Here is a 57,671-nt window from a genome sequence, read left to right on the forward strand (position 1 = left end):
TACAGATATCGCTCGAACGTCCCGATTTCCATGATTGTCAGTCCTTGCCGCCGTCGGATCTGTCGCTGCCGTTTCGCGGCGAGTTCGTCACACCGATTCCGTAACTCGTCCAGTCGTTCCCTGGTGAGTCTGAGCGCGTTGAACTCGAGGCAGTCGATCGGCTGTGCGCGGACGGCGTCCAGTTCGTCGGCGACGTTTTCGACCTCCCGTTCGATCTCGCCGATTGCCGTCGACTCCGTGTCGATGGCGTCGAGGATACGCTCGCGGCTCTCGATCGCTTGCTCGGCCGCCTCGCGGAGCGAACGCTTCAACTGAGCGTGTAACGACGTGTGTTGGGCGACAGCGACCGCGAGTTCGGGGCCCAACTCTTCGGCCATACTCTCGAGTGGCGTCTCGTCGTACTCGTCGCCGTAGTGCGGGCTACTCATAACCGTCTCCGTGTACGCGTTCCGGACCGTCTGAAGACCGCTCGCTCGCGTTCCACACTGTAACGGTTGCCGACCGGCTATCTGGGGCTGGCTCGCCTCGAGTTCGCCGAGGCGCCTGTGAAACCGCTCGAACGCCCGTTTTTCGTCGGCCAGCACCCGCCGCTCCCGCCGGGCCGTCTTTCTCGCCTCCTCGAGTACCGTCGTCGTTGGGGTAGCGCTGGACACGCGTAGATGCTCCTCACTGCGTTGCTTTGAACGTGTATAATAGCCGACTATACGACTACGTTCGCCACGAGCCGAAGGGAGAACTATAGCGATCCACGACCGTTCGGCGTCGTTGCCCGACTCCGGCCACCTCTCGGAGATTTCACCCTCCCAACAGTTCCCGACGACTACGAAACGATTAGAACCACTCGAGAGGTCTCAATAGCCCAACTAGCAGTGGCTTTGTAGGCCGGGGAACAGTTCCTGATACGGTATCATCGACCCCGATTCCACATGAGTGATCCAGCAAGCGGCTACGACGACCGAAGCGTTCGGGAGCGACTGGAGACTGCGGCGGAGTACTCTCGGCCATCGATCGACCTCGAGGCGATCGTCGTTCGGTACGAGAGTCGCCCGGACCAGTGTACGGTCGTTCCACAGGAGTGTCCCGAGGAGAAACGGTTGACCACCTGGCTGTCGGCCGATCTGAGATCGTTCGTCGAACTCGACGAAGTTCGCTAACGGACACGACACGAGCCGAGAGACGTTTTCCAGACGAAATCCGTCCGCGAGATCCCGACCGGTCGACGGTCCGTGATCGTCGGTTAGAACTCTTCGGTCGGCGGGGCGATCCCCTCGTCGTCGTCGCTTTCGAGGTCGAACTCTTCGCGGACCTCCCGGATGCGGTCTCTGATGTCCGCGGCGAGTTCGAACTCGAGGTTGCTCGCGGCTTCCTCCATCCGCTCTTCTAAGTCGGCGACGTAGCGGGCGGCCTCCTCTTCGTCCGCGAGCTCTCGCCCGGAGACGCTCGAGGTGTCGGTCTTCGAGCCGGGGAGGTTCGTCTCGCCGACTTCTTTCTCGATCGTCGTCGGCTCGTAGCCGTGTTCTTCGTTGTACTCCCGCTGGATCTGGCGACGGCGTTGAGTTTCCTCGATCGCCGACTCCATCGCGCTCGAGGGGTCGTCGGCGTACAGCACCACCTCGCCGTTGACGTTGCGGGCGGCCCGGCCCATCGTCTGGACGAGCGTCGTCTCGCTTCGCAGAAAGCCCTCCTGGTCGGCGTCGAGGATGGCGACCAGCGAGACCTCGGGGATGTCGAGTCCCTCCCGTAGGAGGTTGATGCCGACGAGGACATCGATCTCGCCCAATCGGAGCGAGCGGATGATCTCGTGGCGCTCTAACGTGTCGGTCTCGTCGTGCATGTACTCGACGTCGACGCCCGACTCCTCGAGATACTCCGTGAGATCCTCGGCCATCCGTTTCGTAAGCGTCGTGACGAGGGTTCGCTCGTCGCGGTCGATCCGTTCGTCGATCCGCTCGAGCAGGTCGTCGATCTGGCCGGTCGCCGGCGAGACCTCGACCGCGGGGTCGACCAGATGGGTCGGGCGGACGATCTGTTCGACGATCCGCCCCGATTGCTCGCGCTCGTAGTCGCTTGGGGTCGCCGAGACGTACAGCAACTGGTTGGTCTTCTCCCCGAACTCCTCGAAGGTGAGCGGGCGGTTGTCGTAGGCCGTCGGCAATCGAAAGCCGTTCTCGACGAGCGAATCCTTGCGGGACTTGTCGCCGGCGTACTGCCCGCGAACCTGCGGAAGGGTGACGTGGGATTCGTCGACGACGGTCAGGAAGTCCTCGGGGAAGTAATCGAGCAAGGTGTAGGGGGCCTCGCCGGAGTCGCGATCCGAGAGATAGACCGAGTAGTTCTCGATCCCCGAACAGTAGCCGGTCTCGGCCATCATCTCGAGGTCGAACGTCGTCCGCTCCTCGATGCGCTGGGCAGCGATCAGGTCGCCCTGGCGCTCGAAGTAGGAGATGCGTGAGTCCAGATCCTCGCGAATCTCGTCCATCGCACGCTCGAGTTTCGACTCCGGAATGGAGTAGTGCTCGGCGGGGTGGACGAGCACCGCGCGCTGTTCGCCTTTGGCTTCTCCCTCGAGCGGGTCGACTTTGATCATACGGTCGATCTCGTCGCCCCAGAGTTCGACGCGGACGGCGTAGCGGCCGTACATCGGGAAGATCTCGATCGTATCTCCTCGAACGCGGAACGTCCCCTGCGTGAAGTCGACGTCGTTTCGCTCGTAGTTCAGGTCGACGAGTCGTTTCAACAACTCGTCGCGGCCGACCGCCTCGCCGACCTCGAGGCGCATCGACATGTCGACGTAGTTTCGCGGGTCACCGAGGCCGTAGATCGCCGAAACGGAGGCGACGACGATGACGTCCTCGCGCGTGAGTAGGGAGCGCGTCGCGGAGTGGCGCAGGCGGTCGATTTCGTCGTTGATCGAGGCGTCCTTGTCGATGTAGGTGTCGGTCTGTTCAACGTACGCCTCTGGCTGGTAGTAGTCGTAGTAGGAGACGAAGTACTCGACGGCGTTGTCGGGAAACAGCGACCGGAACTCCTCGTATAGCTGGGCGGCGAGGGTCTTGTTGTGAGCGATGACAAGCGTCGGCTTCTGGACCTCCTCGATCACCCACGAGACGGTGTTGGTCTTTCCCGATCCGGTGACGCCGAGGAGGGTCTGTTCGCCCCGTCCCGACCGGAAGCCGTCCGCGAGCTCCTCGATCGCTTCCGGCTGATCGCCGGCCGGGTCGAAGGGGGCGTCGACCTCGAACGGACGGTCGACGTCGGGTCGGTCCGGCTGCAGCGGGCCTCGAGTGTCGCTCATTACCGGCCCCAGGGGTTCGAGCCACTTTACCCGCTCGCATCGGGGCGTCGATCGTCGTCAGTCGCCTGCGCCGAATTCGCCGTCGACCGTGGGCAGGACGGTGAACGAACGGTCCTCGAACTCCTCGGGTGGCTCGAGGTAGCCGATCGCGTACGCGGTGTAGGCCGTCTGGGGGTCGACGTCGACGTCGAAGGAGGCGACGACGGTCTCCGGATCACCAGCGGGTGTGATCGACAGTTCGTAACTGCCTGCAGGGACCGCGAGGTAGTTGGTCGACTCCTCGAAGGCGAGGTTCTCGACCACGGCCTCTCCATCGGCGAGGACGTCGACCGCCGGCGCGTCGGGCGAGAAGTGTGCGACTCGGACCAGAGCCGATCCGGCGTCGACGAGGATCTCCGGGCGGAACGTGTCCGCGCCGAGTTCCCCGATAGCGGCGACGGTGTAGAACGCGCTTCCGAACTCGACGTCCCCGTCGAAGACGACCGCCTGCGGATCGCCCGCTGCGGTGATCGTGACCGTGTACTCGCCGGGTGCGATCTCGAGGTACGGTGACACGTCGGCGTACGCGAACGCCGAGAGTACTCGGTCGCCGTCGATGTAAACGTCGACCGCCGGCGCGTCCGGTGCGAAGTGAGCGACGCGGACCGCGGCCTCGGGAACCACCGGTTCGTCCGCATCGTCCGGTTTGTCGTCCGTGTACTTGTCGTCTTTTGCCTTCGTTCGCTCGTCGTCTTCGTGTTCTCCCACCGCGAGTACGGTCCCGCTGGCTGCGGTGAGCCCACCGGCGGCGCCGACGGCCTTCAGTGCCGAACGTCGTGATACTGGCATGATGCACTCGAGTCACAGGATCGCTCCAGCAAATAGGCCGTAGTTAGTAGCGATGAATTTCGGAGATTTCCCTGCTGCGACAGGGACCGTATGGTGGCTGTATCAGCCGTAATCTGCTCGTACAAGCGGGTGCAGTCTGTCCACTGTGGTCGGTCCCGGACGAGTAGAGACTGGTTGGTTAGTATCGATCCGCTATCCGACAACCATCTCGTGGATAGGGTCGTCCTGACCGTGGTTGTGGACGATCCACCGAAGCAGGCCTGGGACAACCCCGGACGGAGATCGTCGTCGTCGGACGTCTGCTCTGCTTACTACAAATCGTCGTGAACCTGTTCGGGTTCGCGGGCCATACGCGGGGCGTCCACGAACGGATGCAGACCTATTGGGCGGACAGTGGTGACGTTCGGGATCTGTGCCGCCGACTGGTGGGACCATACACGACGGGACGCAGGCCCACTGGAACTGACTCACACCAGCCCATCTGAACACGGCACGTGACGCTCTCGAGGCGGACGCTCACCGCTACCTACATTGGAACTCGCCGTCGAGCGCAGTTCCCCGATACCGTCGCGTTCGACTGATAGTGTTCTTGACAACTATTCTCGCCGTCGAACTCGAGAGTTGCAGACTCGTTGGACCTGGCGCAATCGGCCGGCGTCTGCCGACCGGTTTCGTGCTCGATCCACGGGGATCGAATCATTATATATTTTCGATATATTATCCGAATAGTAATTATACTGACTTATATACTTCCGTCGACCCGAACGAACGCACGGTGCAGGTCGCGTAGTTGAGTCTGTGCCAGAACCGATCTACTAACACAGATATTTCGATTTACCCGGTGAGTTCGCGAAACAGATTCTGCTACCTATCAGGATAGTGTCGTGTTTGTGAATCGAACTGGAGAGAGAAATCATCGAGAAGATATAGTGTGTGAATTTAACGAATGCGATGTTTCGTTAGATGCGAACGGATCTCGGCGTCTCGTCCTCGAGTACCGGTATACGACCACGGAATCGTTTTTCGCGTGACAGTTTAAATTACACTCATACATACGTAAATAGAGCCGTTCGTTCGAGGCGTCCACCGGAGACGTCGTGCAGTGGCGAACGGCTCCGAAGTCGCGAGTAGTAACGAAACGCTATCGTTCCACATCACCGAACGACTCTCACGTGTGCTGAATGTTGAGTTCGATGACGTTTGCGATTCCGAGCACCGTCTCCGGCAGCTCGGTTTCGAACCGTTCGCCTTTCATCCGGTGGGTCGGCCCCGCGACACTGATCGATCCGATCACCGAATCGGTCCCATCGAGAATCGGAGCGGCGACGCTCCGTAACCCGTTCAACCGCTCCTCGTCGTCGTACGCGATCTTGCGTTCGCGAACGGTCTCGAGGTCCTCCTCGAGTCTCCCGCGATCCGTTATCGTGTTGTGGTTGACGGCGGGAAGTTCGTGCTGGTCGATAATCGCCGCACGGCGATCGTCCGGAAGAAACGCGAGAATTGCCTTACCGAGCGCTGTACAGTGGATCGGCACCCGATCCCCGATACAGGTGTCGATCCGAGCGGCCTCCGACCCGCGGCTTCGGTAGACGAACACGCCGCGACCGTGTTCCTCGGTCATCAGTGCCGAAATCTCGCCGGTCTTCTCCGCGAGGTGCTCGACCTCCGAGCGCCCGACCTCGTAGAGAGCGTGTTGATTGCGTGCCGTCTCACTGATCTGGAGGAACTTCAAACTCGTCCGATACGTTCCGTTTTCACGGACGACGTACTCCGCACGCTCGAGCGTGTCCAGGTGATTGTGGACGGTGCTTTTCGGTAACTCGACGTGTCTCGCCAGTTCGGAGACTCCCGCTCCGTCGAGTTCGTTCAACGCTTCCACGATGTCGAACGCTCGATCGACCGCCTGTATCCCGGGTGAGTCGCGTGTTGTCATACCACAGTATACGGACCGAGGGTCCATAAGTGTTCAGTATCGTGGGACGTTACTCCGATTTGTCACTCCGTCAACTGCCGGGAGTCCACTTCTTCGGTGGTGGTATCGTTGAATTGTGCCGAAAAACTGGGCGGTTGTTTTCCAAAAACCGAAACTGAACGCTCAAATCGAGTATTTTCGAACCGGGCGAAAACGAACTCGTTCGGGACTGTAGAACGTTACTCGCACTCGAGCGACGCGAGGTCGTCGACGGTATCGACGTCGACGTGGATTCCTGGATCCTCGACGGGAAGTCGTCGAACCGCGACGGTCTCGAACAGGGCTCGCCCGCCGGTATCTCCGGAGAGATCAGCCAAATCGTCGAAACAGCTGGCGTCGAACAACACCGGATTCCCCCGTCGGCCGTCGTACACCGGAACGACGGCGTCGACGTCGTCCTCGCGTGACGCCTCGACGATCCGCTGAACCGTTCGCGGATCGACGGTGGGCATATCACCGGGAAGGAAGACCGCGGCGTCGGCGTCGCGCTCGCGTGCTGCTATCGCGCCCGTGCGAACCGACGTGCTCTGTCCGCGCTCGTAGGCTGGATTGTGGACCGTCTCGTCGACGACGCTCGAGACGGCCTCGCGGACGGCGTCGGCCTCGTGGCCGACGACCGCGACGACGTGGTCGACGGCGTCGGGAAACGATCGCGCGGCACGGACCACTATCGGCTCGTCGCGCTGGCAAACCGGGGCGAGCAGCTTGTTCCCGTCCTCGAACCGGGTTCCAAGTCCGGCCGCGAGCAGGACGCCGACGAGTTCGGACATCGGTTACTCGAGTTCGACGCCCTCGGGGCCCCGCGGGAGGTAGTTGCGTCCGCCCGGATCGGTCTGGAGTTCGCCATCCTCGACGACGGTCTCGCCGCCGACGATGGTGTGGGTCGGCAATCCGGTCAGCTCCTCGCCGTGGAACGTCGAGTACCGCGGTTCCATCGTGTGATAGAAGTCGTCGTCGACGACCGCCGACTTCTCTAGGTCGACGATCACCATGTCGGCGTCCGAGCCTTCGACGAGCGCGCCTTTGCGGGGGTACAGCCCCCAGCGCTTGGCGTTGTTCTCGGCACAGACCTCGACGAGTCGTTCCATGCTGATGCGGTTTTTATTGACGCCCTCGCTCATCATCACGGGGAGGAAGTACTCGATGCCGTTGTTGTCGCCGGGGATCGCGTCCCAGATGTCGCCGTGTTTGCCTTCCTCTTTCTCCTTGAACTCGATCTTGTGCGGGCAGTGGTCGGTTCCCATGTAGTCGACGACGCCCGTTCGCAGTCCTTCCCAGAGGCGTTTCTTGCTCTCCTCGCCGCGTAGCGGCGGGGATATCTTCCCCCAGACGCCAAGATCTTCCTGCTCGTAGGTGTGTGAGAGAAACGCCGGGAGCGTCTCGGCGTGGAGGTTGACCCCCTTTTGCTGGTAGCGCTCGCAGATGTCGACGCCCTCGCCCGTACTCATGTGGACGATGTACGCCCGCGAGTCGGTGTACTCGGTGAGCTGGCCGATCTGTTCGATCTGCATCGCCTCGCAGATGTTCGGCGCGGCCTCACTCCAGGCCTCGAGGTCGTTTCTGCCCTCTTCTTGGAGTTCCTTTCGTCGTTCGATCGCGAGGTCCTCGTTTTCGGCGTGGAACATCACGACGCCGTCCGGGATCTCCGAGACCTTATCGAGTACCTTGTAGGTACGACCCGCATCGGAGTGGTCGATCCCGAGTTCCGGCGAGGCGTGTTTGTACCAGTTGAAGAAGATCTTGTACGAACGGATCCCCTCTTCGGCCAGCTGTTCGATCTCGTCGACGTGGTGGTCCTGGTGGACGATCGCGTGGTAGGCGAAGTCGATGTAGGAGTTCTCCTCGCCCGCCTGCTTGAAGAAGTCCATGTCCGGCACGTACGGCTCCTTCTGCAGGAGGAAGTTGACGACCGTCGTCACGCCGCCGTGGACCGCACCCCGCGTTTCGGTCTCGAAGTCGTGCTCGAGCCCTTCGTGGTACTCGTATTCGTACCGAGAGAGTCCCCAGTGAACGTGGGGATCGATGAAGCCGGGGATCAGGTAGTTGCCCTCTGCGTCGATCTCGCGTTCCGCGTCGGGGAGGTTCGATTCGGTGCCGACGCCGACGATGATGCCGTCGTCAGCCGCAACGCCGCCGCTCAACGTTCCCTCCGGCGTGACAACTCGTGCGTTGACCACGCGAAGGTCTACTGTCGATTCGACCATATGACCCCTCTCTCGGCGACCTACTTGAGTGTACCCCGTTTGGCCCTCGACTTGCCCCTCGATGACGACCGGATCCACCCCTGTACGGCACAACGTTTATATCTCGCTCGAGTAACGTACTAGTATTCCATGAGCACGGATAGCACAGGCGATTACGACGGTCCCGTCACCGAAGAGATCAGCGTGACCGTCAACGGCGAGACCGTCACCGCCGAGGTCGAACCGCGGCTCAAGCTCTCCGATTTCCTCCGCAACGAGTGTGGACTCCACGGCGTTCGCGTCGGCTGTGAACACGGAGTCTGTGGCGCGTGTACCGTCCAGCAGGAGGGTCGGACGGTCAAGAGCTGTCTCTCCTATGCGGTTCAGGCGGACGGCATGGAGATCGAGACAGTCGAGGGGCTCGCCGAGGACGGCTCGCTGCACCCGATTCAGGAGGCATTCCACGAGACCCACGCCCTCCAGTGTGGGTTCTGTACCAGCGGGTTCGTGATGGCGACCAAGGAGTTACTCGAGGAGAATCCCGATCCCTCGCGCGAAGAGATCGAGACGGGACTGGCGGACAACATCTGCCGATGTACGGGCTATCAGAACATTTACGAGGCGGTTGAACGTGCAGCCGACCGAATGGAGGGAGGTGAGTAGCCGTGTCGACCCAGCAACCGACGGACGCAGAACCGAACGTCGAGACGGACGCCGACGCCGAGTCGGAGTCCGAGTCGTTCACCGGAACGGGACTCCCCCGGGTCGAAGACCACCGCATCCTGACCGGCGAAGCCGAGTATATTCACGACGTCACGCCGGAGAGCTGCCTCCATATGGCACTCGTGCGAAGTATGCACGCTCACGCCGAAATCGTCGACATCGACACGAGCGAGGCCGAAGACCATCCGGAGTGTGAACTCGTCCTCACCGCCGAGGACGTCAAAGAACAGTACAACCCGATGCCGACCGGCATCCCGGAGGTCGAAACCGACGACGGCGTCGAACCCCTCGAGGAGTGGTCGCTCGCCGGCGACGTCGCGCGGTTCGTCGGCGAACCCGTCGCCGCCGTGTTCGCGACGAACCGGTACGTTGCCGAGGACGCCGCTGACCTGATCGACGTCGAGTACGATACCAAGGAGGCGGTCGCCGACGGGATGGCCGCACGCGAAGACGAGGTCGTCGTCCATGAATCCGTCGGGACGAACGTCATCGACGGTGAGCGAATCGAGTTCGGCGACCCCGAGACCACCTTCGAAGAGGCCGACCACGTCGTCGAAGGCGAGTACTCCTGGGGACGCATCTCCGGGGTGCCACTCGAGACGGCGGGGGTCGTCGCGACCTACGACGACGAGACCGACTCGTTCGATATCGACTGTAATATCCAGTTGCACACGCTCGTCGACGACACCATCTACGAGACCCTCGGCTACGACGCCGACGACGTCCGGGTGAACGTCCCCGCCGACGTCGGCGGCAGCTACGGGACGAAGATCGCGATCCACCGCTATTGCTGTCTGGCCGCGATGGCGAGCAAGGAACTCGACCGCCCGATCAAATTCGTCGAGGACCGGATCGAGAACCTCCAGGGCGGCGATATGCACTGTTCGGACCGCGAGTACCGGATGCGGATGGCCGTCGACGACGACGGGACGATGTGCGGGCTCGACGTCTGGTTCGTCGACGACTTCGGGGCGTTCCCCCGGTACCCGGTCAACCAGGTTTTGAAGCCACTGTCCGTGGTCACCAACTCCTACGCGATCGACGACGTCGTCTACGAGTACGAACTCGCGTTGACGAACAAGACGTCCCAGACCGCCTACCGCGGCTTCGGCGTCGATCCCCACATTTACGCCCTCGAGATGATCGTCGACGAGGCCGCCCGCGAGGTCGGGATGGACCCGACCGAGTTCCGCCGACGGAACCTGATCGAACCCGACCAGATGCCCTACACCCTCCCCTCGAAGAACATCTACGACTCGGGGGACTACCCCGCGACGCTCGAGCGAATCCAGGAGATCATCGACGACGAACGCGACGGCGGGCTCCTCGACCCCGAAGTCGTCGGGGCCAAACGCGAGGAGGGCAAGTACCGGGGCGTCCAGCCGAGTGTCATCATCGAACCCGGCGTCAGCGGCTCCGACTGGACGGACCGTCAGCGTTCGGACCGGGAGGAACTCGAGGGACGGTCGCGTGAGGAGGTCGCGGAACTGCCCGAACACCTCCGCGCCGAACTCCGTGCGGACGGCACCGTCCGCGCGTCCCTCGCAACCGACTCCTCCGGCCAGGGCCACCAGACGCTCGTCTCGCAGTTGCTCGCCGACGAACTCGAGATCCTGCCGAGTGACATCGAGGTCGACTACCTCGACAGCGTCGACGCGCCGACCGAGTACGGAAGCGCCGCCTCCAGGATGGCGGTGATGCTCTCGGGGGCGACCGTCGGCGTCGCCGAGCGTCTCCTCGAGAACGCCGAGGAACTCGCGGCCGACCACTGGGGCGTCTCGAGTGACGGCGTCCAGTACCGCGATGGCTCCGTCGAGCGGGTCGACGGCGACGACTCGCTCTCGCTTGCCGACCTCGCCGACATCGACGCCGACCGCGACGAGCGACTCACCCAGGTCAGCTACAACTACGACCACCCGGCGACCGACCACGAGGAGTTCGACGAGGCGTTCCGACGGAAGTTCCCGGTCTACCCGACGGCCGCCTTCGGCGCGAACGCGCCCATCGTCGAGGTCGATGTCGAGACCGGCGAGGTCGACATCCTCAAATTCTACACCGTCCGCGACTGCGGGACGATGCTCAACCCGATGATCGTCGAGGGCCAGGCCCACGGCGGCATCGCTCAAGGCGTCGGCGCTGCGTTACTCGAGGAGTTCGGCTACGAGGACGACGGCCAGCCACAGGCGATCACGCTGTTCGACTACCTGTTGCCGTCGATCGAGAACGTTCCCGAGATCGAGATGGAACACACCGTGACGCCGTCGCCGTACACCGAAACCGGCGCGAAAGGCGTCGGCGAAGGCGGCATGATCGACGCACCCGCGAGCATCGCGACGTCGATCAACGCCGCACTCGACCCTCTCGAGATCGACGAACCGGCCGATCGCATCCCCGTCGCGCCAGACCACCTCCGAAAGAAGGTCCGCGACGCCGATCAGTAACGTCGCCCGCTCCGGGATTTTTCGAACGCGCGAGTTGCCGCTGACCGGGGGGTTCGACCATCGCAGCCGGATGCGAGTCTCGGCGCTCCCTGTTGGTTGGATTCGGGTGTCGCCAGTCGGTGCGCCGTCGATCGCACTCGAGTCTCGACGCTCGCCGGTAATCGAGTATCGCCGGCCACAGCAAATGGGTGTTCGCAGACCGAGTCGCAATCAGTCGTCGGACTCGAGGGAGATGTCGTCGGCGTCTTCGGGGGCGGCCTCGAGTTGGCTCTCGGCGTCGACGCCCTCGTCGGCTTTCTGTTGCATATCCGCAAAGAACTTCTTGACCAGGCGGTTCGTGACGCTTTTCAGCGCACGGCCGCCGAGGCTCGCGATCGTTCCCGAAACGTCTGCGGTCGCAGACCAGGAGACGGTCGTTCCGCCGTCGTCGGTTTCCAGCAGTTCCATCTCAGCGGTCGTCTCGAACTCGTTTCGTGGGGCGTGGCCCACCGCCGTCATCTCGAGGGCGTCCGGCCGGTCGGCCCGGGTGACGACGACGTCGACGTCGAACTCGGGTTTGACGCTCCCGACGCCGACGGCGAGTACCGCCTCGATCTCGTGGGGGGATTTGAGCGTCATCTCCTTACAGCCCGGCGCACACTCCGCGAGCACGTCGGTGTCCGTAAAGTACGGCCAGAGTTCATCTTTCGACTGTTCCATCTCGTTTTCGCCGGTAAATTCTAACATAGGGTGAGTGTGTGATATTCGGTCTCGATTAGCTATCGATCGCGCGTTCGTACGACGTTTCGAGCGAGCGTACCGCGTACTCGCCGGCCACTTCCTCCTTGTACTCTCGGTCTGCGTGCATCTCCCCTTCGGGATGGACGGCGTCGGTCACCAGTTCGCCGACCTCCTCGAGGCCGCTCTCGCCGAGCGGTTCGCCCTCGAGGACGGCTTCGGCGTCCTCGACGCGGAGGGGGACGTCGGCGGCGTTCGCCAGCGCGATTCGGGCGTCCTCGACGACCGGCTCGGCGGCGGACGGGTCGTCGACGCGGATCGCGCTCGCGGCGCTGACGGTCGGCCAGGTCTGGGCGGCCCGTTTGAGTTCGAGAAACGCCATCCCGGATCGCTCGGGCGGGAACGGGTCGGTCGGCACCGAGACCGATTCGATCAGTTCCTCCTCGCGAAGGTCCGTAAACATGTACGCGATGAAGTACTCGTCGGCGGGAACGGTTCGGGTTTCCTCGAGCGAGCGCAGGTGGAGCGATCCCTCGAGGGCGACCAGTGCCGCGGGATAGTTGCCCGCCGGATCGGCTTCGCCGATGCTCCCGCCGATCGTCCCCTGGTTGCGAACCGAGGGGCCGGCGATCTGCTCGGCGGCCTCGGGGAGCATCGGAACGAGTTCGGCGAGTCGATCCGAACGCTCGAGCGTTCGGTGACTCGTCATCGCGCCGATCCGGATCTCGTCGTCTCGCTCGTCGATGGAGGCGAGTTCGTCGACGCCGTTCAGATCGACGAGGTGGTCCGGCGTCGCGAGCCGGTTTGCCATCACGATCCCCAGCGACTGGTTGCCCGCGAGGAGTTCGGCATCCTCTAACTCGGCGAGCAACTCGAGGACGTCCTCGACGGTCTCCGGTCGGTGGTGAGTAAACGGTGCCGGTTTCATAGCTCACCGTGACGGCTCGAGGTGTCGGCTCGTCGCCGGACGGCCGTCGACCTCGATTGGCCGTCGACGGGTGGGAAGATACTGCGTCGATACTGGGGTGTGGTGCGGGTGTTCATGTGACTATCACACGGACACCGTGTTGATTACCGTAGCGGACTAATAAGTGTTGGTGCACCGTCCCAGCGCGAGACGAGCCGGCGGGATCGAACCGGAAGAACCCGGTCGGTTACTGCATCTTTAAGTGGACAGCCACACATCTTCCGCTATGCTCGATGGCTACGAGATGTACGACCTGACACAGCCGTGGTCGCAGGATACGCCGGCGTGGCCTACCTACGACAACCCGAAAGTGTGGTACGAGAAGAGTCTCGACACCGAGAAGGTAAATGGACAGAAGATCGAGTTCATGAACCACACGGGGACCCACCTCGACGGCGAGAAACACTTCGTCGCACACGGCCGGGACATCGAATCCGTCGGTCTCGACGAACTCGTCGGCGACGCAGTCGTCGCGGACATCTCCGACAAGGTCGGCGACTACGACGTCTACACGAGCGAGATGATCGAGGACGTCTGTGACGTCCAGAAAGGAGACATCCTGTTCGTCCACACCGGCTACCAGGAGTACGCCTGGCACACGGAGAACGCGGATCCACATCGGTTCTTCTGTAAACACCCGGGTCCGAACGCCGAGTTCGCGGAGTGGTGTAAAGAGATGGAGATCAACTATCTCATCCTCGACTGTGGGAGTGCAGATCACCCGATGAACACGGTCATCCGAGACATTCGACCGGAGCTCGCCGAGGAAGCAACAGACCACCTCGGCGTCGACGACTTAGACGAGATCTTCCCGCCGGAGGGCTACCAGCTGATGCACACCGAACTCTTCCCGGAGGGGATCATCCACGTCGAGAACGCCCAGGTGCCGGAGGAACTGCTGAACGAACGCGTCCAGATCGGCACGTTCCCGTGGCGGTTCCGTGGCGGCGAGTCGAGCGTCTGTCGTTGCGTCGCGTTCAAGCAATAACCTGCGTCGCGTTCACGCACCAGGTCTCGCGGATTAACGTTTTTTAGTCCGGTCGACGAGGTGGAGCTATGACCCTCGAGTCAGACCTCGTCGTCCGGAACGCGACGGTACCGGATCGACGGGAGCCGACGACTGTCGTCGTCTCCGACGGCCGAATCGAATCGATCACAACCGAGAGCGACGACGCCGGCGCGGACGGCGTCCCCGACGTGAACGGCGACGAACTGACGACGATCGACGCCGACGGCGGCCTGGTCGCCGGCGGGTTCGTCGATCCGCACGTCCACCTCGACAAGGCCTACGTCGCGCCGGATCTCCCACCCAACGAGTCGGGAACGCTCGCGGAAGCCATCGCGAGCATCCACGAGCGGAAAGCCGACTACACGCGAGAAGACGTCCGCGACCGCGCGATCCGGGCGATCGAGGCCCACGTCCGCAACGGCTGTACGCGAATCCGGACCCACGTCGACGTGGACACGATCGGCGGTCTGACGCCGCTCGAGGGCGTCGTCGCCGCCCGCGAGGCCTGCGCCGACGTCGCCGACGTCGAGATCGTCGCCTTCCCCCAGGAAGGGATCGAACAGGACGAGGGGACCGCCGACTTACTCGAGCGCGCGCTCGCGTCGGGGGCCGACCTGATCGGCGGCATGCCGGACAACGAGCGAACCGACGCCGACCGGCGCGCACACGTCGACGTCTGTCTCGACCTCGCCGGGTGCTACGACGTCGGCGTCGATATGCACGTCGACGAGACCGACGACCCCGCGGCGCGATCACTCGAGTACCTCGCGGCCGAGGTGATCGATCGGGGGTTCGACCGGTCGGTGACGGCGGGCCACACCTGCGCGCTGGCCGCCTACGACGATCCCCACGCGGCGCGGGTGATCGACCTCGTCGCCGAGGCCGGCCTGTCGGTGATCACGAACCCGCCGACGAACCTCGTCTTGCAGGGCCGCCACGACGCCCACCCGAAACGCCGCGGGATCACGCGGGTCGACGAACTGGTCGAGGCGGGCGTCACGGTCGCCGCGGGACAGGACTGTCTGCTCGACGGCTTTTACCCCTACGGCCGGGCGAGCATGCTCGAGACGGCGTTGCTGACCGCCCACGCGGCACAGCTCACGACCGCGGCAGAGCGTCGGCTCGCGTGGGCGTTCGTGACCGAGAACGCGGCGTCGATTCTCGGAGTAGAACACGGGATCGAACCCGGGAATCCGGCGACGTTCAACGTCTTCTCGAGTGACGTCGGGAGTCGCCACGAGGCGCTCAGGCGTGGCGGTCCGCCCCGCTGGGTGGTCCACGAGGGGGTGGTCGTGGCCGAGACCGAGGTCGAGTCGACGGTCGGGCTGGGCTGCTAGTGCTTAGGACGCCACTAGCGATAGTGCTCGGTGACGTTCTCGAGTTACGTTCCAGCCGGTGTCAACTGAGTCTCGCTGTCGGCAGTGGACCGATCCGTGTGGTCCGAAGCTACCGAACGACGAGAGCCGGAACCGGCGATCGGCGGACGACTTTCTCCGCGACGCTTCCGAGCAACACTCGCGAGACGCCGTCGCGGCCGTGACTGCCGATGACGACCATGTCGTACTCGCCTTCGTCGGCCAGTTTGACGATCAGCCGGTCGGGGCGACCTCGGCCGCGTTTGGTTTCGACCACTGTCCCTGTCTCCTCGCCTCGCTGCCGTGCGTCTTCGAGGATCTCCTCGGAGTGTTCGAGTCCGGGTTCGTCGTCCGGAATGTCGCCCGTCATGCCGGAGAACGTTCCGAGATCCCCCTGTCCGGCTTCGACTGCGTGAAACGCCGTGATCGTCGCGTCCGGAAACGTCTCGATGGCGTACTCGAAGGCCTCCTCGGATTGCTCCGAGCCGTCGACTGGTACCAGGATGTTGTCTGGCATAGCTACCTGTTAACACTCCAGTAACTTAGCGTTTTGCCGACTTCCGAAACGTCGGAAACGAGCCCCGGAGCAGTCGAATTTCGACCGGACGGGGAAGCCGATGGTTTAACGTCCCTCGAGTGGGTGTGCGTGAACATATGACAATGATGAACGCGTGTGTGCTCGAGGAGTGGAACGGATCGCTCTCGATCGACTCGGTGCCGGAACCGGAGCCGGGCCCCGGCGAGGTCCGCGTCGACGTGCGGGCCTGCGGCGTCACCCGAACGATCGAGAACGCGATCCGCGGCGGACTCGCCGACGACCCCGACCTCACGCCGCGAATCCCCGGCCACGAGTTCGCCGGCGTCGTCGACGCGGTGGGTGACGGCGTCGACGGCGTGAGTCCGGGCGATCGCGTGCTGGCGTACTTCTATCTCACCTGTGGCAACTGTGACGCCTGCCGGCGCGGAGACACCAACCAGTGTACCAACTTCGGCGGCTGGTACGGGGTCAACTGTGACGGCGCGTACGCCGATCAGGCGGTGATTCCGGCCTCGAACGCCCTCCCACTCCCCGACGGCGCGAGCTTCCGCGAGGGAGCGATCGCCACCGACGGCCTCGCGACGCCACTCCACGTCTGTCGTAGAACCGACGTCTCCGACGCCGACACCGTGTTGGTGATCGGCGCGGCCGGCCGCATCGGGATTCACCTCTCGCAGCTGGCGGCGCTCAGGGGTGCCCGCGTGCTGGCCGCCGAAATCGACGACGACCGCCTCGAGCACGTCGATGCGGTGACGAGCGACGCCGTCCAGCCGATCGACGCCCGTGGCGAGGACGTCGCGGATCGCCTCCGCGAGGCGACGGGCGGCGACGGGCCGACGGTCGTCGTCGACACGGTCGGCGACACGGCAACGCTCGAGGACGCCTGGAACGCGCTCGCGATGGGCGGCCAGATCGTCACGCTGACCACGCACCACGAGCGGTCGTTCGCGCCGCCGCTGAAGGAGTTCGTCGTCAAGGAAGCGTCGATCGTCGGCTCACGACACGCCACGAAAGAGGAGGTCGTCCGCGCCGCCCGACTGCTCGCCGACGGTCGGATCGATCCCATCGTCACCGACAGCGTGGGTCTCGAGGACGTCCCCGACGTTCACGACCGGATTCGAAACGGTGAGAGCCACGGGATGGCCGTCCTCGAGCCGTAACCGCCTCGGGCGATCGGTCCTCCTCGAGTCGGCGATCTCAACCCGATCGTTCCGTCTCCTCGACCTGCGTCGGCCCCTGTCGGGTACGGCCGTCACCCGGAAGGATCGCGTTCAACACGAGCGCAGTGACCCCGCCGACGAGTAGCCCGGAGCCGAGCAACACCTGGACGTCCTCGGGGAACTGAACGATCGCATCCGGCCGAACTTCGACGCCGACGCCGAGGACGACCGAGACGGCGACGATCGTCAGGTTCCGACGGTTCAGATCGACCCGATTGGCGACGATCCGGAGCCCGATCGAGAAGATCATCCCGAACAAGACGACGGCCGCCCCGCCGAGGACGGGATTGGGCATCGCCGCGACGACCTCGGCGACTTTCGGGATGAGTCCGAGTACCACGAGAAAAACGCCACAGATACCCACCACGAGTTTGCTCGCGACGCCGGTAAAGCCGATCAGTCCGACGTTCTGCGAGAAGGAGGTGTTCGGAAACGCGTTGAACAGCCCGGCGAACATGCTCATGAAGCCATCGGCGTACAGCGCGCCGCGCATCTCGTCGTTTGTCGCTTGCCGTCCAACGGTTCCGGTCGTTCCCTCGACGTCGCCGATCGTCTCCATCGACGTGACGACGTACGCGAACGCGGCGATCAGGATCGCACTCGGGTGGAACTCGACGCCGAACTCGAGGGGCATCGGAACGGCCACCCAGCCGGCCTCGGCGACGCCGGAGAGATCGAGCAGTCCGAGCGGGATCGCCACGATGTAGCCGATCACGACCGCGATCAACACGCTCGAGATCGAGAGCAACCCGTCGAAGTACTGGTTGAAGCCGATCGCCGCCGCGAACACCAGTCCCGCGAGGGCGAGGTTCTCGAGGTTGCCGTACGTTTCGGCGCCGGGTCCGCCGGCCGAGTAGTCGATCGCGGTCGGGATCAGCGTCAGCCCGACGAGCATGACGACGACCCCGGTGACGAGCGGCGGGAAGAATCGCCGGAGATCGTCGTAGAAGTAGCCGATGACGATCTCGACGGGTGCGGCGACGATCACTGCACCGAAGATCGCCGCCAGGCCGAACGCGTTCCCGATATCGATCAGCGGTGCGACGAAGATCGCGCTCGTCCCCATCACGATCGGAAGTCGCGCCCCGATCGGCCCGATCGAGTACACCTGTACGATCGTCGCGAGACCGGCGACCAGCAGCGCCATCTGGACGATAAACGCCGTTTCGCCCGGGCTGAGGCCGATCGCGCCGGCGATCACGAGCGGCAACGCGACCGTCGAGAGGAACATCGCCAGCAGATGTTGAATGCCGAGTGGGATCGCCTCCTGTAGCGGCGGTTCGTCGTCGATGTCGTACTCGATCAACTCCGCTTTACCATCTTCGTGTGGCTGGGTATCAACACTCATGACACGACTACGTCTCGAAACAGAACTCTCATATAGCTTCCGGAAACTATTTGAACGTTCACACGTTCTGGGAGGCAACACGGCTCCGCAACGTATTTATCCAAATGATTGCATCAACGTGACGATGGATATGTCGACGGCGACCGCGAGCGAGGGTCGACCGCTGCCGTGGGTCGCGATCGGCGCGATCGGTGCCGGATTGTTCGGTCTTGGACTCGCCGTCGGCGGCTACGGCGCGTACGTCTCGGTGCTTATCGCCCGCGGCGTCTCGCCGGACGCGGCCGGCTTTGGCATGACGCTGTTCCTGCTGGGTCAGTTCGTCGCCGTCGTTCCGGCCGACCGGCTGACCCGGCGTGCGTCTGTCGAGCGCGTTGCCGCCGTCGGATTGCTCGTCGCCGGCGCCGGCATCGCACTCGGCGCGGTCGTCACGCTCGAGGCCACGTACGCCTCTCGGCTCGTGCTCGGACTCGGGCAGGGAACGGCGTTCGTCGCCGGTATGAAGTACGTCGGATTACGGACCAGCGGCGCGGACACCGCCACCGCACAGGGAATGCTCGGCGCGTTGTTTACCCTCGGACTGGCCCTCGGACTGGCAGCCGGCCCGGTCGCCGTTCCCGCTGTGGGCCCGGGTGCCCCCGCAGCCGTCGCAGCGACAATCGCGGTCGTCGGCGGCGTATTGACGGTACGACTCTCCCCTACCACCGGAACCGGGGGGACGACGCTTCGGTCGTATCTCGAGCCGTTCACCTCGGCCAGCGGGCTCGCGCTTGGACTCGGCAACATGGCGACGTTCGGCTTTCTGATGGTCGCATCGACGTGGTACGCCGAGGTGCTCACCGGCTCGCCGCTTCCGGGAACCGCAGTGCTGGTCGGGTTTGCGCTGGCGACGGTCTTCGGGCGCGGCCTCGGCGGCTGGCTGTCGCGTGCCTACGGTGAACGAGCGACCGTCGCGGGGACGTTGCTCGGACTCGCGGTCGTCCTCGTCGGGCTCGCGTGGGCGATCGCCGCCGACTCGGCCGGCGGAATCGCCGCCGGACTCGTCTTGACCGGCTTCGGGTTCGGCATCCCCTTCGGTCCGCTGTTTAGTCTCGCGTTCTCCGAACTCGCGGACGATCCGGGCGTGACACTCTCGGGTATGTTGCTGGTCGGTAACGGGGGCGCGCTCGCGTATCCGTGGCTCGTCGGCTGGCTGCTCGCTGCGACGGCGAGCTACGCCGCGGGCTTCGCCGCGATGGGGGTAACCGTCGGTGCGATCTGGCTCCTGTGGATGGGGGCGATCGGACGGTGACGATCCCCCGTCTCGAGCGAGCCTGGGACCGTCAGCCCGCGAGTTCGTCGAGGTCGAGGCGCTCGAGCGTCTCGGTCGTCGGCGTTCCGTCCTCGTCCCAACCCCGGAACGCGTAGTACTCCTCTATCATCGCCTCGAGTTCCTCGGGCGGACAGTGCATGCCGGCGGCCGGCCCGTCGGGGATCGGTTCGTGCATGACACGGTGGGGAAGCGTGTCCGTCTCGCGGCTCGCGATACCGCGTTCGACGTTGATCGTTCGCTCGAGGGTGTAGATTCGCTCGCCGATCTCCTCGACGTCCTCGGTGGTGAGTTCCCAGCCGGTCGCGGCCTCGAGGGCGTCCCGGTAGCGCTCGTCGATCCGTTTGCCCCAGCCGCCCTCGCTGACGAACCGACACTGGGTCAGCGAGTCCCCCAGCGCGGTGAAATGCTGGGAGCGGGCCGCGAATGCTGCGGTCCCGTCCGTCGTCTCGTCGTGTTCCCCGCTGTACTGGAGTGTCGGCCGCGTGTCGTGGTGGGAGCCGCCGCGAGTCGACGTCGCGTAGCCGATGCTCATCCCTTTGAGCCCGCGCGGCGAGTGAGCCGCGAACTCGAGACCCTTCGCGCCGTGAAGGTACCGCTCTGATCCGTCCTCGAGTGCCTCCGCGATCCGAAACGAGCCCTCGGCGAGTTGGTCGCCGACTCCCTCGCGGGCCGCTGTCCGGCGGGCGAGTTCGACCAGTCCGTCGGCGTCGCCGAACTCGAGGTGCGGGGAGTCGGACTCGAGGAGTCCGTTCTCGGCGCACTCGCGGGCGAAGGCGACGGTGACGCCCCAGCTAATGGTGTCCATTCCGAGGCGGTCACAGAGATCGTTCGCCTTCATCACGCGCTTGATGTCGTCGACTTCCTGCATCGTCGCGGTGGCAAAGAGGCTCTCGAACTCCGGAATCTTCGCCTCCGTGATCCCCTCGGATTGGACGGTGACGTGTTTTCCACAGCGGACCGCACAGTTGGCGCAGGTCGTGTCCTCGCTGACGTACTCGGCCTCCAGGGTCTCGCCGCTTACCGCCTCCGCGAACTCGTCGTCGGCCTGTTCGTACTGGTTGTTTCGCATCCCGAGTTTCCCCATCTCGTTGATCGGGTTGACGAGACCGCTCGTACCGTAGTCGGTGAGCATCTGGGTTTCTTCCATCAGCGGGCCCATTCGGCTCGCCGTGAGTTCGCGAAACGCCGATTCGTCCGCGACGTTGGGTTCGAACGAGCCTTCCCGGATCGCGACGGCCTTGACGTTCTTCGAACCGAGGACGGCTCCGCTGCCGCCGCGGCCGGCAACCCCCTCCCGGTCGCGACCGCGGTGGACCAGACACGCGTAACGCACCAGGTTCTCGCCGGCGGGGCCGGCCGCGATCACGTGAACGTCGTCTTCGTCGTCGCCCTCTTCGCGCTCGCGGACTGCCTCGCACGTCTCGTAGGTATCGACCCCCGCCAGACCGTCGGCCGCCGCGACCGTCGCTCCGTGCTCGTCGACGACCACGGTGGAGAGCTCGGGCGCTTCGCCGTGGAGGACGATCGCTTCGAACCCAGTCGTCTTCTGTGCGCGGGGGAACGTCCCCCCGAACGTGCTGTCGAAGAAGCCGTTCGTCATCGGGCTGACGAAACCGACGACGCCCCGACTCGTGCTCTGAAACGGCGTCGCGTTCATCGGCCCGACCGCGAAGACGACGACGTTCTCCGGATCGAACGGTCCCGCGTCGGTCGGTACGTGCTCGCGTACCTGCGCCGCGGCGAAGCCGTTCCCACCGAGCAGCGCTCTCGCCTGCTCGGGATCGATCTCTTCGCGTTCACTCTCGCCGGACTCGAGGTCGACGTGGAGGATCTCGCCGCCGTAGACGGACGGGAGTTCGCTCACGACGCTACCCCCACGGCGGCCCCGACTCGAGTCGCTCGGCCGCTCGGAGCCCTCGGCCGACCGCCTCCCGTTCCGGTTCCGTCGGTCTCGTCGACTCGCTCGACGATCGCAGATACGATTGCTCGTTCAGTCAGTCCGCCGAAATCCGTGCCGTCAGTGCCCATCGTGGTCTGTCTGTTGGTACTCGCACTAATCAAGGTTTGGTCCGACGTGGCACGACCGTGATCGGTTCCGTCGACTCGACCCACCGATGTTGTCTATCGATCCGCGCGTGGACGTCCTCACCCGTGTCCGCTCGTCCATCGATCCGTCGAGGCCTCTCGGCTCCGAAACGGGTACGAACTTTTATCGGCGTCTGATACGTTGTCGGAGTATGGTAGAGACACTCATTCAGGGCGGAACGGTCGTCACACCGACGGACACGATCGAAGCGGACGTCGCGATCGACGGCGAACGGATCGTCGCCGTCGGCGACAGCGAGTCGATGCCCGAGCCAGCGCGGACGATCGACGCGACGGGGTCGCTCGTGATGCCGGGCGTGATCGATCCACACGTTCACATCGACGACATGTTCTCGTTCGACACGTACGAGACGGCCACGAAAGCGGCGGCGCTGGGCGGGACGACGACCTACATCGACTTCGCCTGGCAGGCCTGGGTCGGCGAGATGACCGACTGGGAGGAGCCGGGAACGATACTCGAGGGAATCGAACGAAAGCGGGCGAAAGCCGAGGACGCCGTCGTCGACTACGGCCTCCACGGTGCGATCACCCGCCAGGATCCGGCCGTCTTCGAGGAACTCGAGGCGGTCGTCGACGCGGGCGTGCCGTCGATCAAGCTCTTTACCGCCTACGAGTTCGGCCTCGAGAACGGTTTCATGGATCGTGTCTTCGACGCGCTCGCGGATCTGGACGCGTTCGCGGTGTTACACACAGAGGACGCGACGATCTGTGACGAACGGACGGAGCGCTTCCAGGCGGAGGGGAAGGGCGATCCGGAGTGGTATCCGAAATCGCGGCCGGATTACGCCGAGGCGATCGCGGCCGACGCCGCCGCGCGGATGGCGATGGAAGCCGGCTGTCGGTACTACGGCATCCACACGTCCTGTCGCCAGTCCGCCGAAGTGCTCGCGGACTACCGCGAGGAGTACGGTCCGGAGATGCTCCGGGCGGAGACCTGTACCCACTACACGACCCTCGACGACTCGATCTTCGAGGAACTCGGAAATCTGCCGATGATCGCGCCGCCGATCCGGAAACCCGACGACATCGAGGCGATGTTCGAACACCTCGAGGCCGGGACGCTCGACGTGGTCTCGACGGACCACTGTGGCTACACGAAAGAGAGCAAGCAAGTCGACAACTGGTGGGACAGCAAGTTCGGCGCGAACGCACTCCAGACGAACCTGCCAGTCTTCCACGACGAGGCGGTCAACCGGCGTGGCTTCTCCTATCCGTTCCTGGTCCGCGCGCTCTCGTACAACCCCGCGCGGATCTTCGGCCTGCCGGGGAAGGGGACGCTCGATCCGGGAACCGACGCCGACATCGTGATCTTCGATCCGGACGAAACGTACACGATCACCGCCGAGGACAACGCTTCGGTCGCCGACTTCTCGATCTACGAGGGTCGCGAAGTGACCGGCCGCGTCACACAGACGTTCGTTCGCGGTGAACTCGTCGCCGACGACGGCGAGATCGTCGCCGAGAACGGCCACGGCCAGTTCGTCGAGCGCGAGTCGACCGACTGGGCGTTCTGAGACGGATCGTCGTCACGACTCGCTCGCTCCTCGAGTCCGGCTATCGAGTCGGCGTCACTCCTCGAGTCCGGCCACCCGAACCACCGCGTTCGCGAGCGTGTTCGCCGCCGCATAACAGTCGTCCCAGCTGGTGTACTCCTCCTCGGAGTGGCTCTTGCCCTCTTCGCTGACCGCGAACACCATGCTCGTGTCCATCACCTTGCTCATGTGGGCGGCGTCGTGGCCCGCCCCGCTGTACAGTTGCATGCTGTCGTAGCCGAGGTCGTCCGCACTCGTCTGGACGGCCTCGATACACCGATCGGCGAAGTCGACGCTCTCTGATCGCATGCGTTTCTCGGACTCGTAGCCGACGCCCTCGCGCTCGGCGGCGGTTTCGACCTCCGCGAGCGCCCGGGCTTTCGCTTCGTCGACGATCTCGTCGGAGGGATCGCGAAAGCCCCAGGTGATCGTCACCTCGTCGGGGACGATGTTGATCGAGTTCGGCTCGACGTCGACGTAGCCGACGGTTCCGACCGTTCGATCCCCCAGCGAGCCGGGAATCCGGCGGACGCCGGTGATCACGTCCGCCGCGGCGACCAGCGCGTCAGATCGGTAGTGCATCGGCGTCGGTCCCGAGTGGTCGGCCTCGCCGAAAAAGGTCGTCGCACCCCAGTAGAAGCCGACGACGCCCGTGACGACGCCGACGTCTGCCCCCTCGAGTTCGAGGTACGGCCCCTGCTCGATGTGTAACTCGAAGTAGGCTTCGTACTCGCCGGGTTCGGCTGGTTCCTCGCCCAGATAGCCGATCCGCTCGAGTTCCTCGCGGACCGTGACGCCGTTCTCGTCGGTCGTCTCGTACTCCGTCTCGAGGTCGAGTTCGTCGATCCAGACGCCGCTTCCCTGCATCGCGGGCTGGAAGCGCGATCCCTCCTCGTTCGTCCAGTTGACGATCTCGATCGGGTGGCGGGTCTCGAGGCCCTCCTCCTCCAGGGTGCGGAGCAATTCGAGTGGGGCGATCATGCCGAGTGCGCCGTCGTAGATGCCGCCGTAGGGTTGGGAATCCAGGTGCGACCCGACGAGGACGGGATCCGCATCGGGGTCGATCCCCTCACGCCGGCCGAACATGTTTCCGAACTCGTCGATCCGAACCTCGAGACCGAGGGCGTCCAGTTGCGCTCGGAACCAGTCTCGTATCTCCTTGTCTTCGTCGGAGAGCGCGAGGCGGTGGAGTCCACCGCCTTCGGTCGCGCCGATCTCGGCTTGCTCGCGCATCGTTTCGACGAACCGCTCTCGCTCGAGTGACAGTGTCATACGATACCATCGAACAGAAATATCATAAGTGTTGTCTCGGATCGGGACGCCCCGCCAGGCGGCGACGACGGGGACAGACCATCGGACTGGCGTACGCCGTTCGGTCGTACGAGCGGTTCTCGAGCGGCCATCCGGGCCTGTGCGAGCGAGATCCAACGAACTGTTTGGATAATCACCGGCGAACAGATTTAAGGTGTTTTACAGATCGTGATACGTATGCGCTATTGGATGTCGTCCGCGTTCGGGAGTACGGATCCGCCGGAGGAAAGCGGGTCCGACACTGATTCGATATCCGCCGAAAGCGGTACCCCCGAGACCCCATCTCAGGAGAGGAGTGCGGACGGTGCCACCACGGTCGACGTCTCCGACTGGGATACCGTCGGTAACGGGCTGGTGGATCCCGGCGGCGACGTCGAACGGCCAGCCGAGGGCTCTCCGTTCGGGCACGCGACGGCCGAGTCGATCATCGTCAGCTACCTGCGGGGCTCCACTGACCCCATTTTCGTCGTCGACGCCGAGGGCAACTTCACACACTCGAACCGGGAGTGTCGCGACCTGTTCGGTCGCGTTCCCGGCGAACTGATCGGGACGAACCTGTTCGAGTACGACGAAGCCGACAACTCCGTCATGCGCGAGGTACTCGACACCGGCGAGGCGATTCAGAACCTCGAGGGCGTCGTCGAGGTCGACGACGAGACCGTCCACGTCAGCCGCACGTTTTTCCCGCTGTTCGACGCGGCGGGTGAACTCGCCGGCGCGATCGAGATCAATCGGGACGTCTCCGAGCGCGTGGCGGCACTCGATCGACAGGATACCTTAGAGGAGTACCGAGCGTACCAGAACGAGGTGATTGCAGCCTTCGAGCGGTGGACCGACCGACTCAGTCGGGGCGATTTTACCGTCGAACCCGAGATCCCCGAACCCGACGCCGACCACGAGGAGATCCGAGAGGCATACGACCGCTTCTCGCGGATGGCCGCGGATCTGAGCGGGGCAATCGAAGACGTCAACGACGCGCTGGTCGATACACGACACACCGCCGAACGGTTGGCCGAGATCAGCGACGATCTCGTCGACGCGGGCGAGGAGACGACGACCGCGACCGCCGAGATCGACGACGCCAGCGACGCCGTCGACGAGATGGCGAGCGAACAGGCTGAACAGGCGACCGTCGCCAAAGAGGACGTCGCCACCCTCGCGACCGCCGTCGAACAAATTTCTCGGAACGCGACCCGCATCGAAGAACACGCCGCGACGGCGAGTAACCGAACGGAGGAAGGCGTCGAGGACGCTGAAACCGCCCTCGAGCGGATCCGTGAGGCGATGGCTGCCTCCGAGTCGAACGTCGAACACGTTCGCGGGCTCGAAGCGCGGATGGACGCGATCGGCGAGATGGCCGACCTGATCGCAGATATCGCTGACCAGACCAACTTACTCGCGTTGAACGCCAACATTCAGGCCGCCCACGCCGACGAATCCGGCGACGGCTTCGGCGTCGTCGCCGACGAGATCAAGGGACTGGCCGACGAGTCCAAAGCGTCCGTTGCCGAGATCGCCGACGACCTCGAGGATCTCCGATCCGGGATCGAGGAGACGATGACCGCGATCGAGCGAAGCAATCGAACGGTCGAAACCGGTGCCGATGCCGTCGACGGGGTCGTCGACCACATCGAGGAGATCGAGACGGCAGTCGGGAAAACTGACGAGGAGATCCGAACGATTTCCCAGGCGGCGAGCGAACAGGCGGCGACCACCGAGACCGTCGAGGAGATCGTTCGCGACCTCTCGGAGCGCAGTGACGAGATCGAAACGCAGATGGCGTCGGTCTCGACGAGCATCGACCGGCAGATCGACACGATCGAGCGCGTCGTCGACGTCTCCGAGACGGTAGACGACATGGCCGCGGAGATGGAAGCGACGCTCGCCGCGTTCGAACTCGAGACGGAGGAACAGGGAGATATCGGGAGCTGAGCGGGATATTCCGGGAGTTAACGGGGCTGAATGGGCAACTCGACGTGCGTCGCGAACTCGGCGTCGTGGTGGACGGTGTTCGTCGCAGTGCGATACTCGCGGTCGCCGTACAGCGGTCCGCCGGTGTTGTGGTTGACGTCGTAGCGCGGATAGTTCGACGAGGAGATGTCGAGGCGGATGCGGTGGCCCTCCTTGAACACGTTCGCCGTCGGATACGGCTCCATCTCGAACTCGTAGACCTCGCCGGGCTCGAGGAGATCGGGTTCGTCGCGGTAGCCCCGGTAGCGGCCGCGACAGATCGAATCACAGAGGTTGATCGCCGCGCCGTTCGGGAACTCCTCGCTTGGCGGGTGTTCGTCGATCAGTTTCGCCGTGAAGTCCGTATCGGGGCCGTCGGTCGATCCGTAGACGCGAACGCGGATTGGCCCGGCGATCTCGAGGTCCTCCTCGAGAGGTTCGCTCCGGTAGACGAGCACGTCGTCGCGCTCCTCGAGCGGTCCGTACGGCGCCTCGGCGCCGAGCGTGTCGGGCCGAGTTCGCTGGTCGAAGCCGCCGCGGCCGGTGAGATCCACCATCTTGCGTTCGGAGAGTGGGTACTCGAGGATGTTCTCCTCGCGTTGCTCGTAGGTGATGTACGACGAGCAGTTGCCGCCGACCGTCGGAACGGGATCGCGCGGATCGAACGTGTAGGTCGTCGACGCGTCGTCGACGGTCGGTTTCTCCGTCGAGAGACGCCCGTCGGCGTGGACGTAGTAGCTCTCGAACTCGGTGTCCGGAAGTGGCCACTCCTCGCCCGATCGCCACTCGCCGCCGTGGAAGAGCCGCCCGTCGCGGCTCCGAGAGCCGTCGCCGGTCCCCATCTGGAAGTACTCGACGGTCGGCTGGTCGCTCCAGGTGTCCTCCTCTTTGAGGTAGTGGTCGAAAAAGCGAAGCCGCGTCTCCTGGTACTCCCTGAGCGCTTCCTCGCCGAACTCGAGTTCCCCGGAGTACGATTTGTTCCACGACGGGAGCGGGTAGGTGTTCCAGCCGTGGGTCCACGGCCCCATCAGCAGATAGTGATCGCTGTCCTTTCGCTCGGCCAGCGCCTCGAAGTTGTCACAGGTCGCCTTCGTGTAGGAGTCGTACCACGCGCCGGCGTAGACGGTCGGGACGTCCGCCGACTCCTGGTAGTAGGCCTCGAAGTTGACGCCAGGCTCCTGCCAGAGTTCGTCGCTGGCCGATCCCTGGGTCATGATGTCGAACGCCCACTCCTCGTAGTCGGGGATGTGCCGAAGCGGTGACTCGCCCTGGTGGAGGGGGCCGTCCTCGAGAAGCGCCCTGACGTCGGTGTTTGCGAGCCGTTGTTGGATGTCGGAATCCTCAAGGGCCCGTTTTGCGAATCCGCCACCGAGCGTGAGCGCCCAGCACAGCCAGCGAAGTTCGAACGTCCCGTTGTGCCGAAACGTCGCCTTCCGACCGTTCGCGGCACCCTGATTGACGAACATCGCCTCTAAGTGGGGTGGATCCTGGGTCGCGAGTGCGGACTGGACCCATGCACCGTAGGAGGTGCCGATCGTGCCGACCTGGCCGTCACAGTAGGCCTGGTCTGCGAGCCACTCGACTGTGTCGTAGCCGTCCTCGGGTTCGTTGACGAAGATGTAGTACTCCCCCTCGCTGTCGAAGCGCCCGCGACAGTCCTGGATCGCGACGACGTACCCTCGTTTCGCGTACCACTCGCCGTGGCGCTCCATCCGGCCGCGTTTGCCGTACGGCGTCCGGTCGAGCAGGGCGGGTTTGGGCTCTTCGATCGGTTCGCCGGTGTCGGGATCCGCCGGACGATACACGTCTGTCGCCAGTTCGACGCCGTCACGGGTTTCGACCGTGACGTTCAGTTCGGCCGCTACCGCATACTCGGGCTGAGATACCATCAGCCGTACCGTCGTAGTCGAACTGTAATAGTTTATTCCTCTGGTTCTCCTCGAGTCCCGCGACTCGTTCCGCGTTCGATGTCGTCTCCCGCCCATTTCGTTCGAAATCCCGGTTCTGAGTGAACGCAACCTATTAAATAGGGGTATCGGATTACCGATTTGAGGGTGCGTGTGGTGATTCGACCGTCGGTATCTTTATGTATGCGCCGTTGGGTTTTACTTCGTATACCGGGTGTGGGTGTGAACACTCGCCACGGTAACGGTACATTCAGAGAGGGAATCCATGACAGAGAAACCTGATACAACTGACGAACTGAGAACGGACGGCGGCGAGCCCTCACGCGAAGAGGCGTCGTTCGTCGAGTACGGAATCGAAGACAAACCACCACTGGGAGAATCGGTCCTCTTGGGCGTCCAACACTACCTGACGATGATCGGCGCAACCGTTGCGATTCCGCTGATCCTCGCAGGTGCGATGGAGATGCCCGCCGCGGAGACCGCACGACTCGTCGGCACGTTCTTCGTCGTGTCAGGTGTCGCGACGCTACTCCAGACGACGGTCGGGAACCGGTACCCGATCGTCCAGGGGGGGACCTTCGCGCTGCTTGCACCGGCGCTGGCGATTATCGGTGCGCTTGGTGCACAGGGCGTCGGCTGGGAAGTGACGATACTCGAGTTGCAAGGTGCGATCATCGCCGCTGCAGCGGTACAGATCGCGCTCGGATATATCGGTGCGCTCGGGAAACTCAAGTACTATCTCTCGCCGGTCGTGATCGCGCCGGTGATCGTTCTGATCGGTCTTTCGTTGATCGGCGTCCAGGACGTAACGAGACCGGATCAGAACTGGTGGCTGCTGGGGCTGACCCTGTTCCTGATCGTGCTGTTCTCGCAGTACCTCAATCAGTACAGCCGCTACGCGAAACTGTTCCCGGTACTGCTGGGAATCGTCGTTGCCTGGGTCCTCGCCGCAGTGCTCTCCGTGACCGGCGTCTACAGCCCGGAAACGGTCGGCTACGTGGACTTCAACGCGATCGCAGACGCGTCTGCGATCCAGGTCATCTACCCGCTCCAGTGGGGTATGCCGCAGTTCACCGTCGCGTTCTTCGTCGGCATATTCGCCGGCATCGTCGCCTCGATGATCGAGAGTCTCGGCGATTACTACGCCGTCGCCCGGATCGCCGGCGTCGGTGCGCCGAGCGAGAAACGCATCAATCACGGTATCGGAATGGAGGGAGTCGGTAACGTGATCGCCGGTATCATGGGAACCGGGAACGGATCGACCTCCTACGGTGAGAACATCGGTGCGATCGGTATCACCGGCGTCGCCTCGCGGTACGTCGTCCAGATCGGTGCGATCGTCATGTTGATTGTCGGATTCGTCGGCTACTTCGGTGCCGCGATCACTACGATTCCGTCACCGATCGTCGGCGCACTTTACATCGCCATGTTCGGACAGATCGCCGCAGTCGGTCTGTCGAACCTGAAGTACGTCGATCTGGACGCCTCGCGTAACGTCTTCATCATCGGTCTCGCACTCTTCGTCGGACTCTCGATCCCGGAGTACATGGCGAACGTCGGCGGCGCGGCCGAGTTCCAGGAGATTACCTCGGGCGCGACGCTCATCGGACCGATCCTCGGTCAAGAGATCATCTCCGACACGATCTTCGTGTTCGGTTCGACCACGATGGCCATCGGTGGTATCGTCGCGTTCATCCTCGACAACACGGTCAAAGGAACCAAAGAGGAACGCGGGCTCGCACAGTGGGAGCAACTCGCGGAGGACGAAGACGAGTTCGTCACCTTCTTCGAGGAACTCCGCTCTTCCGACGACCAGCAACCGGTCGATAGCGCGGACTAACCGCACGGTTCGCCATCCCCGTTTTCGGTGGCCCAGGGAAAGTTTGATGACCGGCGCTCGTCGAGTGATGGTAATGCCGAGCCGAACCGGTCTCGATCTCGATACGGGCGAACACCTCCACTATCGCGGGGATCTCCGTTCGGGTGACGAGATCGCAGTGACCGATCGACGCCTTCTCGTCCGGCGATCCGACGAGTTCGTGAGCGTTCCGTACACCAACGTCAGCGAAGTCGCCCACGAGTCGTTCAACTGGTTTCTCACCCTGATGAGCCTCTCGCTTGCTGTATTTGGGTTCTACTCGATCTCGGAGAACGCCTTCGTCGGGGTCGGCCTGGCCGCGTTCGGTCTCTGGAGCGTCTACCGAACCTACCGTCACCGCGATCGCGTCCGCATTCACACCCACAGCCAGGCGAAGCCGGTCGAAGTGTTTCCCGAGGACGTCGACGCCCTCTACGACGAACTCGAGCCGGCGATCGAGGCGGTTAGAGCCGAGCAAGAAACACAACGAGAGGGCGAAGAGAGTCGTCGAAATCGGGATCAGGAACGGCCGAACGAAGAGCAAAGCCGAGAAGAGATACACGAACCCGGATAACAGTCGTTCCCGCGTCACAGACACGTTTCTCGTTCTTCTCAACTGGCTATCCGATCGAATCAAGACGGCCTACTTCGTCATCTCTGCTCACGATCCACTTCGACGTCTCCGATAACGACGACCCACTCCCGCTCCAGGACGACGCGCCACGCAACCCTGTCCCGTCGCTCGTCGCCCGTCGTTCGCCGGTGTCGGCCTCCGAGACGACGGTTGACCCGAAGTCGACTCCTCGAGTACTCGTGGAGTAACCGTCGCCGAGTTCGTTCTCACCGACTTCGAGCTGTTTCCGACCGAGACGCCCAACGCGGGAACGGCCCGGAAATGGCTCAACGACGGTTCGAACCGAAGGTTTTTCTCTTGGCGGACCAATCCCCCTGTCAGTACATGACTACCGACGAGCGTATTCTCGAGGACATAAACGTCGTCGATCTGACGACGTTCGTCACCGGCGGATTCTGTTCGCTGATGCTCGCCAACCAGGGCGCTAACGTCGTCAAGATCGAACGACCGAGTGCGGGAGACGACAACCGCCACTCCGGGCCGCCGTTTATCGACGGCGAATCACCGTACTTCTGGACGGTCAACTACGGCAAGAAGAGCGTCGAACTCGATCTCAAGACCGAAGCCGGACGCGAAGCGCTCTACGACCTCGTGAGCGAGGCGGACGTCTTCCTCCAGAACTACCGTCCCGGAACCGCAGAACGTCTCGACGTCGACGAGGAGACGATCCGCTCGCACAACGACGAGATCGTCTACTGTGCGATCTCGGCGTTCGGACAGACCGGCCCCTGGCGCGAACGGCCCGGTTACGATCTGATGATCCAGGGGATGAGCGGCGTGATGAGCGTCACCGGCGAAGCCGACGGCCGACCGGTGAAAGTCGGCCTCCCAATGACCGACCTCATCACGGCGATGTGGGCCGCCTTCGGTATCTCGAACGCCCTCTACCGGCGCGAACGAACGGGCGAAGGCGAGTACATCGACCTCGGGATGCTCGACGCCGTCTTACCCTGGCTCACCAAACAGGCTGGGAAAGTGTTCGCCGACGAGTCGCCGTCCCGGATGGGAACCAAAGATCCCGTCCTCGCACCCTACCAGACGTTCGAGACCGAAGACGGCTATCTCAACGTCGCCTGTCTGAACCAGAAACTTTGGCGACAGCTTTGTGAGGCCATCGACCGGCCCGAACTGGCCGAGGACGACCGTTTCGAAACCAACGGCGATCGCGTCGAACACATGTCCGAACTCGAGGCCGAACTCGAGGAGACGTTCCGCGAGCGGACGACCGACGAGTGGATGTCGATCCTCGTCGAGGATGCCGGGGTTCCGGCGGGCCCCGTCCTCGAGGTGGAGGATGCGCTGTACAACGAACAGACCGAGGCCCGCGGCGCAACGACGACGGTCGAGGATCCCGAACGCGGTGAGATTCCGGTCGTCGAACACCCGCTCAACTACGGTCGTGCCGAGAGCGGATTCGAGTCGCCACCGCCACGACTCGGCGAGCACAACCGCGCGGTCTTCGAGGACCTCGGCTACGACGAGGACGAACTCGACGCCCTCGAGGAGCGGGGTGCGTTCGGCGACGACGAATCGAAATAGAGTTTCACGGAACCTGGCCCCGTTTTCGAGGCCTCTCGCAGACTCGAGGTCGATCCGGATCAGTGACGACCACGTTCCGTTCGGCGACAGACGGTATACCAGAAATACACATATATAGAAAATAGTAGTTATCGGATCAATTACTCGTAGCTCGACTTAGATATTCGCTCGAGACGGCGAACAGACGAGTTCGAATTCGTCGTCAGCACGCACTCCTCGAATCGACCCCAATCTTCCAGGTTGTAACCGTACCCTCGACGAAAGTCAAATGAGAATATCGATCGATTCGGTATCGGTCTTCGACCAGTGTAGTTACTCGAGACCTACATCATCCTACAATTATCTCCTTTGAATTGTCATAGTGTGGGTAAACGTGCTTTCCTACCCTCCTGTTCGGTAATAGCCAACCGAAATATTATTTATTCGACGGATAGTCGTTGTAGATAATATGGGCGATAACCGACCCCGTTCACGCCGGGAGTGGCTCGGCGTCTGTACTGGAACAGCGGGGATTGCGATGCTCGCAGGCTGTGCGAGCGACGACGAAACCGACGACGAGAGCGAAACTACCGACGACGGACTGCTCGACCTCGGCGACGACTCGAGCGGGGACTGGCCGATGTTCGGCGCCGACCTCCAGAACACCGGGTACCAGCCCGACGACGACGGCCCAGTAGACGACGTGGAAGTTCGATGGCGACTCGAGGGGGGCGATAGTTTCGTCTCGAGTCCTGCAGTCGTCGACGGAACCGTATACGCCGGATGCCGCGACGGGTACCTGTACGCAGTTGACGCTGAAAGCGGGCAAACCAAGTGGGCTGTCGAGTTGAATATGCGTGCATCGCCCTCACCAACCGTACTCGACGGGATCGTCTACGCCTCGAGTCACGGCGTCCCCGACAAGATGCACGCGCTCGAGGCCGGTTCCGGCGAACAGTTGTGGGAAGAGGAACTCGACAACTCGACACACAGCCCGGCTCCGTACGGCAGTGAGATTTACACGTATCACTCAGGGAGGCTCATCGGTCTCGATCGAGAATCCGGATCGTCATCGGTTCTATTCGAAGGGTATCGTCAAACGCCAGACGCACCTGCTATTAAAGATAATATCTTATTTGGCGGAGGCAGGCGCTCTATCGTTGCACATGATCTTGACCAAGACGAAATAAGATGGGAATTCGAAAGTGAGGGATATATGTCAATAGGTAGTCCCACTGTCCTTGATGGAACAGTATATGCCGGTAGTGGTGACACAAATCTATATGCTATCAATGCCGATACTGCTGATGAAGAATGGTCATTCGAAACTGAGAGGCCAATTTCGGCTGGACCATCTGTAGCTGATGACACTGTATATTTGGCTGCTCGAGATGGACATGTATATGCAATCGACTCCTCTGCTGGGAAAGAGAAATGGTCTGTTGACTACGAACTGCAACTCCAGCAAAAGCCAGCCGTAACAGATAGTATGGTATATTTTGTTGATGGTAAAACACTACATGGTCTTGATAGGAATGATGGGGATCAGCGATGGTCGTTTACTCCTGACGAGGATGAAACGATCGGAGGCACTGTTACCATTTCGGATGGGGTCGCATATCTCCCTTCCCGAGACAACCATCTTTATGCGCTAGAAGATGCCTGAAGCCCATCGAAACTAATCTCTACAATCAACTTGAGGTGCCCGCCTCTGGCCATCCCTCCGACTCCTCGGCCCAATCGCCAGTCCGATCACCAACGCCGAGACGCTGTGGCGGTACCAGAACGATGACGACTGATCGCGATTCGAACGATATCGATCGTGTCGATCCAACGGGCTCGCCTTCGAATACGACGGATCCGTCTTCGCGAACGTAATTTTCACCCTGTATATTCGACGGCGTTCCCGTGTTCGACTCGAGTTCGAACCTGGCGTACTCGCCTCTGACTTTCACGTCCCAGACGTTCGTCGTCGCGACCCACCCGCTTGGCAACGGAACGATCGGCAATCCAGCCGGGACACGGTTCGGTGAGAGGTTGAACTCCCCGTCCTCGTCCATGATTCCGGTCTCGTTGTTTCGCAACCAGTCGTGCTCGAGGTCGTGTTCGTCTATCGTCTCGTTCATCCGCTGGGCGACGATCTCCTCCGTTCGTTCCTCGAGTTCGTCACGTACGCTTTCATTTAAATAATCCACGTTAAATGAATCGAAGTCATCGACCACAGTTTGATTAACTGCTTCAGTCAATGCGTAGCTGACACTCGCTCCCGCGTGCTGTTTGAATATTTCGTCACTTTCGTACGGATTTTTGCCGTGATTGTCGACATCAATTTCTTCACGAACGTGCTGTTCGACGTGACCGACGCCTTCGCCGCCACCGAGCATTGCAGCCTGCTGGCCGGGTGTTCCATCTCCGATATCGTCGATACCTTCGCCGACGAGTTCTTCGATCCTAGCGTTATCCAGATTAAGGCCATTCTCCAGCCCATCTAATTCTTCGACTGTCCTCGTGTCCAGTTGCTCAATTTCGCTGTTTACTGCCTTCTCTAAATCATCATAGACTGCTTCATCATCGATCAGCTTCTCGTCTTCTTCCTCGAGTAGTACGTCCGCCAATCTCGCGGCCTCGAGAAGCTCGCCCGCCATTCGCAGCGTCAGAACATCATCTGTGCTGGAATCGAGCAACCAGCCGAGCACCCGATCGAGCACACCGATATTGACTTCGTTGTACGGAATCGCGAACCAGTTGTTGTTTCGCGCCGCCATCGGCGTATGGGTCGCGTTTCCGGTCGCCGGCACCTCCTCGGCTTCGACCTGCTCGAGCGAGAGATACGTCGGCGAACCGGTCGGCGTATACTCTATCTCGTCGCTGTAGGGCGAGTCGATCGTCGCTGGCTCGTACTCGGCTTCGCCGCCGGCGACGCCGCGGGAGAACTCGGTGAGACCCTCGAGGACGTCGTCTCCGGCGTCGAGTTCGTCGCCGAGTCTGTCGTCGAGTTCGTTCTGTACCTGTTGGTTGGCCTCGCTGGTCGTCTCGATCTGGCCTTTGACGTTGTCGATGTAGTTCTGGCGGGCCTCGACGCGGGCTTTGTCCGCCGCGGTTGGGTATCGATCGGGGACACGGTGGTAGACGAGCTGTTCGTCCACCTCGTCGTTTAACTCGCCGAACGGATCGCCCGTCAGGAGCTCACCGTTTTCGAAGGTGACGGTATCTGCGTCCTTGCGAAGCTGTGTACGAATGTAGTAGATATCGAGTGCAATGGCCACCGCGATCAGCTCGTTCGGCGGATCCGTCTCGAGGATCTCCTCGTCTCCGTCTTCGACCTCGAGACGAGTGCGAAGCGCTTCCTCGCTTCGAATCTGGTCGGCTTCGACGACCTGGCGCTCGAGTTGTGCCTCGACGTTGCCGCTTCGATTGACGCTCAGCAGTCGTTCGGTGCTCTCGTTCGGGAACGCCGCGTAGTTGTCGAGGGTGACGTTTTCGGCGAGGTCGGTCTGCCACCCGCCGTCGTCCTCGAAGAACTCCTCGGGTAAGCTGTTGGGCCACTCCTCATCGACGGTTTCGTTGTAGCCGCCGTCGATTCCGCGGTAGTCGATCGCATCCCTCTCGGCGTGGTGGGCGAGTACTTCTATCTCGGTTTCGTACACCGACGTCGACCGGCGCGTTGCACTGGTGGTCGGTCCTGCGTTCTCCGGGCCGTCGTAGCTCCACGTGAGTTCGCGTACGTGATCCTGTCGAACGGTGACGATGGCAGTCGCGTACGTCGTCTCTTCTTCCGCGGTGTCGGGATCACCCTCCTCGAACGTGACCGTCACGTTCGCATCCGTCGAGAGGTCGTTGTTCGATTTCGTCCAGTTGCTCGAGTCGGTGAGACTGTCCGGTTTGCTACTACTCGGGAGGTTGCGTCTGTCTGTCGCGGTCTCGAGATCGGCTCGCGTCTCGACGCTGTGGACGTCGTCGATCGCGTCGTGGACGCCCATCTCGACGAGCGTCTGTGCGTACGCGAGGTCGGCGAACAGGTTGACGTCGATCGTCTGCTCGGAGTCGACTCTCGTCTGCTCGCCAGCGGCGTTTGCCGTCGATTCCATCACGTCCCTCGAGTCGATCGGATCGTCCAGATTCGCGTTCTGGTCGCCGTAGAGATACTCCAGGCCGGCACAGAAGTCCTCGGCGTCCGCGACTGCGGGTTCGTCACCGGTGTGTCCCTCGTAGAGTTCTTCGGCGTCCTGTGCGGCGAGACAGCCCCAGGCGTTTCGCATCACCGCCTCTCGATTCGGATCGGTGGTGCCGAACGTCGACTCCTGGATGTCGAACGTGGCGTCGTTTGCCATCAACTCGACGTGGCGATTCGCCATCACTTCCGAAATCGGCGCACCGCCCCACTGGGCGAGGCCACGTGCCCAGGTGAGTGGGTAGAGTCGTGCCGCGATGTGTTGTCCGAAGCCGTTGAGGCTGGTCGGATCGCCGAGTCCGCCCTCGACGACGCCCATGTTCAGCTGGTGTTCGTACTCGCGGGTTTTCTGGTGGAGGACGAAGACGTTCGTTCCGACCACGACGGAGACGTCTTCGACCCGATGTGCGACTCGCTGTCCGTCGCGTTCGACCGTTATTTCGACGCCCTCGATCGTCACCTCGAGCTGTCCGGGCTCTAAGTCGTTGCCCGAATCGATTCCTGGATCGAGTTTCACCCGATCGATCGCGTCTACGGCCGAACTCCGGTTGTCCTCGAGCGGCGGAACCGAGACGTTCGTCGTGGTGTCACCTCGAAACTCGCCGTCGAGATGGTCGAGGTCGCGTTCGACTTCGTTGTAGATTCGGAGTTTGAGATACCGCTCGAACGCGTGATCGGGATCGACGTCGGATCGGCCATCCTGGTACTCGCCTGGCATCTCGTCGATCCATTCCGGCGGATTGTGGGAGTCTGTCGCTGCAATCGCCTGACCCCACGAGTGACTCTCGTTCGGGTGCATCAACGGCCCCTGGGCCGACTGCTCGGCGGCGTTGGCGGCGGCGTTTCGGACGACGGTCTGGGCCGTCGCCGAACTGCGATCCATCGCCAGCGAGGCGTCGACGGTCGGTTCCGGTGAGACACGGGACTGGAGGACTGCAACGGACATGACGCTGGTAACCAGCAACAACACGCCGATGATAGCGAATGGAATACGCGCACGTTCGTCGAGCGTGATCGACACCGTCGACGGCCTGGATTCGCTCGTCCGTTTCATTCGTCCCACACCCGCACGGTGATCGTCACTTCGTCGGTTGCGACGCTCGGTGCGACGAGGTCGTCGACCTCGTCCGTCACCGCCTCCTCGTCTTCGGGATACGTCGCGTCGAGTTCGGCTTCGATCTCGTCGATATCGTCGCCGTACGTCCGCTCGAGATCGTTCGCGATCGTTTCCGTAAGGTTCTCCGCCAGTCGTTCGTTGGCGGCGGAGACGTTGACGTCAGTCCGGCTGAGGGTTCCGTTCTCGGGGTCGTACTCGACGTCGAGTGCGTCGCCGGCTCGGTGGTACTCGTACAGCGCGAGATCGCGATCGAGGTCGTTCCCCTGGAGTGCGATCGTCGTCGATTCGTTCGGGAACAACCCGGAGACGATAGCGTCGGCGATCGGCTCTGCAGTTTCGTCGAAACTTCGGTTTTCCGCGTCGTAGGTTCCCTCGAGTTCGTCCTCGCGAACCGGCGGAAGGTCGCTCGCGACGGTGAACGTCGCGGTGCTGACGTCGGCGTCCCCTGGTGGACGGTCGCCGGCGACGGTCTCCCCACGGGTCGACGCATCCTCGTAGGGTTCCCAGGTCGCGAGGACGTGAACGTCGTCGTTCGCGCCAATCAACTCGCTTCCGAGGTTGGCGTCGACCGCCTCGCGAAACTCCCCACCGGCGTGGGAGAGGCGCTCTCCGTCGAGGTGGAGGTTCGCGATGGCCGCCGCGGCGAGCAACTGGGCCAGCGGTCCGTGTCTCGCTCGTTCGTATCGATCGGCCTCGTACTCCGCGCCGTCGAAGACGCCGGTGTCGTCGTGGCGTTCGACCGACTGGATCGAGTATTCGACCGTCGTCGTCGACGTCGCGATCGTCTGTGCCGTTTCGTCGGCGATCTGTGGATCGTGACGATCGACGTCTTCGGCGAGAAAGACCGCGATGATCCCGATCGAGGCGGTAATACAGAGCAGACAGAGCGAGACGTCGACGACCGTGCTGACCGCACGATCGCTCCGGCGAGCGTCGGTGGACATCAGCGCCACACCTCCACGTGAAGCGTTCCACCGCGGACGTCGCCAGCCGGATCACGCTCGAGGTGGACGCCGACCGATCGACGTGCAGTCCCGGTCGTTTCCGGTCGGTCGACGTCAGTTTGTCCGTACCGGATGGTGCCGTCTTCCCGGACGACAGCGCTATCGACGGTGATGTTCCGCCCCGCATCGGTGACGGCCGTCACTTCGATGAGGACCGTGTAGCCGTCCGGGAGTTCCACTCCCTCGTGGAGATCGTTTCGATCGGTCGTCTCGTGGTAGACGCCGTCGGAGCCGACGCCGTTCCAGACCTGTTCGAGGGTTGCGTCGGCCGGGTCTCGCGCGGTCGTTCCCGGATAGAGGGTGGCAAGGACGCCGGTGTAGAGGACGACGCCCGCACAGACGAGCCCGATCGCCACCAGGGCGGCGAGCGGTTCCGTCTGCCCGCTATTCCGCGACGACGAGCGTAACACGGTACTCCCCCGCCGATTCGTCGACGGTGATTTGGGTCGTTTCGTTGGCGATCTGGTCGGCATCCTCCGGATCGGTTCCCTCACAGAGGACGACTTCCTCCCCGAATTCGGAGACGTCTCCCGCCTCACACGTACCGTCGTCGACGTCGACGGTCAGATCCAGCGGCTCTGAGACCGAGCTGGTGTTCTCGAGACTGAACATCGTCGAGTCGGCCCCGTCACGGAACCACGTCGATTCACGTCGTTGGACGTCTTCTTCTTCGCCGTAGCCTTGCCCTACTACAGAGATGTCGGCCCGCTCGCTCCCGTCGCCGTCGTACTCGAATCGAATATCGGTCGCGAAACCCGTATTCGGTTCTCCGAGGCCGTCGACCACTTCCGCGGTGATCCGCGGCCTCGCGGTCACGTCGTCGGGCTGGACGGTCACCGTTCGAACGACGACCCGGTCGCCGGCCGGATACCACTCGTCGTCGGTCGTTTCGTGGGATTCGTTGATCCGTCCGAGAAACTCGGCGGTCGCGTCGATGTCGTCTCGCTCGAGTTCGGCTTCGAACTCGTCGCCGAAGGAGTCCCCGTAGGTGACGTTCTCGAGGCGTTCGTCGCCCGTCACCAGCACGACGTTCCCGTACGCGAGACTCGAGTGTGCCCGTCCGTGTTCGTTTCGTAACTCGAGGGTAGTCCCCTCCTGGAGACGCAACTCGTCCGCGTCGTGTTCGTGGACGGTACTGGCACTGTAGGGACTTCCCGCGATTCTGTCGATCGAGTTTCCGACGCCATTTGCGTCGGGTGGCGGCCCCGTCGGGAGTCCGAGGACGACGCCGGCGATAACGACGCTCGCCGCCGAGACGCCGAACCAGACGTACCACGCGTCGACGGGTGCTTCCAGATCCATGGCCGGCGTTTCCTCCGTGATCGTATTTAAACGGTAGCCGGCTGGACCGATGCCGTCGTCCCCTCAGATCAGCCCGACGAGTGTGATCGTCAACACGTACAGAACCACACTCGAGAGGAGTGCACGGCCGACGTGGTATCCGAACAGTGCGCGGTCGATCCCGTGTTTGAGCGCGATCGAGAGCGGAACGAGAATAAAACACAGGACCACGACGTAGAGGCCGACGACGATCCCCAGTTGTTCGGTCGGTAACGCCGTCGTATCGGCAAACTCGAGTAAATCGCCGGTCATCATTCCCGCCAGTCCGACCGTCGCTCCCGCCACCAGCGGTCCGAAGTACGCGGCGGTGCTGTCGAGCGTATCCGTCACCGCCGCCAGTTCGCGTTTAGTCTCGGCCTCGACCTCCTCGAGTTCCTCTAAGTGGTCGGCCATCGCGACGATCGCGCGACCAGCGGGTCGTCCCTCGCTGGCGGCGATGGCGAGCAGTGCCGCGGTCCCGCGGGCACGATCACTTGGGACGTCCGTGAGCGCACCGTACTCGCCGAGAAACGACTCTTCGACGCTGACAGCGAGTCGACGCTGGAGGGCGGCCGCGTCTGTAAAGACGGTCCCGGTTTCGCCGGGGATTCGATCGGCAGCCAGGTCGATCGCCGACTCGACCGACTCTCCTTCCGACACCTGTCGACCCACGAGATAGAGCGCGTCGGTGAGGTGTTCTTCGACGTCTCGAACGTAGTGTCTGACGTCGAGGATCGGCCGATAGACGGCGAGCAGGGCGACTCCAATGCCGACTCCCGCAGCCGCGATCGAGGCGAGATACGCCGGGCCGAACCGAGAGATGAGTACGTACGTGAGGAGACCGGCGACGATTCCCCATATCCCTCGGAGCCACAGCCGGTCGGGAACCATTGGGTGGTCACGGCTGACTGTGGGCGGTGGAAAGGCGACGGGCCGACGGACCAGTAACCGGACGCTCGCGGCGACGAGCACGATCGGCAACACGAGGTTGTAGAGGACGACGAGCATCCAGATGTTGACGGAAAACCCCGCCATCGGAACCGCCGGGACGAGTGCGACGAGCGCGAGCGGGAGCATGACGCCGAACGCGAACAGCGCCGTCGTTGGGTTACGGATCGCTGACGTGAAGTCGGCCATCCGATTTCTCGTCCCGTTGAGGATCGCAGTGAGCGATCTGTCGAGTGTCCGTACACGCTCCGCCTCCGGTGCCTCCTGTGCCGTCGCGAGCAGATGGGCCGATCGTCGAAGCGCTGGGAACTGATCTGACCACTCGTCGGCGAACGTCAACAGACCGGTCCGCGGCGTTCCCATCGATCGATCGACGTGTGCCGAGAGACTCGCCGACAGCGGCCCGTGGCCGGTCTCTGCTGCGAATCTGACGGCGCTTTCGAGCGACGGTTGGACCTGCATCCGCAGGACTGCCCGACCGATGAGATTTGGTGTGTCGCCAAGTGCCTCGGTGCGACGGAAGGCGGCGGCGAGGTGGGGTGCGGTGTGGATTCCGTGGACGACGCTCACCGCGAGACAGATCACGATGCCGATCACGACCACCTCGGGCAGCGGCGTCAGCACCAGCGGCACCGACAGGATACCGACCGCTACCCCGCCACCGTAGCCGGCCCGAACGACGGTCTCCGCCTCGAGTGCGTCGTCGGCAAACGCCAGCGATTCGGCGAGGTCTTCGCTCGGCTCGACGTCCCACGGGTAGACCGACGCGAGCGCCCGAAGTAAGCCGATCGTCACCCCCATCGGTTACTCGAGGCCTCGGGTGGCGTACGCCGACGCCACGTCCCGTGGGTTGATTCGTCCGTCGTCGGCCAGTCGTGCGAGTTCGTCGGTCCGTTCCTGGATCGCCCGGCGAACGTCGGCGTACGTCTCCGTCGGATCGGCCAGTTGCTCCACGAGGCGACTTTCGCCGCGGTCGATCCTGCCCGTGGGAACCGCCCGTTCACCCTCGAGAGCGTACAGCGGCTCGAATCGGACGTCGTCTCCGGAGCCGATCACCTCTTCGATCCGTGCGACGCGCCTGCCGTTCCCGTCGGCCGTTCGGTAGGACTGGACGGTGACGACGAGGTCGGTCGCGGCGAACGACGACGGCTCGACGCCGAGGTCGGAGACGACGCGCTCGTAGACCTCTTCGGCCCCGTCGCCGTGAATCGTCCCGAGGACGGCGTTCGAGTTGGCACCGACGCGCATCGCTTCGTAGAGGACGCGGGCCTCCTCACCGCGGATCTCGCCGACGACGAGCGCCCCGTCGCCGAGACGGAGCGCGGTCCGCAGCGACTTCGCGGGGGAAATCTCCGGGCCGTCTCCCGTTCCGGTTCGGAGTGCCTGGACGTCCCTGTCGACCGTCTGTAGGACCGGGACCGGAAGCTCCGGCGTATCTTCGATGACGACGGTCCGCGTATCCGGCGTCAGTTCGTACAACAGCGTTCCGAGCAGCGTCGTCTTTCCGGAGCCACGCGTTCCCGCGATGAGCCCGGCGGCGTTGCGTTCGACCGCGACCGAGAGAAAGCCCCCCACTGCCGGGGACATCGTTCCGTTGGCGACGAGTCCGGGAAGCGTAAACCGATCGTCGACTCGCTCCCTGAACGCGAACGCGACCCCCTCCGCGACCGGATCCGTGACGCCCGCGATTCGGACACCCGTGCCGTTGATCAGATCTGCCGTCGCGTCGACCGTCGGGGCCGCACGGGAGAACGCCCGCCCGCTCGTCCTGCGAACGCGAGACGCCAGCGCGTCGACACCCGTCGGGGTCAGCCGAACGTTCGTCGTCGCGGACTCCCCGTCGACGACGACCCGGAGTGGGTTCCGGGAGACGGGCGAGGTGGCGTATACGTCGCTGATACGCGGATCCGCGAACAGATCCTCGAGAACGCCGTACCCTGCCGTGTGTTTCGACAGGATCGACGTCAGTTGCGGATCGACCGGTCCGTCGTCCACCCGTTCGATCGCCCTCGAAGCGGCACGATCCCCCTCGACGAGCCCGTTGGCGATCGCTTCGTATCCGTCGATGAGCGTCTGGCGCTTTGGCGCTGACAGCGAGAGATCGACGGTGTCGAGTGCGTACAACGGGACGCTGTCTGCCCGCTCGTACAGGCGGGCGACGCTTCCCGTCTCGAGTTCGGTCACGTCGACGAGCGTCGCCCCGTCCGGAATCGAACGCTCGAGGTAGTAGTACGCGATGCTCGGGCCCACGGTCGGCTGGAACACGCTCTCGGGGTCGTCTACGTCTCGGGCGACTCGGACCAGCCCGGACTCCACTCCGACGTCTGCGACCGGTCCGACGCGCTGGTCGACCTCCGTTGCGACTGCGAGCGGATCGTCCGCGACGTCGGTCGCGAGCCGCTCGTTACGGTCGCCGAGGAGTTCGAGGAATCGGCCAGCAGCCGAGAGGAGCGTCACTCCGTGGCCATCGTAGCGGCGCTCGATCCCGTCCGATCGGACGCAGATTCGCTTGGCGTCGCGTTCGGCGAGTCGATGTACGACTGCCCGTCGGCACGGACCGGGTTCGGCGATGGTTCCCTTCCCGTCACAGTTGCTCGCCCGAAGAATCAGCGTATCGCCGTCGAATTCGGACCGACACCGACAGGCGTCGTCGGCGGATCCGAGCGGATCGACGTCGAACACTCCATCGATGCCGGCGACGATCGATCGAAGCCTCGATTCGCCCTTCGTAGACATAGGGGTCGTACCTGCCCGTTCGTATTTAAACTCGAACCCGGCCCGACGCCAGGGAGGATCCGTTCATCAGGGTGTGAGTAGCCACTCCTGGAGTAGCCAATACACGTCACTGCACACCTGGTCGCCAGGCAGATCGGCGATCAGTGTGGGCGTCGTTGCAGTTGTGGCTACGTCACACACGAGTAACGACGACGACGTTCGTCCCGGAGGGATCCGTCTCGAGTCGCAAGAGCAGTTCGGTCTTCGTGGCGGTTCCGCCGAGTTCGACGGATCGGTTCTCCGTCGGCGTCGCGTACACGATCGGCGCGTCGATCACGGTCGTTCGTGGATTCTCCCCCTCGAGTGCGACGACGACGGCGCTCGTCTGGTCGCTCGTCCGGTCGATGCTGAACCGATCGACCGGCGTCGACGTCAGCGAATCGGAGGGCAGCGATACTGTAACGACTCGCTGGGGTGGTGGATGTCCGTCCGGCGGGAGATCCTCGTGGTCGACGAGGGTGGTCGCGGCGCGGTCGATCTCGTCGACGTCGTGATCGATCTGGCGCTCGCTCGATACGGTGGCTCCGTGTTCGATCGCCGGTACCGACAGCGCGAGCAGCGCAACGGCGAGCAAGACGGCCAGAACGTAGCGTATCATCGAACCCAGGAGAGAATCGAGGGGACGAATCCCGACGACGTCTCATCACAGTTTGGCTGTCGACCTCGAGCGTCCGCTGGTGCCGTGTCGCCACCCTCGGCCGACGAGACGCGTCGTGCGACGGTTCGCTGATCGGTCGTCCGGGTCGACGGTTCGGGCCGACCGTCGTCACCGTCGACTCCGTCGGTACGTCGTCGATCGCCTCCGACCGGCTGTTCCGTCGCGTCGGTCGAACACCGACTTTCGGGCCGTCGCTCATCCGACGCCGACCGCAGTGGGTCGTCGCCCGAGGACGGGCCGCCGGTGGTGGGAATTTGCTGTTCGGTGCCGTCGGAAGTTTCACCGACGACGTCGGCGATCGTTCGCTCGATACGATCGTCCGTTCTGTCCCCGGTCGTCGGCTCACAGTCACTCTCCTCGTCGGTCGGATCGGCCGTTTCCCCCGCGTCAGCCGGCGCCGACGCGGAGACGTCCTCGAGACGCCTCTCGAGGTCGGCCACCCTGCGTTCGAGGCGATCGACGACCGCGAGTGCCGTCGTCGCCTCGGTTTCGACCGCGTCGTTGACGGCGTCGATTCGGCCGACGTACCCTTCGATCGACTCCGTCCGTCCCTCGAGCGTCGCGAGCCGGGTCTCGTGGCCCTCGAGTTGCGTCTCGAGTCGGTCGAGATCCGCTCCGAGTGCCGCCAGCTCCGGTATCTCGTCTAGCGCGGACTCGCCGTCGACGACGGTTCGCTCGACGGCCGACAGTCGCTGCTCGAGTCGGTCGAGATCGGTCACACGCCCACTGGCCCCCCGTTCGTATATAAACTCACGGCAGCCATCGCTCGGCGTCGGCGACTGCTCGAACCGAACTCTCGCTCACGACGTGCCGGTCGTTCGCGGGCGTGTCGTTTTACTACGTCGGCCGTTCGCGGGCGTGCAGCCGACCACTCGCACGGATACGACTTTGTGTTCGCGGCGTCGAGATTGCGTTAACGCGTCGAGAACCCCAGTCGTCTCACGGAGAGGGCCGCGTCGCCGTCGGTGACCGCGAGGGCGACTGGGACCGATCGATCGACCGCCACACGACACATGTACGTACCTGTCCGAGATACCCTGCCCGCTCTCGTTACCGGTCGGACGGCCGAACCAACGCGCTTTCTCCCGCGACCCCTATCGTGGGCTCCCGCGCTGAGGATCCTATGACGCTTTCGGGGCTCGTCGAGCACTTTCTTCTCGGCGTCGCGACGCCGCTGACCGCAGCCTGCGTGATCCCGCTGTATCCGACGTTTCTCGCCTACCTGGCCAGCGCCGACGCCGGCGATCGTCGCCGGCCCGTGGCGCTACTCGGCCTCTTGGTGGTGGCCGGGGTGCTCGTGTTCATGGCCGCCGTCGGCGTCGTGTTCACGTACCTCCTCCAGGAGTCGGTCAACAGAGTCGTCGCGGACGTCTCGCCGGTCGCGTTCGCCGTCCTCGCGGTCGTCGGCGCGGTCTTGCTCGTCGACCCGAGCGGGTTCTCGAGGGTTCCCACGCTCGAGCCGCCTCAATCGCGTTATCCCGCGCTTTCGGCGTTCAGCTACGGCTTCTTCTTCGGGGCGATCGTCATCCCCTGTAATCCGGCGACTATCTCGCTGTTTTTCGCGCGGACGCCGGTGCTGTACGACACCCACGCGGAGAGTATGCTCGGTTTTCTCGCGTTCGGCCTGGGCATCGGCGCGCCACTGCTTGCGTTCGCGCTCCTCTCCGAACCGTTCGGCCGGCAGGTCACGCGGACGCTCGCCCGCTACAGCAGTCAGATCAACCGGGCGACCGGTGCGATTCTGCTCGTGGTCGCGGCCTACTATCTCCTGTTCGTCTTCGACGTGGTTCCCTGGATGGGCTAAACTATAGTAACGACTGATACGGATTCCTGTACCGATGTACCGGCGCAACCGCCGCCTGGGTCGCGGCTGCGCCGAAAATAACTTACAGTAAACCGTATGAAACGATTCACACACTGATCGCCGATCTGCCTGGCGACCAGGTGTGCAGTGACGTGCAGTGGCTACTACAACGTGATCAGTACTGACGCTCTCCGTCGCCACCGTTGTTCGGTGACGGTGCGCTTTTCACGGCGCTTTCCCACTCTCCGGTATGGAACTCGAGCCAGTGAGGGATCTCCCCGAGATCCGCGCCGGCGACGACCTCGCCGACCTGATCGCGGACCGGACTACTCTCGAACCCGGCGACGTGGTGACCGTCGCGAGCACGGTCGTCTCGAAGGCTGAAGGACGGACGGCGGATCTGGACGACTATCCGGTCAGCGGCCGCGCGCGGGAAATCGCGGACAAGATCGGCGAGTTGACCGCCGAGGAGAAGGACCCGCGGTTCGCCCAGGCCGTCCTCGAGGAGAGTACCGAACTGTTGATCGACGCGCCGTTTTTGCTCACCGAGACGCGCTTCGGGCACATCTCCGTCAATGCTGGGATCGACCGATCGAACGTCCCGGGTCACGACCTGCTTTTGTTGCCGAAGCGACCGGGGAAAAGCGCCGAACGGATCCGTGCGGGACTCGAGGAGCGCGGCGTCGACGACGTCGCCGTGATCGTCACGGACACCTGTGGGCGGCCGTTCCGACACGGCCAACGCGGCGTCGCACTCGGCTGGGCCGGCATCTCCGCGAGCCGCGACTGGCGTGGCGAACCCGACCGCGACGGGCGCGAACTCGGCGTCACCGTCCAGTCGGTGGTCGACGAACTCTCCTCGGCCGCCAACCTCGTCGCCGGTGAGGGTGCCGGCGGAACGCCCGCGGTCGTCGTCCGCGACTGGGCGTTCGGAGACCTCGAGGGCAGCGACGAACTGTTCCGGTCCGTCGAGGACGACCTCGTCCGGCAGGCGCTGCGGGAGTGGGAGTTCGACGGCTGACCGCCGGATCTCCGGTGACGGTGGGCTTTTTAGGCCGCTGCCCGACCCTGCGAGTATGAACCGACACGCGGCTCGCGATCGCTTCGAGTGCCGACTCGAGGACGGAGGGAACGACCGATGACCGGTGGCGGACCGACCTGGGGGATCGAACTCACTCCCGAACACGACCTCGAGCGGATCGCGGGGCTGGCGGCGCTCGCAGAGGACGAGGCGTTCGACGTCGCGTTCGCGAGCAGTCACTACTTCAACCGGGATCCGTTCGTGGCGCTCTCGCGGATGGCCGACGCGACCGACGAGATCCGGCTCGGACCGGGGATCGTCAACCCCTACGAGACCCATCCGGTGAAACTCGCCGCGCAGACGGCGACGGTCGACGAGGTAAGCGACGGTCGAGCCGTCTTCGGCGTCGGGGCGGGCGACCGCTCTACGCTCGCGACCCTTGGCGTCGATCAGGATCGGCCGCTTCGACGCGTCCTCGAGACGGTCGACGTCGCACGCGACCTCTGGGCCGGTGAGACGGTCACCCACGAGGGGACCTTCACTGCGCGAGACGCCTCGCTCAACCTCGAGCCGAGCGAGATTCCGGTCTACGTCGGCGCACAGGGACCACACATGCTCCGAATGAGCGCGAAACACGCCGACGGCGTCCTGATCAACGCCGCTCACCCTCGGGACCTCGAGTGGTCCGCCGGGCAGATCGAGCAGGGGCTGGCCGATCGGCCCGACGACCGTGGAGAGTTCGAGTCGCTGGCGTTCGCGAGCGTCAGCGTCGCGGGCGACGAGGAGGCGGCCCGCGAGGCCGCGCGACCGCCAGTTGCGTTCATCGTCGGCGGCGCGGCCGAACCGGTCCTCGAGCGCCACGAGATCGACCGCGAGGCCGCGAGTGCGGTGAGCGACGCCTTAGAGCGCGGGGAGCTCTCCGAGGCGTTTGGGCTGGTGACGCCCGCGATGATCGACGCCTTCTGTGTCGCGGGGACGACCGAGTCGGTGACGGACCGGTTCGAGGCGATCCTCGAGCACGTCGACGGAATCGTCGTCGGTTCGCCGCTGGGCCCCGATCTCGAGGACGCCGTCGAACGCGCGAGCGAAGCGCTCACGCGGGCGACGAACTGACGGGAGAAGGCGGTGTACTGACGGGAGAAGACGGCGTTAGTTCGGGGTGACGAGACTGCCGATCGCGCCGAGAGTGAGCGCGCCGAAGACGCCGAGGGAGAAGACGACGAGGATCGTGCCGACGAGGACGAGCAACGGGGCGAGCCCGTCGCCCATCGCGACGTCGGTGAAGAGTTCGTTCATCTCGACGATGTTGTCCACGATGACGTTCAACGCTGCGGCGGATTCCATAAACGGAGGTTGTCGTCGGTGGTACTTGGCCGTGCCGGTCTCGGTCAGTCGAACTGTACAAACCGTCCTCGTACAGTCGAATCGTATAAACCGCCTTCGTGCGTATCCTCGTGTGTGACCGAGGACGCGACGCTCTCGGAGTTCGGAGTCGACTCGGACGAGTGCGACGACTCGAGTTCCAACGATTCGGAATCCGACACACGGGACATCGACGAGTCAGCGTCGGTGATGACCGACCCCGCTTCCCCAGCATCGACAGACGACGGGGCGCCGACGTCGCTGTCGACGTACGCCTGGGGATCACACGTCTGTCGGCGTTGTGACGCCGAAAGCTCGCGAGTCTGGCGGGACGGCGACGGGTTCGTCTGTCCCGATTGCAAGGAGTGGTAGTTTACGATCGGAAGACTACAAGGAGCGATAGTCCGCGTCGAACGTATTCCGGATGGCGACACGAAGCGGACCGGACTCGAGGGGAAACGCGTGGCAACCTCCCGAACATTTATATCTTTGTCGTGGGTCTATTCACGTGCAATGGCGAAAGGTACGGTCGCATTCTTCAACGACACTGGCGGTTACGGGTTCATCGAGAGCGAGGATTCGGACGAGGACGTGTTCTTCCACATGGAAGACGTCGGCGGTCCCGACCTGGAGGAGGGTCAGGAAGTCGAGTTCGACATCGAGCAGGCCGACAAAGGCCCGCGTGCAACCAACGTCGAACGGCTCTGAGCGCCCGGTAAGTAGTATCGTTTTCCGATCGTCGCTCCGATAGCGGCTGCGTTGCCGTGTGCCGGGAGTATTCTTTTCACTATCCCGATCTTACTGAGAACGAATCGACGTAATCTGGAACACCAGTACGCATTCGTATCGGTGACACAACGCATATGTTTGCCAGCGCCTGAGAACGGATGACTGACGATGAACCGCAGCCCGGATACACTCTCCCCGTGATCGATGACCGACGTCGACCCGACACCCAACACGACCGACGAACCGCCCGTCGACCCGCTTCCCGTCGCGAGCGTCGCGACCCTCTGTGAGGAACTCGCGGCGAACGTCGCCCGCGTCATCGTCGGCCACGACGACGTCGTCGAACACGTCGTCACCGCCATCCTCGGACGCGGACACGTGCTACTCGAGGACGTCCCCGGCGTCGGCAAGACGATGCTCGCCCGATCGATCGCGACGTCGATCGATTGCTCGTTTCGTCGCGTCCAGTTTACGCCCGACCTTCTCCCGTCGGACGTGACCGGCGTCAACGTCTTCGATCAGCGCAACCGGGAGTTCGAATTCCAGCACGGCCCCGTCTTCGGCAACATCGTTCTCGGCGACGAGATCAATCGCGCACCGCCGAAGACCCAGACGGCGTTACTCGAAGCCATGGAGGAAAATCAGGTCACCGTCGACGGCGAGACCCGCGACCTCCCCGATCCGTTCACGGTGATCGCAACCCAAAACGCCGTCGAGCCCAACCGCACCTACGACCTCCCGCTCGCGGAACTCGACCGATTTATGAAGAAACTCCGGCTGGGGTATCCCGACCCCGAGGAGGAACACGAGATCTTGGCGCGGACCGTCGGCCACCACCCGATCGAGTCCCTCGAGGCCGTCACAGACCGCGAGACGGTCGTCCGCGCCAGAGAGACGGTCACTGGGATTCGCGTCGAGGATCCGATTCGGGCATACGCGACCCGCCTCGCCGGATACACCCGGGAGAACGCGGAAGTCGGCGCGAGCCCCAGGGGAACGATCTCGCTCCTTCGAGCTGCCCAGGCGCGAGCCGTCGCCGACGGCCGCGAGTACGTCATCCCCGACGACGTCAAGGTGGAGGCGCCGGTCGCGTTGGGCCACCGGATCCGGACGGTCGACCGCGAGCGCGACGGCCGTGCCGTCGTCGAAAACGCCCTCGAACGGGTCCCGATCGAGTGATCGAGCCATGAGACTCACGATCCGCGGCTGGACCGCCGTCGCCGTCGTCGCGTTCGCGCTCGCGATGAGCTGGCAGTACGGTCCCCGGTCGCTGAACGCCGTCGTCGTTCCGGTTGCCATCGTGACCGTCGCGGCGCTGTTCACGACCGCCCGAATCGACCCGCCAACCGTCGAGGGAGCCGCCGTCGACGACGGCTTCGTCGGCGAGACGCGCACGGTCGAACGAACGATCGAGAGTCCACGGACCGCCTCGGGGACGATCCACGCGACCGTGGGCGACGGGCTCTCCGTCCAGGCACGGGCCCGACTCGAGACGACCCTCGAGGGAGACGCCGAGACCCGATTCACCTACGAGCTCTCCCTCGAGGCCCGCGGTGAGCACGACGTCGGGGGACTCGAGATCACGGTTACCGACGTGCTCGGACTGGTCGAACGCCGCTTCGAGTACGAGTCGACCGACACCGTCGTCGTCTATCCGCGGGTGTACGGACTCGAGGGCCGCGACGCCGGTCGGTTGACTGCTACGGCCGTGGCCGCGAGCCGGACCGACCGCGGCGAGTTCGACGGCCTTCGGGAGTATCGGCGCGGCGACTCGCTTCGGGACGTCCACTGGAAGTCCGCCGCGAAACGGCCCGACGAGGAGCTGTTCGTGATGGAGTACGCCGATCACGGCGACGACAGTTCGATCACGGTCGCCGCGTCGGCACCGTCGGGTCGCGAGGACGAGCTGGCGAGTGCCGCCGCGAGCGTCGTCGTCCACCTGCTCGAGGCGGGTCTCGACGTCGGCCTCGAGCTACCGAACGCGGCTCGACCCGCCGGATCTGGGTGGGGACACCGACGAACGCTGCTCGCCGCGCTGGCCGTTGCCGACGCTGGCGACCTCGAGGATCGGGTTCGGGCGGATGCCGACGTGGTGGTCGACGCCGCCGGCGTGGAGCCGACCGTCGTCGTCGATGGTACGGAGATACCCTTCGACCGACTGCGGGGCGAGGGGAACTCCGGCGGCCCCGTCGACGCGTCCGGGCGAGGTGGCGGTGACGAACGCTCCGAACGCCGCGACGATGGTTCGCGGGGGGTGGCCGCGTGAGCACCGATCACGGCTCCGGATCGGGGAATCGGACGATGCGTCTGGACGTCGACGGAACGATCGGACCCACCGTGTTCCGCCTCCTCGCGGTCGGGTGTGTCCTGATTCTGACGGCGTCGTACGTGAGCGTGTTGCTCGACGTGACACGCGTCGTCGGCGGGACGCGCACGCTGTTTGCACTCGTCGGATCGATGCTGGTCGCGGCGACGATCCTGGCGAGAGTGATCCGTCCGCGAACCGCGACGGTCGCAGCGCTCGTCGCCGGTGTCGTCGGCTTCGCGTACTACCTCGAGACCAGCGGGCTGGGGGTCGGCGTGGTCGCTTCGGGGACCGGCGCGCTCCTCGAGGACGTGTTGACGCTCGTGACCGGGATGCCGTTGCTCCGGATGATCGAGGCAGGCGTCTGGACGCTCGCGTTCGCGCCCGCTCCCATCTTCCTCTCGTGGTATCTCGCCGTCCGAGGCCGGTACGCCTCGAGTGTCGTTCCCGGCGGCGCGGCGTTGCTGTTTCTCGTCCTGACCGGCGACGCGGGGACGGCGGTCACGCTCATCGGCACGCTCGGCGCGATCGGTGCGATCGGGTTCGGCGAACTCGAGCGCCGCGGCGGATCGATCGCACAGGCGGATCTGATCGCCGTCCTCTTCGCGCTCATCGTCGCGCTCTCGCTGTCGGTGACGTTCGTCCCCGCCGGACCGGCGACCCCGACGACTGCGGGCGGGGCGAGCGACGGCACGCTCGAGGGGACGATCGACTCGGCCTCCGAGCGATCGGGAATCTCGGGCCAGGTCGATCTCTCCCCCGAGGTGCGGTTTACGGTCGAGTCGGATCGGCCCTCCTACTGGCGGACGGGCATCTACGACCGGTTTACCGGAGACGAGTGGGTTCGAACCGGAACGGAGCGTCCGCTCGAGGACGGCGACGAGCTCGCCGGCCCGCCGGGGCCGACCCACCAGCACCGCCAGGTCGTCACGGCGGAGACGGAACTCGGCGTCATGCCTGCCGCCCCCGAGCCGGTGTCGGTCGAGGGAGACGTCGCCGAGCACACGGAGGTGTCGAGACACGGCCACGTCCACCCGACGACGACGCTGATCGAAGGCGACACGTACGCCGTCGAGAGTGCGGTCGTCACCCCGCAGCCGGACGAACTCCGGGAGGCGGGAACCGACTACCCCGACGAGATCCGCGACCACTACCTCCAGCGCCCGGAGGAGACCTCAAGCGAGTTCGAGGACCGAACCGCCGAAATAACGGCCGACGCGGAGACGCCCTACGAGAAAGCGGTCGCGATCGAACGCCACCTGCGGAGCTCCAAGGAGTACTCACTCGACGTCGAACGACCGCAGGGTAACGTCGCCGAGGAGTTCCTCCTCGAGATGGACGAAGGCTACTGCGTCTACTTCGCGACGGCGATGACCCAGATGTTACGGGCGGAGGACGTCCCCACGCGGTACGTGACCGGCTACACGAGCGGTGAACAGGTCGACGACGACGAGTACGTCGTCCGCGGTCTGGACGCCCACGCCTGGGTCGAAGTCTACTTCCCGGAGACGGGGTGGGTCGCGTTCGAACCGACACCGAGCAGCGAACGGGATTCGGTTCACGAGGAACACCTCGAGGAGGCACAGGACGAAGACGACCTCACCGACGAGACGGACGACGAACCCGACGAGGAATCAGATGCCGACGAGGCGGACGACGAACCCGACGACGCGACCGACGAGGAAGGGGACGATGCGGCGGACGACTCGGTCCCCGACGTGGACGACGAACCGCCAACGACCGACTCCGAAGCGGACCCGAGAGACGACCCATCGCCGCCGGGTGGCCCACAGGGTCCGATCGACACGTCGACCGACGACGGCGACGACGACCGAGAGCTATCGCCGCCGGTTGTGATCACGCGCGAACTCTTGACGATCACGGCCGTCCTGTTCGTCGGTCTGGTCGCCGGCGTCCATCGGGCCGGGGCAATCGCGAGCGCCCGCCGCACGGTCGGGCTGTTCTGGCACGGACGCCGCCGTGACCCCACGAGCGACGCCGAGCGAGCATATCGCCGACTCGAGGCGCTTCTCGCCCGCGAGTACCGCCCGCGTCGTGACGACGAGTCCGCGCGTGAGTATCTCTCGGCGCTCGAGACCCGGCCCGGTGACGGCGTTGCAAGCGACTCGGAGGTCCGGACGGTCCTCGAGCGTTACGAACGCGCGGCCTATGGCGGCGGCGTCGACCGCGAGGACGCCGACGAGGCGATCGAGATCGTCGATCGACTGACCCGCGAGCGTCTCCCGGTGGTCGGTCGGTCGGCCGCGACCGGTCGCTGACGGCGTCGATTTCCGCGTGTTTGGTCCCACGGACTGCCGACGACCGCGAGCACGTCAACGTTCGTTCAAAAAGAACCGCACGACGGCGCGTAGGTCCCGATAGTGTTTAATATGGTCATTTCGTACGGACGAACGTAATGTCGGAAGTCTGCTCGACGTGCGGGCTGCCCGAGGAACTCTGCGTCTGCGAAGACGTGGCCAAGGGTCAACAGCAACTCACCATCCGCATTGACGAGCGCAGATACGGAAAAGAGGTAACGATTATCGAAGGATTCGATCCGAAGGACGTCGATCTCGACAGTCTCTCGTCGGATCTCAAGTCCAAGTTCGCCTGTGGTGGGACGGTCGAGGACAGCCACATCGAACTTCAGGGCAATCACACCGGCCGCATCGAAGATTTCCTTCGGGATCGCGGCTTCAACGTCGCATGAGCCCGCGATGATCTGAAACGACTTCCGAACCCGACTTCGCGAACCGACACCACCACCGTTTCTTCGACGACCCGATCGACCAGCGCCGGCACCGATCAGAACGGAGAGTCCGAACGCGCGGCCTCGTCTACCGGCGATTCCTCGCGAACCAGCCCGTATTGCATTCCGTACTCCTCGAGTCCGCCGGCCATGCTCTCGACACGCGCGTCGGCGCTTCCCTCGTAGGAGCCGATGAGTTTCGCCGCCTGAACGCTCGCCTTCCCGTGCGGGCAGACGGTGACGATCCGATCCGCGTCCTCGAACTCGTCGATCCGAGCCGTGAGTTCGTTGAACGGGACGTTTTCGCTTTCGGGGATGTGACTGCGCTCGAAGCTTCGTTCGTCCCGGATGTCGACGATCCGTACGTCCGTGTCGCCCTCGAGAAGTTCCTTGACCTCCGCCGTCGAGATTTCGCCGTCCATTATCGGCGCTTTCGGACTCGGACGGAATAAGGACACGGGTCGGACTCGAGCTGGAGAGGGTGGGACCTCGAGGTGTAAGGAGGTGGGCTCGAGCGGAACTGCTGGTTGGACCGTCCGCGATCGAGTCGACGGCGTACTGAAAACGAATCGAGGGAGTTGATCGTCTGGCAGTACCGATCAGCGTACCCTTACCAGTTGTTGCAAATACAATTTCTTTATTCAACAACCGGCGTACATATTTCGCGAAAGTATATCAAAAAAGAAGGTTGGCCGGCCATTGGTGTGGTCGGCGACCGGGGAATGAGCGACAATTCATTCAGTACCACCCACGTACCACGTTGCATGAGTACGAACGCGGGAGACAACGGCGACGGGGACATGGTGAAGTTGAACGTGAAGGTCCCGAAGCGGCTTCTCGAAGAGGTCGACGAATTAGCCGAGGAACTGGAGTACACCAACCGCTCGGAGTTCGTCCGTGAAGTGCTTCGCGACACCACGGAGCCGATTCTGACGCCCGGCGCACAGGAGGGCGTCTCGGAGGGCTACTCGGACGTGCCAGCGGGACGTACGATGTCCACGGACGAGGCCCGCGAACGCCTCGGCATCGATCAGGACTGAGGGCCGAACAGTGGCTCACGAGGTCGTTCTGACGGAGACGTTGGTCAAAACGTTGGAACAGTTCGAGACGGAGGACGCCGAGCGGATCATCACCAAGCTGGAGGAGATCGGCGACTTCCCGGACCATTTCCTCGACCGGTTGAAGAACCATCCCGGCTACAAGCGTCGAGTCGGTGACTTCCGCGTGCTGATCGATTGGGACAAGGACAACGAAGTGATCTACGCCATCGACGCCTTCGAGCGGAAGAAGGAGTACCGCGAACTCGGTAAGTGTCGGGAGGTATGGGGGTCGTGGCGAGATGAGTAGCAGGTGACAAACTGTGGCGAAGGTGAAAGACGAGCCGACCGAATCTCGGTCGGTGTTGCTGAATAAAATCGGCGTGTTTTCAACTACTGTTACTCGTTCTCCCCGATCACCGCCGCCTCGAGCGACCCGGATTCGATCACAACCGTATACCCCTCGTACTCGAAGCGGACGGTGACGTCGGCGGGAGACTCGAGTAGCGAGACGAGTGCCTCCGTATCCCCCGTCTCGTACAGCGGTGGGAGCGCCGTCCGCTCACAGCCCTCACGGGCCGCGATTCGAGCGAGTGCCGTAGCGAGTGCTGGGTGCATCGTGATCGGGGACGAATTCGATGATCGTCGTCTCGAACGCCGATTCGCAGTCGGGACAGGCGACGCTGCCGTCAGTGGTCTCCGTTCGAACGTCGGTACCACAGTCGCAGTGGATGGTGAGTTTCGTGACCATGTGTCTTCGTATGGCCCGACGTAGCGGCGAGCATCCCAGCTAGCAAACCAGAACGCGTGAAACTGATCCGACCGAACGGACGCGGGGCTCTGGTTCGGCGAAACGTCGGCACATCTTTATTTCACCGACGTGAAGCATGGTTTGCTCCCGCGACGCGGGGGCGTGTGTGAGCCGGAGTGCTTTGCTTGGTCGCTGGACTCCGGCTCAGCGCACTTTCGTGCGCATCCGTTCGATACGCAACCAAGCGTAAAGAACGTTAGGATGCTAACCAGTTGAGGGGCTCAGATTCGTTCTGCGGTCGGCAATGGCGAAAGAGAACACTACGAAAGCCCCTGTCCGCGTCCAGTCGAAGGACTCGCTGTGCGCGTTCCCTTCGGTCACGTGCTTGCTTCGTCCGTCTTCCCGGACGCGGACAGCCCCTTTCATTCCCACCCCGCGGTGGTCTGACCGGCCAGCCGAAACGGGTGGGAATGAAATGGATCGGGGGCTTTCGTGGTGTGTAAAATCCCCGAGACGTCCGCGACGTGTAATCCGAACACACCGCTGTCTGCCCGACTGCTCAGAACCCGTCCAGCCGCGTCTGCCCGCTCCCGTCGTCGCCGACGTCGGCCAGGTCCGCGGCTCGCTCGAGCGCGTCGGCGAACGTCTCCTCCTGGCTCCGATCGTACAGCGTCGCCGCCGGATGGACGCAGATCAACAGCCGCCGGGGGGTTCCTTCGATGCGGACGTCCTCGAGCGTGCCCGCCTCTTTCGTGACCGCGACCGATCGCTCGAGGAGGTGTTCGCTCGGAACCTTGCCGAGGGTGACGATGACCTCCGGGTCGAGACGGTCGAGTTCGGCCTCGAGGTAGCCCCGACAGTTCGCGAGTTCGTCTTTGGTCGGGTCGCGATTCTCCGGCGGGCGACACCGAACGCAGTTGGTGATTCGAACGCGGTCGCGCTCGAGGCCGACGATCCGGAGTTGGTCGTCGAGGACGGTACCGCTTCGGCCGACGAACGGCTCGCCCTCGGCGTCCTCGTTCGCACCTGGCCCTTCGCCGACGAACACCACGTCGGCGTCCTCGGGGCCGGTTCCGTTGACGATCTGGCTCCGCGAGTCGACCAGGGCCGGACAGCGGGTGCACTCGGTGACACGGAGGTCTTCCATCGATCCCATACCGGTGGGTCAGGTGGGCGACTACTACGTCTTTCGGGTCGAG

At 63.8% G+C, this 57,671-nt stretch carries 50 protein-coding genes (1 of these 50 only partly in view); 24 read left to right on the forward strand and 26 right to left on the reverse strand.

Going from position 1 to position 57,671, the window contains the following annotated elements:
- Positions 1–653 carry the 5' portion of a DUF7260 family protein gene (locus tag FYC77_RS06700; protein WP_149080733.1) on the reverse strand. Its footprint begins 109 nt before the window's first position, so 653 of the gene's 762 nt are visible here — the first part of the coding sequence; the start codon lies at positions 651–653; its stop codon lies off the left edge, out of view.
- A gap of 273 nt (positions 654–926) precedes the next feature.
- Here FYC77_RS06700 and FYC77_RS06705 point away from each other — a divergent pair, with 273 nt between their 5' ends.
- On the forward strand, positions 927–1,154 hold the full coding sequence (locus FYC77_RS06705) for a DUF7511 domain-containing protein (RefSeq protein ID WP_149080734.1): 228 nt from the start codon (positions 927–929) through the stop codon (positions 1,152–1,154).
- Positions 1,155–1,237: 83 nt separating this feature from the next.
- Here FYC77_RS06705 and uvrB read toward each other — a convergent pair whose 3' ends face one another.
- The 5 genes from uvrB to FYC77_RS06730 all read right to left on the reverse strand — a co-directional run bounded on the left by uvrB (position 1,238) and on the right by FYC77_RS06730 (position 8,299).
- Complete coding sequence (uvrB, locus tag FYC77_RS06710) at positions 1,238–3,295, reverse strand: excinuclease ABC subunit UvrB (RefSeq protein ID WP_149080735.1); 2,058 nt, start codon at positions 3,293–3,295, stop codon at positions 1,238–1,240.
- Between the two features lie 57 nt (positions 3,296–3,352).
- Positions 3,353–4,123 (reverse strand): DUF4397 domain-containing protein, encoded by a 771-nt coding sequence (locus FYC77_RS06715; protein ID WP_149080736.1) that lies wholly within the window; start codon positions 4,121–4,123, stop codon positions 3,353–3,355.
- 1,168 nt (positions 4,124–5,291) lie between these two features.
- Complete coding sequence (locus FYC77_RS06720; protein WP_149080737.1) at positions 5,292–6,056, reverse strand: IclR family transcriptional regulator; 765 nt, start codon at positions 6,054–6,056, stop codon at positions 5,292–5,294.
- 218 nt (positions 6,057–6,274) lie between these two features.
- Positions 6,275–6,865, reverse strand: a complete 591-nt coding sequence (locus FYC77_RS06725; protein WP_149080738.1) for a nucleotidyltransferase family protein — start codon at positions 6,863–6,865, stop codon at positions 6,275–6,277.
- 3 nt (positions 6,866–6,868) lie between these two features.
- Positions 6,869–8,299, reverse strand: coding sequence for a dihydroorotase (locus tag FYC77_RS06730; protein WP_149080739.1), 1,431 nt, complete (start codon positions 8,297–8,299; stop codon positions 6,869–6,871).
- A 129-nt stretch (positions 8,300–8,428) separates the two neighbouring features.
- Here FYC77_RS06730 and FYC77_RS06735 point away from each other — a divergent pair, with 129 nt between their 5' ends.
- On the forward strand, positions 8,429–8,941 hold the full coding sequence (locus FYC77_RS06735; RefSeq protein WP_149080740.1) for a (2Fe-2S)-binding protein: 513 nt from the start codon (positions 8,429–8,431) through the stop codon (positions 8,939–8,941).
- 2 nt (positions 8,942–8,943) lie between these two features.
- The gene (locus FYC77_RS06740; protein WP_149080741.1) at positions 8,944–11,442 is read left to right on the forward strand and encodes a xanthine dehydrogenase family protein molybdopterin-binding subunit; all 2,499 of its coding nucleotides are present in this window, start codon (positions 8,944–8,946) and stop codon (positions 11,440–11,442) included.
- Positions 11,443–11,652: 210 nt separating this feature from the next.
- On the opposite strand, the gene FYC77_RS06745 is transcribed toward FYC77_RS06740, so the two are convergent.
- On the reverse strand, positions 11,653–12,168 hold the full coding sequence (locus tag FYC77_RS06745; RefSeq protein WP_238386811.1) for a CoxG family protein: 516 nt from the start codon (positions 12,166–12,168) through the stop codon (positions 11,653–11,655).
- A gap of 28 nt (positions 12,169–12,196) precedes the next feature.
- Positions 12,197–13,087 carry an FAD binding domain-containing protein gene (locus tag FYC77_RS06750; protein ID WP_149080742.1) on the reverse strand — a complete coding sequence of 297 codons (891 nt, stop codon included), beginning with the start codon at positions 13,085–13,087 and terminating at the stop codon, positions 12,197–12,199.
- A gap of 265 nt (positions 13,088–13,352) precedes the next feature.
- Here FYC77_RS06750 and FYC77_RS06755 point away from each other — a divergent pair, with 265 nt between their 5' ends.
- Both FYC77_RS06755 and FYC77_RS06760 read left to right on the forward strand, forming a co-directional pair.
- A complete protein-coding gene (locus tag FYC77_RS06755; RefSeq protein WP_149080743.1) occupies positions 13,353–14,114 on the forward strand; it encodes a cyclase family protein in 762 nt (253 codons plus the stop codon).
- A gap of 68 nt (positions 14,115–14,182) precedes the next feature.
- Positions 14,183–15,472 (forward strand): amidohydrolase family protein, encoded by a 1,290-nt coding sequence (locus FYC77_RS06760; RefSeq protein ID WP_149080744.1) that lies wholly within the window; start codon positions 14,183–14,185, stop codon positions 15,470–15,472.
- A gap of 109 nt (positions 15,473–15,581) precedes the next feature.
- Here FYC77_RS06760 and FYC77_RS06765 read toward each other — a convergent pair whose 3' ends face one another.
- Entirely contained in the window at positions 15,582–16,007 is a 426-nt protein-coding gene (locus FYC77_RS06765; RefSeq protein ID WP_149080745.1) for a universal stress protein, read from the reverse strand.
- Between the two features lie 137 nt (positions 16,008–16,144).
- On the opposite strand from FYC77_RS06765, the gene FYC77_RS06770 reads away from it, so the two are divergent.
- On the forward strand, positions 16,145–17,188 hold the full coding sequence (locus FYC77_RS06770) for an alcohol dehydrogenase catalytic domain-containing protein (RefSeq protein ID WP_149080746.1): 1,044 nt from the start codon (positions 16,145–16,147) through the stop codon (positions 17,186–17,188).
- A gap of 37 nt (positions 17,189–17,225) precedes the next feature.
- Here the strand turns inward: FYC77_RS06770 and FYC77_RS06775 are convergent, their stop codons facing one another.
- Positions 17,226–18,596, reverse strand: a complete 1,371-nt coding sequence (locus FYC77_RS06775) for a uracil-xanthine permease family protein (protein ID WP_149080747.1) — start codon at positions 18,594–18,596, stop codon at positions 17,226–17,228.
- 124 nt (positions 18,597–18,720) lie between these two features.
- Between FYC77_RS06775 and FYC77_RS06780 the strand changes: the two genes are divergently transcribed.
- Complete coding sequence (locus tag FYC77_RS06780) at positions 18,721–19,884, forward strand: MFS transporter (protein ID WP_149080748.1); 1,164 nt, start codon at positions 18,721–18,723, stop codon at positions 19,882–19,884.
- Positions 19,885–19,915: 31 nt separating this feature from the next.
- On the opposite strand, the gene FYC77_RS06785 is transcribed toward FYC77_RS06780, so the two are convergent.
- Entirely contained in the window at positions 19,916–21,769 is a 1,854-nt protein-coding gene (locus FYC77_RS06785; protein WP_149080749.1) for an aldehyde ferredoxin oxidoreductase family protein, read from the reverse strand.
- 373 nt (positions 21,770–22,142) lie between these two features.
- Here FYC77_RS06785 and FYC77_RS06790 point away from each other — a divergent pair, with 373 nt between their 5' ends.
- Positions 22,143–23,525 carry a dihydroorotase gene (locus tag FYC77_RS06790; protein ID WP_149080750.1) on the forward strand — a complete coding sequence of 461 codons (1,383 nt, stop codon included), beginning with the start codon at positions 22,143–22,145 and terminating at the stop codon, positions 23,523–23,525.
- Positions 23,526–23,579: 54 nt separating this feature from the next.
- Here the strand turns inward: FYC77_RS06790 and FYC77_RS06795 are convergent, their stop codons facing one another.
- Entirely contained in the window at positions 23,580–24,815 is a 1,236-nt protein-coding gene (locus FYC77_RS06795; protein WP_149080751.1) for a M20 family metallo-hydrolase, read from the reverse strand.
- 216 nt (positions 24,816–25,031) lie between these two features.
- On the opposite strand from FYC77_RS06795, the gene FYC77_RS06800 reads away from it, so the two are divergent.
- The gene (locus FYC77_RS06800; protein ID WP_238386813.1) at positions 25,032–26,786 is read left to right on the forward strand and encodes a methyl-accepting chemotaxis protein; all 1,755 of its coding nucleotides are present in this window, start codon (positions 25,032–25,034) and stop codon (positions 26,784–26,786) included.
- A 17-nt stretch (positions 26,787–26,803) separates the two neighbouring features.
- On the opposite strand, the gene FYC77_RS06805 is transcribed toward FYC77_RS06800, so the two are convergent.
- The gene (locus FYC77_RS06805) at positions 26,804–28,693 is read right to left on the reverse strand and encodes a CocE/NonD family hydrolase (protein WP_149080752.1); all 1,890 of its coding nucleotides are present in this window, start codon (positions 28,691–28,693) and stop codon (positions 26,804–26,806) included.
- A 283-nt stretch (positions 28,694–28,976) separates the two neighbouring features.
- On the opposite strand from FYC77_RS06805, the gene FYC77_RS06810 reads away from it, so the two are divergent.
- The 4 genes from FYC77_RS06810 to FYC77_RS06825 all read left to right on the forward strand — a co-directional run bounded on the left by FYC77_RS06810 (position 28,977) and on the right by FYC77_RS06825 (position 34,387).
- Positions 28,977–30,551: a uracil-xanthine permease family protein gene (locus FYC77_RS06810; RefSeq protein WP_149080753.1), complete on the forward strand. Its 1,575-nt coding sequence runs from the start codon at positions 28,977–28,979 to the stop codon at positions 30,549–30,551.
- Positions 30,552–30,624: 73 nt separating this feature from the next.
- A complete protein-coding gene (locus FYC77_RS06815) occupies positions 30,625–31,143 on the forward strand; it encodes a hypothetical protein (RefSeq protein WP_238386815.1) in 519 nt (172 codons plus the stop codon).
- A 384-nt stretch (positions 31,144–31,527) separates the two neighbouring features.
- On the forward strand, positions 31,528–32,742 hold the full coding sequence (locus tag FYC77_RS06820) for a CaiB/BaiF CoA transferase family protein (RefSeq protein ID WP_149080754.1): 1,215 nt from the start codon (positions 31,528–31,530) through the stop codon (positions 32,740–32,742).
- A gap of 448 nt (positions 32,743–33,190) precedes the next feature.
- Entirely contained in the window at positions 33,191–34,387 is a 1,197-nt protein-coding gene (locus FYC77_RS06825) for an outer membrane protein assembly factor BamB family protein (RefSeq protein WP_149080755.1), read from the forward strand.
- Positions 34,388–34,412: 25 nt separating this feature from the next.
- Here the strand turns inward: FYC77_RS06825 and FYC77_RS06830 are convergent, their stop codons facing one another.
- From FYC77_RS06830 to FYC77_RS06865, 8 genes are all read right to left on the reverse strand, one after another.
- Entirely contained in the window at positions 34,413–37,946 is a 3,534-nt protein-coding gene (locus tag FYC77_RS06830) for a DUF7286 family protein (protein ID WP_149080756.1), read from the reverse strand.
- The gene (locus FYC77_RS06835) at positions 37,943–38,953 is read right to left on the reverse strand and encodes a DUF7284 family protein (protein WP_149080757.1); all 1,011 of its coding nucleotides are present in this window, start codon (positions 38,951–38,953) and stop codon (positions 37,943–37,945) included. The genes FYC77_RS06830 and FYC77_RS06835 overlap by 4 nt, the downstream gene beginning before the upstream one ends.
- Positions 38,953–39,423: a DUF7285 family protein gene (locus tag FYC77_RS06840; RefSeq protein WP_149080758.1), complete on the reverse strand. Its 471-nt coding sequence runs from the start codon at positions 39,421–39,423 to the stop codon at positions 38,953–38,955. The genes FYC77_RS06835 and FYC77_RS06840 overlap by 1 nt, the downstream gene beginning before the upstream one ends.
- Positions 39,398–40,315 (reverse strand): DUF7283 family protein, encoded by a 918-nt coding sequence (locus FYC77_RS06845; RefSeq protein WP_149080759.1) that lies wholly within the window; start codon positions 40,313–40,315, stop codon positions 39,398–39,400. The genes FYC77_RS06840 and FYC77_RS06845 overlap by 26 nt, the downstream gene beginning before the upstream one ends.
- A gap of 63 nt (positions 40,316–40,378) precedes the next feature.
- The gene (locus FYC77_RS06850; protein WP_149080760.1) at positions 40,379–42,082 is read right to left on the reverse strand and encodes a secretion system protein; all 1,704 of its coding nucleotides are present in this window, start codon (positions 42,080–42,082) and stop codon (positions 40,379–40,381) included.
- 3 nt (positions 42,083–42,085) lie between these two features.
- Entirely contained in the window at positions 42,086–44,017 is a 1,932-nt protein-coding gene (locus tag FYC77_RS06855; RefSeq protein WP_149080761.1) for an ATPase, T2SS/T4P/T4SS family, read from the reverse strand.
- 172 nt (positions 44,018–44,189) lie between these two features.
- Positions 44,190–44,654, reverse strand: coding sequence for a DUF7311 family protein (locus FYC77_RS06860; protein WP_149080762.1), 465 nt, complete (start codon positions 44,652–44,654; stop codon positions 44,190–44,192).
- Entirely contained in the window at positions 44,651–45,433 is a 783-nt protein-coding gene (locus FYC77_RS06865) for a DUF7310 family coiled-coil domain-containing protein (RefSeq protein ID WP_149080763.1), read from the reverse strand. Before FYC77_RS06865 ends, FYC77_RS06860 begins: the two co-directional genes overlap by 4 nt.
- Positions 45,434–45,837: 404 nt before the next feature.
- On the opposite strand from FYC77_RS06865, the gene FYC77_RS06870 reads away from it, so the two are divergent.
- From FYC77_RS06870 to FYC77_RS06880, 3 genes are all read left to right on the forward strand, one after another.
- Complete coding sequence (locus FYC77_RS06870) at positions 45,838–46,518, forward strand: cytochrome c biogenesis CcdA family protein (protein ID WP_149080764.1); 681 nt, start codon at positions 45,838–45,840, stop codon at positions 46,516–46,518.
- 250 nt (positions 46,519–46,768) lie between these two features.
- A complete protein-coding gene (locus FYC77_RS06875; RefSeq protein WP_149080765.1) occupies positions 46,769–47,539 on the forward strand; it encodes a coenzyme F420-0:L-glutamate ligase in 771 nt (256 codons plus the stop codon).
- A 117-nt stretch (positions 47,540–47,656) separates the two neighbouring features.
- On the forward strand, positions 47,657–48,652 hold the full coding sequence (locus FYC77_RS06880; RefSeq protein WP_149080766.1) for a 5,10-methylenetetrahydromethanopterin reductase: 996 nt from the start codon (positions 47,657–47,659) through the stop codon (positions 48,650–48,652).
- 36 nt (positions 48,653–48,688) lie between these two features.
- Here the strand turns inward: FYC77_RS06880 and FYC77_RS06885 are convergent, their stop codons facing one another.
- Positions 48,689–48,883, reverse strand: coding sequence for a hypothetical protein (locus tag FYC77_RS06885; RefSeq protein WP_149080767.1), 195 nt, complete (start codon positions 48,881–48,883; stop codon positions 48,689–48,691).
- Between the two features lie 114 nt (positions 48,884–48,997).
- Between FYC77_RS06885 and FYC77_RS06890 the strand changes: the two genes are divergently transcribed.
- The 6 genes from FYC77_RS06890 (at position 48,998) to yciH (ending at position 54,645) form a co-directional block, all read left to right on the forward strand.
- On the forward strand, positions 48,998–49,273 hold the full coding sequence (locus FYC77_RS06890; RefSeq protein WP_149080768.1) for a DUF7573 domain-containing protein: 276 nt from the start codon (positions 48,998–49,000) through the stop codon (positions 49,271–49,273).
- A gap of 141 nt (positions 49,274–49,414) precedes the next feature.
- A complete protein-coding gene (locus FYC77_RS06895) occupies positions 49,415–49,609 on the forward strand; it encodes a cold-shock protein (protein WP_124194573.1) in 195 nt (64 codons plus the stop codon).
- Positions 49,610–49,834: 225 nt separating this feature from the next.
- Positions 49,835–50,809, forward strand: a complete 975-nt coding sequence (locus tag FYC77_RS06900; RefSeq protein ID WP_149080769.1) for an AAA family ATPase — start codon at positions 49,835–49,837, stop codon at positions 50,807–50,809.
- A 7-nt stretch (positions 50,810–50,816) separates the two neighbouring features.
- The gene (locus FYC77_RS06905) at positions 50,817–51,896 is read left to right on the forward strand and encodes a DUF58 domain-containing protein (protein ID WP_149080770.1); all 1,080 of its coding nucleotides are present in this window, start codon (positions 50,817–50,819) and stop codon (positions 51,894–51,896) included.
- Entirely contained in the window at positions 51,893–54,214 is a 2,322-nt protein-coding gene (locus tag FYC77_RS06910; RefSeq protein ID WP_149080771.1) for a transglutaminase TgpA family protein, read from the forward strand. The genes FYC77_RS06905 and FYC77_RS06910 overlap by 4 nt, the downstream gene beginning before the upstream one ends.
- Before the next feature lie 137 nt (positions 54,215–54,351).
- Positions 54,352–54,645 (forward strand): stress response translation initiation inhibitor YciH, encoded by a 294-nt coding sequence (gene yciH / locus FYC77_RS06915; protein WP_149080772.1) that lies wholly within the window; start codon positions 54,352–54,354, stop codon positions 54,643–54,645.
- Positions 54,646–54,740: 95 nt separating this feature from the next.
- Here the strand turns inward: yciH and FYC77_RS06920 are convergent, their stop codons facing one another.
- The gene (locus tag FYC77_RS06920; protein WP_149080773.1) at positions 54,741–55,106 is read right to left on the reverse strand and encodes a rhodanese-like domain-containing protein; all 366 of its coding nucleotides are present in this window, start codon (positions 55,104–55,106) and stop codon (positions 54,741–54,743) included.
- Positions 55,107–55,448: 342 nt separating this feature from the next.
- Between FYC77_RS06920 and FYC77_RS06925 the strand changes: the two genes are divergently transcribed.
- Positions 55,449–55,724: a ribbon-helix-helix domain-containing protein gene (locus FYC77_RS06925; protein ID WP_149080774.1), complete on the forward strand. Its 276-nt coding sequence runs from the start codon at positions 55,449–55,451 to the stop codon at positions 55,722–55,724.
- Positions 55,725–55,734: 10 nt separating this feature from the next.
- Positions 55,735–56,031, forward strand: a complete 297-nt coding sequence (locus FYC77_RS06930) for a type II toxin-antitoxin system RelE family toxin (RefSeq protein ID WP_149080775.1) — start codon at positions 55,735–55,737, stop codon at positions 56,029–56,031.
- An 89-nt stretch (positions 56,032–56,120) separates the two neighbouring features.
- On the opposite strand, the gene FYC77_RS06935 is transcribed toward FYC77_RS06930, so the two are convergent.
- The 3 genes from FYC77_RS06935 to FYC77_RS06945 all read right to left on the reverse strand — a co-directional run bounded on the left by FYC77_RS06935 (position 56,121) and on the right by FYC77_RS06945 (position 57,628).
- The gene (locus tag FYC77_RS06935) at positions 56,121–56,339 is read right to left on the reverse strand and encodes a HalOD1 output domain-containing protein (RefSeq protein ID WP_149080776.1); all 219 of its coding nucleotides are present in this window, start codon (positions 56,337–56,339) and stop codon (positions 56,121–56,123) included.
- The gene (locus FYC77_RS06940) at positions 56,293–56,472 is read right to left on the reverse strand and encodes a hypothetical protein (RefSeq protein ID WP_149080777.1); all 180 of its coding nucleotides are present in this window, start codon (positions 56,470–56,472) and stop codon (positions 56,293–56,295) included. The genes FYC77_RS06935 and FYC77_RS06940 overlap by 47 nt, the downstream gene beginning before the upstream one ends.
- A 559-nt stretch (positions 56,473–57,031) precedes the next feature.
- Positions 57,032–57,628 carry a uracil-DNA glycosylase gene (locus tag FYC77_RS06945; protein ID WP_149080778.1) on the reverse strand — a complete coding sequence of 199 codons (597 nt, stop codon included), beginning with the start codon at positions 57,626–57,628 and terminating at the stop codon, positions 57,032–57,034.
- Positions 57,629–57,671: the final 43 nt, after the last annotated feature.

Origin of the sequence: Natrialba swarupiae, assembly GCF_008245225.1 — an archaeon.
GTDB classification, from domain to species: Archaea; Halobacteriota; Halobacteria; order Halobacteriales; family Natrialbaceae; genus Natrarchaeobius; species Natrarchaeobius swarupiae.

Bases quoted from the DNA above. Each gene is read 5' to 3' on its own strand.
- FYC77_RS06705 (WP_149080734.1), top strand. From the start codon at position 927: ATGAGTGATCCAGCAAGCGGCTACGACGACCGAAGCGTTCGGGAGCGA.
- uvrB (WP_149080735.1), bottom strand. From the start codon at position 3,295: ATGAGCGACACTCGAGGCCCGCTGCAGCCGGACCGACCCGACGTCGAC.
- FYC77_RS06715 (WP_149080736.1), bottom strand. From the start codon at position 4,123: ATGCCAGTATCACGACGTTCGGCACTGAAGGCCGTCGGCGCCGCCGGT.
- FYC77_RS06720 (WP_149080737.1), bottom strand. From the start codon at position 6,056: ATGACAACACGCGACTCACCCGGGATACAGGCGGTCGATCGAGCGTTC.
- FYC77_RS06725 (WP_149080738.1), bottom strand. From the start codon at position 6,865: ATGTCCGAACTCGTCGGCGTCCTGCTCGCGGCCGGACTTGGAACCCGG.
- FYC77_RS06730 (WP_149080739.1), bottom strand. From the start codon at position 8,299: ATGGTCGAATCGACAGTAGACCTTCGCGTGGTCAACGCACGAGTTGTC.
- FYC77_RS06735 (WP_149080740.1), top strand. From the start codon at position 8,429: ATGAGCACGGATAGCACAGGCGATTACGACGGTCCCGTCACCGAAGAG.
- FYC77_RS06745 (WP_238386811.1), bottom strand. From the start codon at position 12,168: ATGTTAGAATTTACCGGCGAAAACGAGATGGAACAGTCGAAAGATGAA.
- FYC77_RS06750 (WP_149080742.1), bottom strand. From the start codon at position 13,087: ATGAAACCGGCACCGTTTACTCACCACCGACCGGAGACCGTCGAGGAC.
- FYC77_RS06755 (WP_149080743.1), top strand. From the start codon at position 13,353: ATGCTCGATGGCTACGAGATGTACGACCTGACACAGCCGTGGTCGCAG.
- FYC77_RS06760 (WP_149080744.1), top strand. From the start codon at position 14,183: ATGACCCTCGAGTCAGACCTCGTCGTCCGGAACGCGACGGTACCGGAT.
- FYC77_RS06765 (WP_149080745.1), bottom strand. From the start codon at position 16,007: ATGCCAGACAACATCCTGGTACCAGTCGACGGCTCGGAGCAATCCGAG.
- FYC77_RS06770 (WP_149080746.1), top strand. From the start codon at position 16,145: ATGACAATGATGAACGCGTGTGTGCTCGAGGAGTGGAACGGATCGCTC.
- FYC77_RS06775 (WP_149080747.1), bottom strand. From the start codon at position 18,596: ATGAGTGTTGATACCCAGCCACACGAAGATGGTAAAGCGGAGTTGATC.
- FYC77_RS06780 (WP_149080748.1), top strand. From the start codon at position 18,721: ATGGATATGTCGACGGCGACCGCGAGCGAGGGTCGACCGCTGCCGTGG.
- FYC77_RS06790 (WP_149080750.1), top strand. From the start codon at position 22,143: ATGGTAGAGACACTCATTCAGGGCGGAACGGTCGTCACACCGACGGAC.
- FYC77_RS06795 (WP_149080751.1), bottom strand. From the start codon at position 24,815: ATGACACTGTCACTCGAGCGAGAGCGGTTCGTCGAAACGATGCGCGAG.
- FYC77_RS06800 (WP_238386813.1), top strand. From the start codon at position 25,032: ATGCGCTATTGGATGTCGTCCGCGTTCGGGAGTACGGATCCGCCGGAG.
- FYC77_RS06805 (WP_149080752.1), bottom strand. From the start codon at position 28,693: ATGGTATCTCAGCCCGAGTATGCGGTAGCGGCCGAACTGAACGTCACG.
- FYC77_RS06810 (WP_149080753.1), top strand. From the start codon at position 28,977: ATGACAGAGAAACCTGATACAACTGACGAACTGAGAACGGACGGCGGC.
- FYC77_RS06815 (WP_238386815.1), top strand. From the start codon at position 30,625: ATGCCGAGCCGAACCGGTCTCGATCTCGATACGGGCGAACACCTCCAC.
- FYC77_RS06820 (WP_149080754.1), top strand. From the start codon at position 31,528: ATGACTACCGACGAGCGTATTCTCGAGGACATAAACGTCGTCGATCTG.
- FYC77_RS06825 (WP_149080755.1), top strand. From the start codon at position 33,191: ATGGGCGATAACCGACCCCGTTCACGCCGGGAGTGGCTCGGCGTCTGT.
- FYC77_RS06830 (WP_149080756.1), bottom strand. From the start codon at position 37,946: ATGAAACGGACGAGCGAATCCAGGCCGTCGACGGTGTCGATCACGCTC.
- FYC77_RS06835 (WP_149080757.1), bottom strand. From the start codon at position 38,953: ATGTCCACCGACGCTCGCCGGAGCGATCGTGCGGTCAGCACGGTCGTC.
- FYC77_RS06845 (WP_149080759.1), bottom strand. From the start codon at position 40,315: ATGGATCTGGAAGCACCCGTCGACGCGTGGTACGTCTGGTTCGGCGTC.
- FYC77_RS06850 (WP_149080760.1), bottom strand. From the start codon at position 42,082: ATGGGGGTGACGATCGGCTTACTTCGGGCGCTCGCGTCGGTCTACCCG.
- FYC77_RS06855 (WP_149080761.1), bottom strand. From the start codon at position 44,017: ATGTCTACGAAGGGCGAATCGAGGCTTCGATCGATCGTCGCCGGCATC.
- FYC77_RS06860 (WP_149080762.1), bottom strand. From the start codon at position 44,654: ATGATACGCTACGTTCTGGCCGTCTTGCTCGCCGTTGCGCTGCTCGCG.
- FYC77_RS06870 (WP_149080764.1), top strand. From the start codon at position 45,838: ATGACGCTTTCGGGGCTCGTCGAGCACTTTCTTCTCGGCGTCGCGACG.
- FYC77_RS06875 (WP_149080765.1), top strand. From the start codon at position 46,769: ATGGAACTCGAGCCAGTGAGGGATCTCCCCGAGATCCGCGCCGGCGAC.
- FYC77_RS06880 (WP_149080766.1), top strand. From the start codon at position 47,657: ATGACCGGTGGCGGACCGACCTGGGGGATCGAACTCACTCCCGAACAC.
- FYC77_RS06885 (WP_149080767.1), bottom strand. From the start codon at position 48,883: ATGGAATCCGCCGCAGCGTTGAACGTCATCGTGGACAACATCGTCGAG.
- FYC77_RS06895 (WP_124194573.1), top strand. From the start codon at position 49,415: ATGGCGAAAGGTACGGTCGCATTCTTCAACGACACTGGCGGTTACGGG.
- FYC77_RS06900 (WP_149080769.1), top strand. From the start codon at position 49,835: ATGACCGACGTCGACCCGACACCCAACACGACCGACGAACCGCCCGTC.
- FYC77_RS06905 (WP_149080770.1), top strand. From the start codon at position 50,817: ATGAGACTCACGATCCGCGGCTGGACCGCCGTCGCCGTCGTCGCGTTC.
- yciH (WP_149080772.1), top strand. From the start codon at position 54,352: ATGTCGGAAGTCTGCTCGACGTGCGGGCTGCCCGAGGAACTCTGCGTC.
- FYC77_RS06920 (WP_149080773.1), bottom strand. From the start codon at position 55,106: ATGGACGGCGAAATCTCGACGGCGGAGGTCAAGGAACTTCTCGAGGGC.
- FYC77_RS06925 (WP_149080774.1), top strand. From the start codon at position 55,449: ATGAGTACGAACGCGGGAGACAACGGCGACGGGGACATGGTGAAGTTG.
- FYC77_RS06935 (WP_149080776.1), bottom strand. From the start codon at position 56,339: ATGCACCCAGCACTCGCTACGGCACTCGCTCGAATCGCGGCCCGTGAG.
- FYC77_RS06940 (WP_149080777.1), bottom strand. From the start codon at position 56,472: ATGGTCACGAAACTCACCATCCACTGCGACTGTGGTACCGACGTTCGA.
- FYC77_RS06945 (WP_149080778.1), bottom strand. From the start codon at position 57,628: ATGGGATCGATGGAAGACCTCCGTGTCACCGAGTGCACCCGCTGTCCG.